This is a genomic window from Actinomadura macra NBRC 14102 (genome assembly GCF_001552215.1).
GTDB lineage: Bacteria > Actinomycetota > Actinomycetes > Streptosporangiales > Streptosporangiaceae > Spirillospora > Spirillospora macra.
This window is the reverse complement of the sequence record NZ_BCQT01000028.1, coordinates 1-57671: the sequence shown is the minus strand read 5'-3', so window position 1 is coordinate 57671 and position 57671 is coordinate 1. Positions and strand designations below refer to the sequence as shown.

The 57671-nt window shown below is 71.3% G+C and carries 53 protein-coding genes (1 of these 53 running past the window's edge); 38 read left to right on the top strand and 15 right to left on the bottom strand.

The window, feature by feature from the left end; genetic code table 11:
- From ruvC to AMA02S_RS36860, 8 genes are all read left to right on the top strand, one after another.
- On the top strand, nt 1-322 hold the 3' portion of the coding sequence (gene ruvC / locus AMA02S_RS36895; protein WP_067468713.1) for a crossover junction endodeoxyribonuclease RuvC. Its footprint begins 254 nt before the window's first position; 322 of the gene's 576 nt are visible here — the last part of the coding sequence; the start codon falls outside the window, past its left edge; its stop codon occupies nt 320-322.
- On the top strand, nt 319-927 hold the full coding sequence (gene ruvA, locus AMA02S_RS36890; protein ID WP_067468710.1) for a Holliday junction branch migration protein RuvA: 609 nt from the start codon (nt 319-321) through the stop codon (nt 925-927). Before ruvC ends, ruvA begins: the two co-directional genes overlap by 4 nt.
- Nucleotides 924-1988 carry a Holliday junction branch migration DNA helicase RuvB gene (gene ruvB / locus AMA02S_RS36885; protein WP_067468707.1) on the top strand — a complete coding sequence of 355 codons (1065 nt, stop codon included), beginning with the start codon at nt 924-926 and terminating at the stop codon, nt 1986-1988. The genes ruvA and ruvB overlap by 4 nt, the downstream gene beginning before the upstream one ends.
- A 177-nt stretch (nt 1989-2165) precedes the next feature.
- Entirely contained in the window at nt 2166-2711 is a 546-nt protein-coding gene (yajC, locus tag AMA02S_RS36880; RefSeq protein WP_067468704.1) for a preprotein translocase subunit YajC, read from the top strand.
- A 103-nt stretch (nt 2712-2814) separates the two neighbouring features.
- Nucleotides 2815-4557, top strand: a complete 1743-nt coding sequence (gene secD / locus AMA02S_RS36875) for a protein translocase subunit SecD (protein WP_067468927.1) — start codon at nt 2815-2817, stop codon at nt 4555-4557.
- Between the two features lie 3 nt (nt 4558-4560).
- Nucleotides 4561-5709, top strand: coding sequence for a protein translocase subunit SecF (gene secF / locus AMA02S_RS36870; RefSeq protein WP_067468701.1), 1149 nt, complete (start codon nt 4561-4563; stop codon nt 5707-5709).
- 103 nt (nt 5710-5812) lie between these two features.
- Nucleotides 5813-6337 (top strand): adenine phosphoribosyltransferase, encoded by a 525-nt coding sequence (locus AMA02S_RS36865; protein WP_067468698.1) that lies wholly within the window; start codon nt 5813-5815, stop codon nt 6335-6337.
- A gap of 482 nt (nt 6338-6819) precedes the next feature.
- Entirely contained in the window at nt 6820-8994 is a 2175-nt protein-coding gene (locus AMA02S_RS36860; protein WP_067468924.1) for a RelA/SpoT family protein, read from the top strand.
- Nucleotides 8995-9023: 29 nt separating this feature from the next.
- On the opposite strand, the gene aspS is transcribed toward AMA02S_RS36860, so the two are convergent.
- Genes aspS through AMA02S_RS36845 form a run of 3 tightly spaced genes read right to left on the bottom strand, consistent with a single transcriptional unit; the run spans nt 9024 to nt 12820 of the window.
- A complete protein-coding gene (gene aspS, locus AMA02S_RS36855) occupies nt 9024-10799 on the bottom strand; it encodes an aspartate--tRNA ligase (protein ID WP_067468696.1) in 1776 nt (591 codons plus the stop codon).
- Complete coding sequence (hisS, locus tag AMA02S_RS36850; RefSeq protein WP_067468693.1) at nt 10796-12064, bottom strand: histidine--tRNA ligase; 1269 nt, start codon at nt 12062-12064, stop codon at nt 10796-10798. Before hisS ends, aspS begins: the two co-directional genes overlap by 4 nt.
- Nucleotides 12065-12076: 12 nt before the next feature.
- Entirely contained in the window at nt 12077-12820 is a 744-nt protein-coding gene (locus AMA02S_RS36845; RefSeq protein ID WP_067468690.1) for an MBL fold metallo-hydrolase, read from the bottom strand.
- A gap of 219 nt (nt 12821-13039) precedes the next feature.
- On the opposite strand from AMA02S_RS36845, the gene AMA02S_RS36840 reads away from it, so the two are divergent.
- Both AMA02S_RS36840 and AMA02S_RS36835 read left to right on the top strand, forming a co-directional pair.
- Nucleotides 13040-13783, top strand: coding sequence for a peptidylprolyl isomerase (locus AMA02S_RS36840; protein ID WP_067468687.1), 744 nt, complete (start codon nt 13040-13042; stop codon nt 13781-13783).
- 73 nt (nt 13784-13856) lie between these two features.
- A complete protein-coding gene (locus AMA02S_RS36835) occupies nt 13857-15092 on the top strand; it encodes a DUF349 domain-containing protein (RefSeq protein WP_084265990.1) in 1236 nt (411 codons plus the stop codon).
- Nucleotides 15093-15312: 220 nt separating this feature from the next.
- Here the strand turns inward: AMA02S_RS36835 and AMA02S_RS36830 are convergent, their stop codons facing one another.
- The 4 genes from AMA02S_RS36830 to AMA02S_RS36815 all read right to left on the bottom strand — a co-directional run bounded on the left by AMA02S_RS36830 (nt 15313) and on the right by AMA02S_RS36815 (nt 17680).
- Nucleotides 15313-15879, bottom strand: coding sequence for a TIGR03086 family metal-binding protein (locus AMA02S_RS36830; protein ID WP_067468684.1), 567 nt, complete (start codon nt 15877-15879; stop codon nt 15313-15315).
- A 54-nt stretch (nt 15880-15933) separates the two neighbouring features.
- Complete coding sequence (locus AMA02S_RS36825; protein WP_218005247.1) at nt 15934-16530, bottom strand: DUF305 domain-containing protein; 597 nt, start codon at nt 16528-16530, stop codon at nt 15934-15936.
- A gap of 32 nt (nt 16531-16562) precedes the next feature.
- Nucleotides 16563-17168 (bottom strand): thioredoxin-like domain-containing protein, encoded by a 606-nt coding sequence (locus AMA02S_RS36820; protein ID WP_067468678.1) that lies wholly within the window; start codon nt 17166-17168, stop codon nt 16563-16565.
- Nucleotides 17169-17263: 95 nt separating this feature from the next.
- Nucleotides 17264-17680 (bottom strand): hypothetical protein, encoded by a 417-nt coding sequence (locus tag AMA02S_RS36815; protein ID WP_157431078.1) that lies wholly within the window; start codon nt 17678-17680, stop codon nt 17264-17266.
- 159 nt (nt 17681-17839) lie between these two features.
- Between AMA02S_RS36815 and AMA02S_RS36810 the strand changes: the two genes are divergently transcribed.
- The 8 genes from AMA02S_RS36810 to AMA02S_RS36775 all read left to right on the top strand — a co-directional run bounded on the left by AMA02S_RS36810 (nt 17840) and on the right by AMA02S_RS36775 (nt 26123).
- A complete protein-coding gene (locus tag AMA02S_RS36810) occupies nt 17840-18634 on the top strand; it encodes a phosphatase PAP2 family protein (RefSeq protein ID WP_067468672.1) in 795 nt (264 codons plus the stop codon).
- Nucleotides 18635-18780: 146 nt separating this feature from the next.
- Nucleotides 18781-20049: a replication-associated recombination protein A gene (locus tag AMA02S_RS36805; RefSeq protein ID WP_245668004.1), complete on the top strand. Its 1269-nt coding sequence runs from the start codon at nt 18781-18783 to the stop codon at nt 20047-20049.
- 173 nt (nt 20050-20222) lie between these two features.
- On the top strand, nt 20223-20639 hold the full coding sequence (locus tag AMA02S_RS36800) for a DUF948 domain-containing protein (protein WP_067468669.1): 417 nt from the start codon (nt 20223-20225) through the stop codon (nt 20637-20639).
- Nucleotides 20636-20956: a hypothetical protein gene (locus AMA02S_RS36795; protein ID WP_067468666.1), complete on the top strand. Its 321-nt coding sequence runs from the start codon at nt 20636-20638 to the stop codon at nt 20954-20956. Before AMA02S_RS36800 ends, AMA02S_RS36795 begins: the two co-directional genes overlap by 4 nt.
- A gap of 2 nt (nt 20957-20958) precedes the next feature.
- A complete protein-coding gene (gene alaS, locus AMA02S_RS36790) occupies nt 20959-23628 on the top strand; it encodes an alanine--tRNA ligase (RefSeq protein ID WP_067468663.1) in 2670 nt (889 codons plus the stop codon).
- 37 nt (nt 23629-23665) lie between these two features.
- A complete protein-coding gene (gene ruvX / locus AMA02S_RS36785; RefSeq protein ID WP_067468660.1) occupies nt 23666-24124 on the top strand; it encodes a Holliday junction resolvase RuvX in 459 nt (152 codons plus the stop codon).
- Complete coding sequence (gene mltG, locus AMA02S_RS36780) at nt 24121-25281, top strand: endolytic transglycosylase MltG (protein ID WP_067468656.1); 1161 nt, start codon at nt 24121-24123, stop codon at nt 25279-25281. The genes ruvX and mltG overlap by 4 nt, the downstream gene beginning before the upstream one ends.
- Nucleotides 25281-26123 carry a shikimate dehydrogenase gene (locus AMA02S_RS36775; protein ID WP_067468917.1) on the top strand — a complete coding sequence of 281 codons (843 nt, stop codon included), beginning with the start codon at nt 25281-25283 and terminating at the stop codon, nt 26121-26123. Before mltG ends, AMA02S_RS36775 begins: the two co-directional genes overlap by 1 nt.
- A gap of 7 nt (nt 26124-26130) precedes the next feature.
- On the opposite strand, the gene AMA02S_RS36770 is transcribed toward AMA02S_RS36775, so the two are convergent.
- Entirely contained in the window at nt 26131-27489 is a 1359-nt protein-coding gene (locus tag AMA02S_RS36770; RefSeq protein WP_067468653.1) for a prenyltransferase/squalene oxidase repeat-containing protein, read from the bottom strand.
- A 152-nt stretch (nt 27490-27641) separates the two neighbouring features.
- Between AMA02S_RS36770 and AMA02S_RS36765 the strand changes: the two genes are divergently transcribed.
- Nucleotides 27642-28382, top strand: coding sequence for an HIT family protein (locus AMA02S_RS36765; protein WP_157431077.1), 741 nt, complete (start codon nt 27642-27644; stop codon nt 28380-28382).
- Here the strand turns inward: AMA02S_RS36765 and AMA02S_RS36760 are convergent.
- Nucleotides 28358-29305, bottom strand: a complete 948-nt coding sequence (locus tag AMA02S_RS36760) for a PfkB family carbohydrate kinase (protein ID WP_067468647.1) — start codon at nt 29303-29305, stop codon at nt 28358-28360. The genes AMA02S_RS36765 and AMA02S_RS36760 overlap by 25 nt on opposite strands.
- Before the next feature lie 10 nt (nt 29306-29315).
- Entirely contained in the window at nt 29316-29813 is a 498-nt protein-coding gene (locus AMA02S_RS36755; RefSeq protein ID WP_067468644.1) for an NUDIX domain-containing protein, read from the bottom strand.
- Nucleotides 29814-30329: 516 nt separating this feature from the next.
- Between AMA02S_RS36755 and infC the strand changes: the two genes are divergently transcribed.
- From infC to AMA02S_RS36710, 9 genes are all read left to right on the top strand, one after another.
- A complete protein-coding gene (gene infC, locus AMA02S_RS36750; protein ID WP_157431076.1) occupies nt 30330-30905 on the top strand; it encodes a translation initiation factor IF-3 in 576 nt (191 codons plus the stop codon).
- 260 nt (nt 30906-31165) lie between these two features.
- On the top strand, nt 31166-31360 hold the full coding sequence (gene rpmI, locus AMA02S_RS36745; RefSeq protein ID WP_067468638.1) for a 50S ribosomal protein L35: 195 nt from the start codon (nt 31166-31168) through the stop codon (nt 31358-31360).
- Nucleotides 31361-31429: 69 nt separating this feature from the next.
- Nucleotides 31430-31807 carry a 50S ribosomal protein L20 gene (gene rplT, locus AMA02S_RS36740; protein WP_067468635.1) on the top strand — a complete coding sequence of 126 codons (378 nt, stop codon included), beginning with the start codon at nt 31430-31432 and terminating at the stop codon, nt 31805-31807.
- A gap of 33 nt (nt 31808-31840) precedes the next feature.
- Entirely contained in the window at nt 31841-32665 is an 825-nt protein-coding gene (locus AMA02S_RS36735; protein WP_067468632.1) for a TrmH family RNA methyltransferase, read from the top strand.
- Between the two features lie 285 nt (nt 32666-32950).
- Nucleotides 32951-33412 carry an STAS domain-containing protein gene (locus AMA02S_RS36730; RefSeq protein ID WP_245667994.1) on the top strand — a complete coding sequence of 154 codons (462 nt, stop codon included), beginning with the start codon at nt 32951-32953 and terminating at the stop codon, nt 33410-33412.
- A gap of 204 nt (nt 33413-33616) precedes the next feature.
- Nucleotides 33617-34705: a sensor histidine kinase gene (locus tag AMA02S_RS36725; protein WP_067468629.1), complete on the top strand. Its 1089-nt coding sequence runs from the start codon at nt 33617-33619 to the stop codon at nt 34703-34705.
- A gap of 130 nt (nt 34706-34835) precedes the next feature.
- A complete protein-coding gene (gene pheS, locus AMA02S_RS36720) occupies nt 34836-35945 on the top strand; it encodes a phenylalanine--tRNA ligase subunit alpha (protein ID WP_067468626.1) in 1110 nt (369 codons plus the stop codon).
- A complete protein-coding gene (gene pheT, locus AMA02S_RS36715; protein ID WP_067468622.1) occupies nt 35945-38422 on the top strand; it encodes a phenylalanine--tRNA ligase subunit beta in 2478 nt (825 codons plus the stop codon). Before pheS ends, pheT begins: the two co-directional genes overlap by 1 nt.
- Nucleotides 38423-38736: 314 nt before the next feature.
- Nucleotides 38737-40353, top strand: coding sequence for an ABC-F family ATP-binding cassette domain-containing protein (locus tag AMA02S_RS36710; protein ID WP_067468620.1), 1617 nt, complete (start codon nt 38737-38739; stop codon nt 40351-40353).
- Nucleotides 40354-40365: 12 nt separating this feature from the next.
- Here the strand turns inward: AMA02S_RS36710 and AMA02S_RS36705 are convergent, their stop codons facing one another.
- The 5 genes from AMA02S_RS36705 to AMA02S_RS36685 all read right to left on the bottom strand — a co-directional run bounded on the left by AMA02S_RS36705 (nt 40366) and on the right by AMA02S_RS36685 (nt 46007).
- Nucleotides 40366-41703, bottom strand: coding sequence for an extracellular solute-binding protein (locus AMA02S_RS36705; protein ID WP_067468618.1), 1338 nt, complete (start codon nt 41701-41703; stop codon nt 40366-40368).
- Nucleotides 41704-41719: 16 nt separating this feature from the next.
- Nucleotides 41720-43573, bottom strand: coding sequence for a vWA domain-containing protein (locus tag AMA02S_RS36700; RefSeq protein ID WP_084265988.1), 1854 nt, complete (start codon nt 43571-43573; stop codon nt 41720-41722).
- A gap of 138 nt (nt 43574-43711) precedes the next feature.
- Nucleotides 43712-44548, bottom strand: coding sequence for an ABC transporter permease (locus AMA02S_RS36695; RefSeq protein ID WP_067468614.1), 837 nt, complete (start codon nt 44546-44548; stop codon nt 43712-43714).
- Nucleotides 44545-45513 (bottom strand): ABC transporter ATP-binding protein, encoded by a 969-nt coding sequence (locus AMA02S_RS36690; RefSeq protein WP_067468611.1) that lies wholly within the window; start codon nt 45511-45513, stop codon nt 44545-44547. Before AMA02S_RS36690 ends, AMA02S_RS36695 begins: the two co-directional genes overlap by 4 nt.
- Nucleotides 45510-46007 (bottom strand): MarR family winged helix-turn-helix transcriptional regulator, encoded by a 498-nt coding sequence (locus tag AMA02S_RS36685; protein ID WP_157431075.1) that lies wholly within the window; start codon nt 46005-46007, stop codon nt 45510-45512. The genes AMA02S_RS36690 and AMA02S_RS36685 overlap by 4 nt, the downstream gene beginning before the upstream one ends.
- 164 nt (nt 46008-46171) lie before the next feature.
- On the opposite strand from AMA02S_RS36685, the gene argC reads away from it, so the two are divergent.
- From argC to tyrS, 10 genes are all read left to right on the top strand, one after another.
- Entirely contained in the window at nt 46172-47200 is a 1029-nt protein-coding gene (gene argC / locus AMA02S_RS36680) for an N-acetyl-gamma-glutamyl-phosphate reductase (RefSeq protein ID WP_067468608.1), read from the top strand.
- A complete protein-coding gene (argJ, locus tag AMA02S_RS36675; RefSeq protein WP_067468605.1) occupies nt 47197-48354 on the top strand; it encodes a bifunctional glutamate N-acetyltransferase/amino-acid acetyltransferase ArgJ in 1158 nt (385 codons plus the stop codon). The genes argC and argJ overlap by 4 nt, the downstream gene beginning before the upstream one ends.
- Nucleotides 48351-49253, top strand: coding sequence for an acetylglutamate kinase (argB, locus tag AMA02S_RS36670; protein WP_067468601.1), 903 nt, complete (start codon nt 48351-48353; stop codon nt 49251-49253). Before argJ ends, argB begins: the two co-directional genes overlap by 4 nt.
- The gene (locus AMA02S_RS36665) at nt 49250-50488 is read left to right on the top strand and encodes an acetylornithine transaminase (protein WP_067468598.1); all 1239 of its coding nucleotides are present in this window, start codon (nt 49250-49252) and stop codon (nt 50486-50488) included. Before argB ends, AMA02S_RS36665 begins: the two co-directional genes overlap by 4 nt.
- A complete protein-coding gene (gene argF / locus AMA02S_RS36660; protein ID WP_067468595.1) occupies nt 50485-51402 on the top strand; it encodes an ornithine carbamoyltransferase in 918 nt (305 codons plus the stop codon). The genes AMA02S_RS36665 and argF overlap by 4 nt, the downstream gene beginning before the upstream one ends.
- A complete protein-coding gene (locus AMA02S_RS36655; protein WP_067468592.1) occupies nt 51399-51914 on the top strand; it encodes an arginine repressor in 516 nt (171 codons plus the stop codon). Before argF ends, AMA02S_RS36655 begins: the two co-directional genes overlap by 4 nt.
- Nucleotides 51915-51974: 60 nt before the next feature.
- Nucleotides 51975-53177 carry an argininosuccinate synthase gene (locus AMA02S_RS36650; RefSeq protein WP_067468589.1) on the top strand — a complete coding sequence of 401 codons (1203 nt, stop codon included), beginning with the start codon at nt 51975-51977 and terminating at the stop codon, nt 53175-53177.
- 311 nt (nt 53178-53488) lie between these two features.
- Nucleotides 53489-54898: an argininosuccinate lyase gene (gene argH / locus AMA02S_RS36645; protein ID WP_067468587.1), complete on the top strand. Its 1410-nt coding sequence runs from the start codon at nt 53489-53491 to the stop codon at nt 54896-54898.
- 230 nt (nt 54899-55128) lie between these two features.
- Entirely contained in the window at nt 55129-55764 is a 636-nt protein-coding gene (locus tag AMA02S_RS36640; RefSeq protein WP_067468584.1) for a DNA-3-methyladenine glycosylase, read from the top strand.
- Nucleotides 55765-55984: 220 nt separating this feature from the next.
- Nucleotides 55985-57262 carry a tyrosine--tRNA ligase gene (tyrS, locus tag AMA02S_RS36635; RefSeq protein ID WP_067468908.1) on the top strand — a complete coding sequence of 426 codons (1278 nt, stop codon included), beginning with the start codon at nt 55985-55987 and terminating at the stop codon, nt 57260-57262.
- Nucleotides 57263-57671 lie beyond the last annotated feature (409 nt).

The window sequence follows — 57671 nt, the reverse complement described above, 5'->3', positions numbered from 1 at the left end:
CGCCGGGATCGCCATGCTCGCCGCGGCTCGCCGCGGCCTGCCCGTCGCCCTGCACACCCCCAGCGAGGCCAAGGCCGCCGTCACGGGGAACGGCCGCGCCGACAAGGCGCAGGTGACGAGGATGGTCACCCGGCTGCTGGGGCTGGAGGACGCGCCGCGCCCCGCCGACGCCGCCGACGCGCTGGCGCTCGCCATCTGCCACGTATGGCGCGGCGGGGCCCGGCAGCGGCTGGAGTCGGCCCGGACGACGCGGATCGAGGAGGCGGCGCGGGCCGAGCGCGAGCGGCTCGCCGCCCGTAGCAGAGGAGGAACCACCCAGTGATCGCCTTCGTCAGCGGACAGGTCGCCGCCGCCGGGCCCGACGGGGCGGTGATCGACGTGCACGGCGTCGGCTTCGCCGTGCAGTGCACCCCCGCCACCCTGGCCGGACTGCGGGTGGGTGACCAGGCCACCGTGCCGACCTCCCTGATCGTTCGCGAGGACTCCCTCACCCTGTTCGGGTTCGCCGACGACGACGAGCGCACGGTATTCGAGTTGTTGCAGACGGCCAGCGGGGTCGGGCCACGGTTGGCGCTGGCCATGCTCGCCGTCCACACCCCGAACGCCTTGCGGCACGCGGTGGCGGCCGAGGATCTGACCGCCCTCACCAAAGTGCCCGGCATCGGGAAGAAGGGCGCACAGCGCATCGTCCTGGAACTGAAGGACCGGCTGGGCGGTCCGATCGGCGATGGCGCCGGCGACGTGCGGGCGCCCGCACGTGCGGAGGCGTGGCGCGCGCAGGTCCAGGCCGGCCTGATCAACCTCGGCTGGTCCGCTAAGGACGCCGACGCCGCCGTGGACGCGGTCGCCGCCGATCTGGACGGCGCCGAGCCGCCGCCCCCGGTCGCGACGCTGCTCAAGTCCGCCCTCAGGAAGCTCAGCAAATGAGCGAGGACGAGCGGCTCGTCTCCGCCGCCGCCGACGGTGTCGAGGAGCAGGTGATCGAGGCCGCGCTCCGGCCGAAGAGGCTCGACGACTTCGTCGGGCAGGAGCGGGTGCGCGAGCAGCTGTCCCTGGTCCTGCAGGGTGCGCTGCGCCGCGGCCGGGCGCCCGACCATGTGCTGTTGTCGGGCGGGCCCGGCCTGGGCAAGACCACCCTCGCCATGATCATCGCCGCGGAGCTGGGGCAGCCGCTGCGGATCTCCTCCGGCCCGGCGATCGAGCGGGCGGGCGACCTGGCGGCGGTGCTGTCCACCCTCGCCGAGGGCGAGGTGCTGTTCCTGGACGAGATCCACCGGCTGGCCCGTCCCGCCGAGGAGATGCTGTACATGGCGATGGAGGACTTCCGGGTCGACGTCGTCGTCGGCAAGGGCCCCGGAGCCACCGCCATCCCGCTCGACATCGCGCCGTTCACGCTGGTGGGCGCCACCACCCGGGCGGGAATGCTGCCCGGACCGCTGCGCGACCGGTTCGGGTTCGTCGCGCACATGGACTTCTACGAGCCCGCGGAGCTGGAGGTGATCATCCGGCGGTCGGCGCGGCTGCTGGACGTCGAGATCACCGACGATGGCGCCGCCGAGGTCGCTGGCCGGTCGCGCGGCACGCCACGAATCGCCAACCGGCTGCTGCGCCGCGTCCGCGACTACGCCGAGGTCCGTGCCGACGGCGTGATCGACCGGGAACTCGCGCGGGTGGCGCTCAAGCTCTACGAGGTGGACGAGCGGGGCCTGGACCGTCTTGACCGGGCCGTCCTCGCGTCGCTGTTGCGCAAGTTCGGCGGGGGACCGGTGGGGTTGTCGACGCTGGCGGTGTCGGTGGGAGAGGAGCCGGAGACCGTGGAAGTCGTCGCCGAGCCCTTCCTCGTCCGGCAGGGGCTGCTGGCCCGCACGCCGCGCGGGCGGGTCGCGACGGGCGCCGCCTGGGCGCATCTGGGCCTCACCCCGCCCCCGGCCGCGCCGCTGACCGGGGCACTCTTCGAGATGGACGACGACGCCGCCGCGCCCGAATGATGATCATCTGATAACGGCTTGGGAACTTCCCGGCGTCACCGATCGTCACGTCGTTGCCGGGGTCTCGCGTACTCTCTAGACTCCGGGACTTGATTCACCGTCACCAGCCGACGGTCCCGTGGGAGTGGCCGATTTGGCCACAGGCTGGGCAAACCACATCGGAAGGATGCCCCAGCAATGGGCAGCGACATGATAATCGCGGCGTCTTCGGGCGGTGGCGGGGCCTTCAACCTGCTGCTTCTCCTCGCCGTTCCCCTGGTCTTCTACTTCTTGCTCATCCGGCCGCAGAGCAAGCGCCGCAAAGAGCAGATGCAGATGCAGAACCGCATGCAGCCCGGCGCGCGGGTTCTGACGACCAGCGGTATGCGGGCGACCGTCGTGGAGGTCGACGACGACGGGCTGCTCCTGGAGATCGCTCCGGGCGTCGAAGTGCACTTCGTCAAGCAGGCCGTCATGCAGGTCCTCAAGGAGGACGAGCCCGAGGACCTCGACGACGAGCTCGACGACGAGGAGCCCGACGACGACGAGCGCGTCGAGCTCACCAAGGGCGAGGCGGCCGACACCGATGCGAAGGACGCTGACGACGGGGGCGGCGACGACGCCAAGGGCAACAAGGGCGCGGGGGCTACCGCCGCCGACGCCGAGGACTCCGCGGCGGAGGAGTCCTCGTCCAAGCCGAGGGTGCGGGTGAAGGCGAAGGCCGCGGAGAAGCCCACGGCCTGACGCTCCTCCGGCACCGAACTCAAGACAGGAAGTCAGACGACCAGTGGCTCCGCCTAGCAATGTCCCCAAGCCAGGGCGCACGCTCCTCGCGCTCCTTGTGATCATGGTAGTGCTGGCCTGCGTGGCGGTCCTGCAGGGGCGGACCACGCCCAAGCTGGGGCTGGACCTCGCCGGCGGGACCACCGTCACGCTCACGGCCAAGACCGAAAAGGGCAAGAACCCGCCGGCCTCGCAGATGAACCAGGCCGTCAAGATCATGACCCAGCGGGTCAACGGCCTCGGTGTCTCCGACGCGGAGGTCGCCAAGCAGGGCAGCAACAACATCGTCGTGAACGTGCCGGGGGAGGGGCAAGGCCGCGTCGTCTCGCTGATCGGCACGACGGCCAAGCTCCAGTTCCGGCAGGTGTTCGCCGTCGCGGACGGCAAGCCCACCACGGCCGGTGCCGCGCCCGCGCCGTCGGCCAGCCCGAGCAAGGGCAAGGAGAAGGACAAGGCCAGCCCGTCGCCGTCCGCGTCGCCGTCGTCCTCCGCGGCCTCGCCGTCGGCGACGCCGCGCGGGCGGGCGCTGTCGCAGGCGCTCACGGCGCCCACCCCGACGCCGTCCGGCTCGGGGAGTCCGTCGGCCACGCCCTCGGCCGCACCGTCCGGTCTGCCGACGGGGTCGCCGCAACAGCCGGCCCCGCAGCAGGACTACACCGGCATCGACGACAAGGCCGTCATCAAGCAGTTCGAGAGCCTCAACTGCTACACCGGGGACAAGCGGGCCCCCGGGTCGAACGACCCGAACCGCAAGTGGGTCGCGGCCTGTGACCAGAAGGAAGAGAACGGCCAGGTCACCAAGTACATCCTCGGGCCGGTGCGGGTCCTCGGCGAGAACGTCGACGGCGCCAGCGCGATGCCGCCGGACGCGCAGCAGGGCCAGGCGAGCTGGTCGGTGTCGCTGAAGTTCGACGGCAAGGGAGGCCGCCAGTTCGGCGACGTCACCACCGAGGCCTACCGCGCCTACCAGCAGAACCCCAGCTCCCCCCAGTCCCAGATCGCGATCGTCCTCGACGGGCAGGTCGTCTCGGCGCCCAGCATTAACCGGGGCGCGATCACCGGCGGCACCGCCAGCATCGACGGACCGCCCGACAGCTTCAACCAGCGGTACGCCGCCGACCTGGCCAACGTGCTCAAGTACGGCGCGCTGCCGCTGGAGTTCACGCAGAGCTCCATCGACGAGGTGTCGTCCACCCTCGGCGCCGACCAGCTGGAGGGCGGCCTCATCGCCGGCGCCATCGGTCTCGGCCTGGTGGTCCTGTACTGCATGCTCTACTACCGCGGCCTCGGCCTGGTCGCCGTGTCCAGCCTGATCGTGGCGTCCGCGATCACCTATGTCTCGGTGGTGATCCTCGGCGAGGGGATGGGCTTCCGGCTCTCCCTGCCGCACATCATCGGCCTGATCGTCTCCATCGGCATCACCGCCGACTCGTTCATCGTGTACTTCGAGCGATTGCGGGACGAGCTGAGAGCCGGTCGCAAGCTGCGATCGTCGGTGGAGAACGCCTGGAAACGGGCCCGGCGCACGATCCTCGTAGCCGACGCCGTGACCTTCCTCGCCGCGCTGGTGCTGTACTTCCTCGCCGTCGGCGGTGTGCGGGGCTTCGCGTTCGCGATGGGCCTGACGACGCTGATCGACGTCATCGTGGTGTTCTTCTTCACCAAGCCGATGGTGGCGCTGCTGTCGCGGACCGAGTTCTTCGGCCGCGGCCATCCCCTCTCCGGGCTCGACGCCAAGCGGCTGCGCCGGACGACGCAGAACGCCTCCGGCGGCCCGGCCGCCCGCACGACGAGCCAGGAGGTCTGAGTCATGGGGCTGCGTGCGATCATCTCCCGGATCTACCGGGGTGAGATCAGCGCCGACATCGTCGGCAAGCCGAAGATCTGGTACTCGATCTCCGGGCTGCTGCTGGCGCTGTCGATCGCGGGCCTGCTGATCCAGGGCCTCAACATCGGCGTGGAGTTCAAGGGCGGCTCGGTCTTCACCTTCAAGGCGTCCGGGCACTCCATCGAGCAGGTGCGCGGCGCCGTCACCGGCGGCGGCGCCCACCAGGCGATCGTGCAGAAGGCGGGCGCCGACTGGCGGGTCACGACCGAGAGCCTGACGTCGGCGCAGGTCACCGAGGTCAAGCAGAACGTGACCAAGCAACTACAGGTCCCGGCCGACAAGGTCAGCACCCAGGTCGTCGGCGCCTCCTGGGGCGGTGAGATCCAGAAGAAGGCGTGGCAGGCACTGATCGTCTTCATGATTCTGATCATCGGATACCTGTCGGTGGCGTTCGAGTGGCGGATGGCCCTGGCCGCGGTGGTCGCGCTCGTCCACGACCTGGTCATCACCGCCGGCGTCTACGCCTGGTCGGGATTCGAGGTCACGCCCGCCACCCTGTTGGGCTTCCTGACGATCCTCGGCTACTCGCTGTACGACGCGGTCGTGGTCTTCGACATGATCAAGGAGGTCACCAAACCGCTCGGCCCGACCTCCAAGACCACCTACAGCGAGGCGGCCAACCAGGCGCTCAGCAACACGCTGGTCCGCTCCCTGAACACCTCGCTAGTGGCGATCCTGCCGGTCGGCGCGATCCTGTTCATCGGCACCACGCTGTTCGGCGCCGGCACCCTGAAGGACCTGTCGCTGGCCCTGTTCGTCGGCATGATCATCGGTACGTACTCCTCGCTCTGCGTGGCGACACCGCTGCTCGTGCAGCTCAAGGAGCGGGAGCCGAAGTACAAGGAGATCCGCGCCAACATCGCGCGCCGCGAGTCCAGCGCGAAGCGGCAGGCCAAGGCCGCCAAGGTCAAGGCCGCGACCGGACCGTCCGGCGATGCCACCGGGGACGCCGACGAGGGCGAGGACGACAGCGCCGACGCCACGGCGGGCGTCACCGTCCGCAAGGTCGTCCAGCAGGGGCCACGCCAGCAGCCCAAACGCGGCACCCGCCAGCAGCGTCGAGGCAAGTAGCAGCGGGACACCTCCGGCCGTGCCCGTGCCCAGCCCCCATCCGGGGCCGGGCGCGGGCACGGCCGGCCCATGACCAGCGGAATCCAGCACAGGGGAGTGCAGCGTGGACCTCGGCAAGCTGATCCAGGACCGGATCCGCGACGTGGCCGACCATCCGAAGCCGGGCGTGGTGTTCAAGGACATCACGCCGTTGCTCGCCGATCACGTCGCGTTCGCGGGGGTGGTGGACTCGATCGTCAACCACCACGGCCGGGGCACCATCGACAAGATCGTCGGGATCGAGGCGCGTGGCTTCATCCTCGCGGCTCCCGTCGCCTACCACTTCGGCGCGGGCTTCGTCCCGGTGCGCAAAAAGGGGAAGCTGCCGTCACGGACGCACGAGGAGACCTATGATCTCGAGTACGGGACCGAGACGATCGAGATCCACATCGACGCGTTCGCGCCAGGCGACCGCGTGCTGATCGTCGACGACGTGCTGGCCACCGGTGGGACGGCCAGGGCGACCGCCGAACTCGTCCGCAGAGGCGGCGGTGACGTCGTGGGCCTCTCGGTCCTCCTCGAGCTGTCGTTCCTGCACGGGCGCGGGAGGCTCGGGAATCTGGACGTCCACTCGCTGGTTACGGTCTAGCACTAAATGGGTGCCGGATACACTGGCGAGATCGGGGTCCGGCGTGACCCGCGAGGCGCGATGAGAACCGTGCCCGCAAGGACCAGGGAGGCTGGGTGCCAGGTGAGGTGGTATCGACCGACGCGGCGGTGACCGACGCCGCGGCGGACCCCCAGGCAGAACCCCGTTCGACACGGGGATCCGCCGGGACGGGGGCCGCCGAGCCCGCCGGCACGCCACCCGCGTCCGTGCCCCCCGAAGCGGCCGCGCCCCAGAACCGGCAGCCCCCCGATCAGCAGCCCTCCGGCCAACTCCCCGACCCGTCCACGCCGCCCGACGAACCGCCCGCCGCCCGCCCGTCCGAACGGTCCGAGGACCCCGCCGGACGGCCCGAGGACGCCGACGACGACCCCACCGGCACCACGTCCACGACCACCGTCCCGCCTTCCGCCGCCCGCGTGCGCCGCAGGCTCGCCAGGCTGGGCGCCCAGCGCGGTCCCACTATGAACCCGGTACTCGAACCACTCATCAAGACCGTCCGGAACACGCACCCGAAGGCGGATCTCCGGCTGATCGAGCGCGCCTACGACGTGGCCGCGCATTACCATCGCCATCAGAAGCGCAAGAGCGGCGACCCCTACATCACGCATCCGCTCGCGGTCGCCACGATCCTCGCCGAACTCGGCATGAACACCGAGACCCTCTGCGCGGCGCTGCTGCACGACACCGTCGAGGACACCCCCTACACCCTCGACGAACTCGGCGCCGACTTCGGTGACGAGATCGCCGCGCTGGTCGACGGCGTCACCAAGCTCGACAAGGTCAAGTACGGCGAGGCGGCCGAGGCCGAGACCGTCCGCAAGATGGTCGTGGCGATGTCCCGCGACATCCGCGTCCTGGTGATCAAACTCGGTGACCGGCTGCACAATATGCGCACCCTGCGCTACATGCCCCGGCACAAGCAGGAGAAGAAGGCCCGCGAGACCCTGGAGGTGTTCGCGCCGCTCGCCCACCGGCTCGGCATGAACACCCTCAAGTGGGAGCTGGAGGACCTCGCGTTCGCCACCATGTACCCCAAGCGGTTCGACGAGATCGCCCGCCTGGTGTCCGAACGCGCCCCCCGCCGCGACGTCTACCTGCAAGAAGTGATCGAGAACGTCTCGACCGACCTGCGTGAGGCCCGGATCAAGGCCACCGTCACCGGGCGGCCCAAGCACTACTACTCGATCTACCAGAAGATGATCGCCCGGGACGTCAGCTTCGACGACATCTATGACCTGGTCGGCATCCGGGTCCTCGTCGACAGCGTGCGCGACTGCTACGCCGCGCTCGGCTCGATCCACGCGCGATGGAACCCGGTCCCCGGCCGGTTCAAGGACTACATCGCGATGCCGAAGTTCAACATGTACCAGTCGCTGCACACCACGGTGATCGGCCCCGAGGGCAAACCCGTCGAGCTGCAGATCCGTACCTGGGGCATGCACCGCCGGGCCGAGTACGGCGTCGCCGCGCACTGGAAGTACAAGGAGGAGACGGTCGGCGGCCGGAAGGCCGGCGACATGCAGTGGCTCCGCCAGCTCCTGGACTGGCAGAAGGAGACCGCCGATCCCGCCGAGTTCCTGGAGTCGCTGCGTTTCGACCTGTCGGTCTCCGAGGTGTTCGTCTTCACCCCGAAGGGCGACGTGATCGCCCTGCCGCAGGGCGCGACCCCCGTCGACTTCGCCTACGCGATCCACACCGAGGTCGGGCACCGATGTATCGGCGCCCGCGTCAACGGCCGCCTCGTCCCCCTCGAATCCACCCTCGACAACGGCGACACCGTCGAGGTGTTCACCTCCAAGTCGCAGGACGCCGGGCCCAGCCGCGACTGGCTCGGCTTCATCAAGAGCGCCCGTGCCCGCAACAAGATTAAGCACTGGTTCTCCAAGGAGCGCCGCGACACCGCCATCGAGTCCGGCAAGGACTCCATCGCCCGCGCGATGCGCAAGCAGAACATGCCGCTCCAGCGCATGATGTCCGGCGAGGCGCTGCTCGCCCTGGCCCGCGACATGCGCTACACCGACGTCTCGTCGCTGTACGCCGCCGTCGGCGAGGGCCACGTCTCCGCGCAGACCGTCGTCCAGCGCCTCGTCGACGCCCTCGGCGGCGTCGAGAGCGCCGAGGAGGACCTCGCCGAGATAGCGCTGCCCACCCGCCGCAAGCGCAACCGCCCGGCCGGCGACCCCGGTGTCGTCGTCGCGGACGATCCGGACGTCTGGGTGCGTCTGTCGCGCTGCTGCACGCCCGTCCCCGGCGACGACATCGTCGGGTTCGTCACCCGCGGCCACGGCGTCTCCGTCCACCGGGCCGACTGCGCCAATGTGGCCAGCCTGAAGTCCCAGCCCGACCGGCTGATCGACGTCAAATGGTCTCCGGGCGAGGACTCGGTCTTCCTCGTGGCCATCCAGGTCGAGGCGCTCGACCGCCCCCGGCTCCTGTCGGACGTGACGCGCGTGCTGTCCGACCAGCACGTCAACATCTTGTCCGCCTCGGTCACCACCACCCGTGACCGCGTCGCCGTCAGCCGGTTCACCTTCGAGATGGGCGACCCCAAGCACCTCGGCCACGTGCTCAAGGCTGTCCGCTCCATAGACGGTGTCTACGACGTCTACCGCGTCACCAGCGGCGCCACCCGGTAGGGCGGCCCGGAGGACCGCCCTCGCGGATGTCAACCCTCGGTGCCGGTCTCGTCGGTGTCGTCCGGAGAGGGAATCACGTCGATGCCCGCCTCCTCACGCTGCTGCGGAGTGATCGGCGTGGGGGCGGCCGTCAGGGGGTCGTAGCCGGACGCGGCCTTGGGGAAGGCGATGACGTCGCGGATCGAGTCCTGCCCGGCGAGGAGCATCACCGTCCGGTCCCAGCCGAAGGCGATGCCGCCGTGCGGCGGCGGGCCGAACTTGAACGCCTCCAGCAGGAACCCGAACTGGGATTCGGCCTCCTCCTTGGACAGGCCCAGCACGTCGAACACCCGCTGCTGCATCTCGGCGCGGTGGATACGGATGGAGCCGCCGCCGATCTCGGTGCCGTTGAGGACCAGGTCGTAGGCGTCGGCGAGCGCGCTGCCCGGGTCGTCATGGAAGGTCCCGGCGAACTCGGGCTTGGGCGCGGTGAACGGGTGGTGGACCGACGTCCAGCCGATCTGCTCGCCCTTGGCGTCCTCGACGGGCTCGAAGATCGGTGCGTCCACGACCCAGACGAACTCCCAGGCCGTCTCGTCGATCAGGCTCCGGCGGCGGCCGATCTCCAGGCGCGCCGCGCCGAGCAGCTCCTGGGTGGCGTGCCGCTTGCCGGCGCCGAAGAAGATCGCGTCGCCCACATTGGCGCCCACATTGGCGGCCAGACCCGACTTCTCGGCGTCGGAGAGGTTCTTGGCGACCGGGCCGCCGAGCGTGCCGTCCTCCTGGACGAGCACGTACGCCAGGCCGCGGGCACCGCGGGCCTTCGCCCACTCCTGCCAGCCGTCCAACTCCTTGCGGGTCTGGGACGCGCCGCCCGGCATGACCACCGCACCCACGTACGGCGCCTGGAACACCCGGAACGACGTCCCGGCGAAGTACTCGGTCATGTCGGTCAGCTCGTTGCCGAACCGCAGGTCGGGTTTGTCCGAGCCGTAGCGGGCCATGGCGTCGGCGTAGGTGATGTGCGGGATCGGGCGGGGGATCTCGTAGCCGGCGACGTCCTTCCAGAGCCGCGCGACGAGGTCCTCGCCGATCTCCAGGATGTCGTCCTGGTCGGCGAACGACATCTCGATGTCGATCTGGCTGAACTCCGGCTGCCGGTCGGCGCGGAAGTCCTCGTCCCGGTAGCAGCGGGCGATCTGGTAGTAGCGCTCCAGCCCGCCGACCATGAGCAGCTGCTTGAACAGCTGAGGCGACTGCGGCAACGCGTACCAGTGGCCCGGCTTGAGCCGGACGGGGACGACGAAGTCGCGGGCGCCCTCGGGGGTGGACCGGGTCAGCGTCGGGGTCTCGACGTTGACGAAGCCGTGCTCCCGCATCACCTCGTGCGTGAGGAAGGCGGCGTCGGAGCGGATCCGGACGGCCCGCGCGACCGACTCGCGACGCAGGTCCAGGTAGCGGTACTTGAGCCGGATCTCCTCGTTGACGTTGACGTCACCCTCGATGGGAAACGGGAGCGGCGCCGAGTCCGACAGCACCTCGATCTCGGTGGCGGCGACCTCGATGGCACCGGTGGGCAGCTCGGGGTTCTCGTTGCCGGGGGGCCGGACCCGGACCTCCCCGACGACCTTGACGCAGAACTCGGCGCGCAGGTCGTGCGCGGTGTCCTCCTCGCGGAACACGACCTGCGCGGTGCCGGACGCGTCGCGCAGGTCGATGAACGTGACACCGCCGTGGTCGCGGCGGCGGCCGACCCAGCCGGCCAGCGTGACCAGCTGCCCGGCATGCTCCCCGCGGAGCGTCCCCGCCTCGTGCGTGCGGATCATTTCGAGAGCCTTTCCTTCAACGTCGTGGTGATGTCGGCGAGGGGGACGGCGTCCTGCTCGCCCTCGGCCAGATCCTTGACCTGGGCGACGCCGTCCGCGATATCTCGCTCGCCGAGAATCACGGCGTACCGGGCGCCGGAGCGGTCGGCGTCCTTCATGGCGCCCTTCAGCCTCTTCCCACCGAACGCCATGTCGGCGGCGATGCCCGCGCGGCGCAGCTCGTCGACGAGGGTGAACATCCGGTGCTCGGCCGCCTCACCCAGCGCGACCCCGAACGCCTCGCAGCGCGGCCGCGTGGGAAACGCGGCGCCCTCCGCCTCCATCGCCAGGATCGTCCTGTCCAGGCCGAGCCCGAAACCGATGCCGGGCAGCGGGGGGCCGCCGATGCTCTCCGAGAGCCCGTCGTAGCGGCCGCCGCCGCCGATGCCGGACTGGGCGCCGAGCAGCGGGTGGTCGAACTCGTAGGTGGTGCGGGTGTAGTAGTCCAGGCCGCGGACGAGGGTGGGGGTGTCCTCCCACGCGATGTCGAGGCCGGCGAGCAGCCCCCGGACGCGGTCGTGGTGGCTCTTGCACGCCGGGCACAGGTGGTCGGCCATCAGCGGGGCGTCCGCGCGCTGGGCGCGGACCTGAGGGCGCTTGTCGTCCAGCACCCGCAACGGGTTGATCTCGATGCGGGCGCGGGTCGCCTCGTCCAGATCCAGGCGGCGCAGGAAGTCCTGCAGCAGGGCCCGGTAGGCGGGACGGCACTCCTTGCAGCCGAGGGAGTTCAGCAGCAGCCGCACCTGCGTGAGGCCCAGCGACCGGTACCAGTTCACCGCGACGGCGATCGTCTCGGCGTCGACGTGCGGGTCCTCGCTGCCGATCGCCTCCAGGTCCAGCTGGTAGAACTGCCGGTAGCGGCCCTGCTGGGGGCGCTCGGCGCGGAACGCCGGCCCGCTCGTCCACACCTTGACCGGCAGCGCGCCCTGCTTGTGGAGGTTGTTCTCCAGAACGGACCGCAGCACCCCCGCCGTGAACTCCGGGCGCAGCGTCAAGGACCGGCCGCCCCGGTCCTCGAAGGTGTACATCTCCTTGGACACCACGTCGGTCGATTCGCCGACGCCACGCCTGAACAAGTTGGTGTCCTCGAAGACGGCCAACTCCAGGTAGCCGTAACCGGCCAGCCGGGCCTGCTCGGCGAACGCCTCGCGGATGGCGAAGAAGAGGTCCGCACGCGGCGGGACGTATTCACTGACCCCCTTGGGGGCCTGGAAGCTCGAACTCATGGTCTCTCAGGCTCAGAATCCCTTGTTGGGCCCGTCCGCCGGCAACCGCGCTCCACCGGCCGCGGGGGACGAACCCCCTGGCCTCACCGGCGACAGGCCGGAAAGGAACGGGTTGGTCGCGCGCTCGCGGCCGATTGTGGTCTGCGGGCCGTGCCCGGGCAGGACGGCGGTCTCATCGGGGTGGGACAGGCACACCCGCGACAGGCTCGCGAGGATCTCCTCGTACGAGCCGCCCGGCAGGTCGGTGCGGCCGATCGACCCGGCGAACAGCAGATCGCCCGTGAACATCACGTCGGGCAGCTCCGCCGTCGCGGGCGTCCGGAAGGTCACCGACCCCGGCGTATGGCCGGGCGCGTGGTCGACGGTGAGGCTCAGCCCCGCCAGCTCCAGCGTCGCCCCGTCCGCCAGTTCCCGTACGTCGTCGGGCTCGGTCAGCTCCAGCCCCCCGAACAGCTGCTGGCCGGCACCGAGGGACAGCCCCTTGGCCGGGTCGGTGAGCAGCTCCCGATCGTCCGGATGGATGTAGGCGGGGACGTCCTTCGCGCCGCAGACGGGGGCCACCGACCAGACGTGGTCAAGATGGCCGTGCGTGAGCAGCACCGCGACGGGCTTGAGCCGGTGCTCGCGCAGGATCTCCTCGATCCCGGCCTCGGCGTCCTGGCCCGGATCGACGATCACGCACTCCTCGCCCTCGGCGGGCGCCACGATGTAGCAGTTCGCCTCGAACGAGCCAGCGGGGAACCCGGCGACGAGCACGATCGTCCTTCCTTCGAACCATCTCGGGTGGGCGTGTCCGAGGGTACCGGCGCCGCCGTGGCCACCGCGAACGGGATAACCCGATCGCCGTGTCGCGCGGGCCTTCCGGGAAGGGCCAGGGCGGGTTCCTCCACGTTCGTTCAGGGGGAGGGGCGCCCCGCCCCCAGGACCGCTACTATGCGCTCCACGTTCACCTGATCACGGCAGAAAGGCAGGGAAGTGGCGGGGAAGGACCGCAAGAAGCAGCTCGCACGGCAACGCTACGAGCGCCAGGAGCAGCGCCGGCAGGCCGAGGCGGCCCGGGCCCGCAGGCTCAAGATCATAGGTTCGGTCGCCGGAGTCGTGGTCATCGCCGGAGGCGGCACCGCGACCGCAATGGTCATGAACAAGGACGACAAAGCCGACGGCGGCCGGTGTGCCTACAAGCCGGCCCAGGCCGACGGTGCGCCCAAGAACCTCGGCACCCCACCGAAGAACCCCACTCACACGGGGATGGTGCAGGCGACGGTAAAGACCAACGAGGGCGACGTCGTCATGTCGTTGGACGGCTCGAAGGCCCCGTGCACCGTCAACTCGTTCGCGTTCCTGGCCACCAAGAATTTCTTCGACAACAGCCCGTGCCACCGCCTGACCAGTGGCGGCCTCAATGTGCTCCAGTGCGGTGACCCCAAGGGCACCGGAATGGGAGGCCCGGGCTACCAGTACGCCAATGAGAACACCGCGAACGCCAAGTACCTCAAGGGAACGCTCGCCATGGCGAACTCCGGTGCCGATACCAACGGCAGCCAGTTCTTCATGGTCTACGCCGATTCACAGCTCCAGCCCGACTACACGGTGTTCGGGAAAATCACCAAGGGTATGGATGTGCTGGAGAAGATAGCCAAGGCGGGTTCTGATCCCAAGGGCGACGGCAAGCCCAAGAAGAAGGTCACGATCCAGGACGTCACGATCGTCGGGAATTAGGCGAACGGGATACTAAGGTGTGGAGGGTCCGGTGGCTTCGAGCACGATCGGACCTGCGATTCAGGAGGCAAGGGTGTCCAGCGCTACCGATCCCTGGGGCCGGGTGGACGAGGACGGCACCGTCTACGTGAAGACGTCGGACGGTGAGCGTGTCGTGGGATCCTGGCAGGCCGGTGCACCGGAAGAGGCGCTCGCCTACTTCAAGCGCAAATATGACGCGCTGGTCACCGAGATCGGCCTGCTGGAGCAGCGCGTCCGCACCACCGACCTCCAGCCCGCCCAGGCCCAGCAGAGCATCCAGCGGCTGCGCGAGGCCGTCACCGACGCGCACGCCGTCGGTGACCTCGACGCCCTCGGCCGCCGGCTCGACGGCCTCACCGAGCAGGTCGGGCGGCGCCGCGAGGAGGTCAAGGCCCAGCGCGAGCAGCACCGGCACGAGGCCCGCGAGGTCAAGGAACGCATCGTCGCCGAGGCCGAGCGGATCGCCGTCGAGGAGACGCACTGGAAGAACGGCGGTGAACGGCTCCGCCAGCTCGTCGAGGAGTGGAAGGCCGCCGACCGCATCGACCGCCCCACCGAGACCGCCCTGTGGAAGCGGCTGTCGGCCGCCCGCAACGCCTTCACCAAGCGCCGCAAGGTCTACTTCGCCACCCTCGACGACCAGCGCGAGGAAGCCCGCCGCGAGAAGGAGCGCCTCGTCGCCGAGGCCGAGTCGATGTCCGGCTCCACCGACTGGGGCGACACCGCCGCCGCCTACCGCGACCTGATGCGCCGCTGGAAGATGGCCGGCCGCGCCTCCCGCGACGCCGAAGAGGACCTGTGGACCCGCTTCAAGGGCGCCCAGGACACCTTCTTCCAGGCCCGCAGCTCCGCCTTCGCCGAACGCGACGCCGAGTTCCAGGTGCACGCCGAGGAGAAGGAGAAGATCCTCGCAGAGGCCGAGCGGCTGCTGCCCGTCCGCGACGTCCGCCAGGCCCGGCAGGCGCTCCGCGCCATCCAGGAGCGCTGGGAAGCCGCCGGCATGGTCCCCCGCGACCAGCGCGATCGCCTCGAAGGCCGCCTCCGCAAGGTCGAAGAGGCCATCCGCTCCGCCGAAGAGAACGAGTGGCGCCGCACCAACCCCGAGGCCCGCGCCCGCGCCGAGGCCACCGTCAACCAGCTGCGCAGCTCCATCGACCAGATCCAGAAACGCCTGGACAAGGCCCGCGCCGCCGGCCGGGACAAGGACATCAAGGACGCCGAAGAGGCCCTCACCGCCCGCCGCGCCTGGCTCGAAGAAGCCGAACGCACCCTCGCCGAGTTCTCTTGATTTACCTGGGGGGCGACCCCCAGACCCCCGGCTGCGCGGCTCGCCACCTCCTCGCTCGCTGGCGCTCGCTGCGGGGGCGCGGCGCGCCGGGCATGCCCGCTGCGCTCGCAGAGCTCGCGCCGCGTGCCTGTCCCGTAACCGCCGGCTGAGGCTCAATCCTGCCGGGGTGCGGTTCAGACCGTCAGGCCGCTGGTTGCGCGGGCGGGGCTTCTGCGGCTCTTTATGGGTGGGGGCGGCCTAGGAAGGCCAGGAGGCGGGTTTGCTCGTCTGCGCCTTGTGGGGCGGGGAGGGGCGGGGCCAGGTGGCCGGCGGTTCTCAGGGGGGCGGCGATGAGGTGGGCCGTTGCGAACGCGTGGTGGACCAGGTCTGGATCCAGGCGGGTCGGCTGGTCGGAGGCGACGGCCAGGTCCCAGGCGTGCACCAGCGGCTCCAGGATGTAGCCGCCCAGGAAGTCGCCCAACGGCAGCTCGCCCAGCGCGCCCATGGGGACCAGACGTTTCAGGGCGCCGGGGGTGAGGGACGCGGTGCACTCCTTACGAGCCGTCCGCCACGCCATGAGGACGTCGCCGGGGACGAAGCGCACCGGGTCATCGGTGATGTCCGGTACCGGCTCCCCGGACGCCAGTGCCCGGATCAGGTGCTGGCCGCCCGTCACGTGCCCGGCGACGTCCCGCGCCGTCCACGGCGCGCAGGGGGTCGGGGCGTCCCAGCCGTCGCGGGGGACACCGGCCACCAGGCTCTCGAAGAGGTCCAGTGCCCGGTGGTAGCCGCTGAGGTTCTGAGCCATGGTGGTCAGTGACCCGCGATCGGGCGGCGCTGTCAAGCGTTATCGCGGGAGTGCTCAGGTCGCGGTGCTCCCGCGTTTCCGCAGCATCCCGTTCATCAGGGTGATCTCCGCCTGCTGGCCGTCCACCATCGTGCGGGCCAGCCGCCGGACCCTGTCGTGGTCGGTGCGGGTCAGGACGGCCTCCGCCATGGCCACGCCGCCGCGGTGGTGGGCGATCATCAGGCGCAGGTAGCGGACCTCCGCGTCGCGTCCCTCCGCCTTCTCCAGCTCTGCCAGCTCCTCCCGGGGCGCCATCCCCGGCATGCGGGCGGGTGCGGCGGTCACGGGCGCGTGGCCGGTGTGGTTCATCCAGCGCATGGGGCCGGACGGGTCGGTTTTCGGTACGTCCCATTCGTCCAGCCAGGCGGTCATCATTCCGATCTGTGCCGACTGGGTGTTGATGATGTCGTAGGCCAGGAGCCGGACGTCCGGGTCCCGGGTGCGATCCCGGACGATGAACGACATCCGGACCGCCTGGGCGTGGTGAGCGCTCATGTCGCGGGCGAACCCGGCCTCGGGGCCGTCGGTGCCGGGGCGGCTCGAGCGGGCCGCCGCCAGCGCGACGAGTACGGCGGCGACGGCCAGGACGAGCACCGCGAGGACGACGGTCACCCGTCGTCCTCGCGACGCCGGGGCGTTTGCACTCACGCGGCGTCCTTGGCCCCGTTGCAGGCGGCGCCGGGCTCGGGGGTCTGCGGGCCCTTGACGAACGCGCGCAGGAACGCGTCCACCCGCTGGTCGCCGGCATCCTGGATCTTGACCTGCTTGCCCCACGCGGTGAGCGCGATCGGGGCGTCCAGGGACGGGTAGGGGCTCAGGAAGGTGTAGTCGGTGGCCGCGACCTTGGTCTTGAGCCGGTCGAGCTGCGCGGCGTCCAGCCCGGGCCGGTAGGTGATCCACACGGCGCCGTGCTCCAGGGAGTGGACGGCGTTCTCGTTGCGCAGCGGCTGGTCGTAGACGCGGGCGTCGCAGTTCTGCCAGGTGGGGTCGTGGTCACCGCCCATCGGCGGGGATACGTCGTACTTCACGGGGCTGGTGGTGTGCTCGCGGCCCAACCCGTCCTTCTGGACGAGGCCGGCGATGGACGCCGAACCGGCGGAGGCCGATGACCTGGTCTGCATGAACGCGTAGGCGATGGCGACGACCGCGATCACGCCGATCACGGTGAAGAAGGCGATGCCGCCCCACGGCACCTCCCGCTGGGTCAGGACGTTCTTCCGGGCGTTCCTGTTCCGGGCGCTCTTGGACATGGATGTTCCCTCTGTTTCGGCTGGATGGTCGGAGACGGCGGCAGCGCCGCACCACGGCGGGCGCGGGTGGTGCCGGTGGCCTTACGGCCGGTCCGTCACAGCCGGAGCACCTGAAGAGAGGGTGAGGAGAAGGACACGGGAAGGGCGCCCCGAGGGAGGACGACCATCCACGAGACGCGGGCGGGAAGCCGCAGGACGGGACGTCCCAGGCCGGCCGCCAGAAGGGCGAACACCATCAGGGTGAAGAGCACGGCCAGGCACAGGCAGGCGTCCGCGGGGCCCTGCGGGGGGAGGGGCGGCGGGGCGTCCATCGTCGCGTCCGTAGAGACGGTGCCGTGCGGCCCATGATTGGTCAGGGCGACGTCCACGGGGACGGTCACCGCATGTTCGGTGCACATGCGCGGTGGAGGGGCGTGGCCCAGCCCGTAGCTGAAGACGAGGCCGGCCACGACGAACAGCGCCACGAGCAGGCCAGCCAGCCCGTGCCGCCTACGCGGGGTCGTACCGGACATCGTCACGTTCCCACACCGTCATCGTTCTGATTACGCCCTCCGGGCGATTTCAACGCCGCAGTGTCACCCAGGGTTCCCAGGGGGACTGGGACCTGCGGCGGAGCCCAAACCCTACTGACGTATCAGGTGGATAGCACAGGGTAGCTAGATGATGAACGGATGCGGCGATGCGCGGGCGAGGGAGCGACACTGCGGCACGACAGGCGCGTGACGGGCCTGGCGCTCGCGGCCGCCCTGCAATTCGTGCTGATGGCGGTCGTGCTCGGCGCGTATGGCTATGGCCGTCACCTCGCCGACGGGGATCCCGGCAAGGCGTTCGCCAACGCGCGGTGGCTGTGGGGCCTCGAACGCGATCTTCGCCTTCCGGACGAGGCCTCCTTGCAGAGAGTCGCACTGCGCTGGGACGGCTGGGCGCGGGTGGCCAACGAGTACTACGTCCGGGTTCACTTTCCCGCGATCACCGTGTTCATGGTCTGGGTCTACTTCTGGCGGCGGAGGGCCTGGCCACGGGTCCGTGCGGTGCTGCTCGCCTCGGCGGCGGTCGCCCTGCTCGTCCATTTCGTGTTCCCGCTCGCGCCGCCCCGGATGCTTGCGGGCCGCGGGTTCGTGGATGTGATGACCGTCTACGGTCCCAGCGCCTACTCCACCGAGCCGGGCGAGGGCATGACGAACCAGTTCGCCGCGATGCCGTCGCTGCACGTGGGCTGGGCGCTGCTGATCGCCTGGGGGGTGATCCGCTACGGGCGGCATTGGTGGCGGTACCTGATCGTCGCGCACCCGGTGATCACCCTGCTGGTCGTGGTGCTGACGGCCAACCACTACTGGCTCGACGGGGTCGCCGGGTCGGCCATCGTGGTGGTCGCGTTGTGGCTGACCGCCCGGATCCCGGCACTGGACGATCGCGAACCCGGACGCGCGGGAACGTCGGTGCGGCGAGATAGTGTCGGAGCGTGACCAGCAGGGCGGAATCGGGCCAACCGGAGGGCCTGTTCGACGATCCGGCAGCGGAGGCGGGCGCGGCCCCGTCCGCCGCGAGTGAGCCGGTGCGGGGGAGCGCGGGCGACGACACCGGCGGCGCGGGGCGGCCCCTCGCGGTGCGGATGCGTCCCCGCGCGCTGGACGAGGTCGTCGGGCAGGGACACCTGCTCGGCCCCGGCACCCCCATCCGCCAGCTCGTCGACCGGGACGTGCCGATGTCACTGGTCCTGTGGGGCCCGCCCGGCACCGGCAAGACCACGCTCGCCACCGTCGTCAGCCATGTCACGTCCCGCCGCTTCGTGGAGGTCTCCGCGGTCAGCGACGGCGTCAAGCGCGTCCGCGCCGAGATCGATCTGGCCCGCCGTGAGCTCGGCATGACCGGTCGGCAGACGGTGCTGTTCGTCGACGAGGTGCACCGCTTCAACAAGGCCCAGCAGGACGCGCTGCTCCCCGCGGTGGAGAACCGCTGGGTGTCGTTCATCGGCGCCACCACCGAGAACCCGTTCTTCTCCGTGATCAGCCCGCTGCTGTCGCGCTCGCTGCTGCTCACCCTGGAGCCCCTCGGCGAGGACGATCTGCGCGAGGTGATCCGCCGCGCGCTCGCCGACGAGCGTGGCCTGGACGGTGCCGCCGGCCTCGATCCCGCCGCCGAGGACCACCTGATCCGGTTGGCGGGCGGCGACGCCCGGCGCGCCCTCACCTACCTGGAGGCCGCCTCCCTCGTCGTCGACGACGGGGGCGTCATCGACGTGGACGTCCTGGAGAAGGCCGTCGACCGAGCCGCCGTCCGCTACGACCGCGAGGGCGACCAGCACTACGACGTCATCAGCGCGTTCATCAAGAGCATCCGCGGCAGCGACGTGGACGCCGCGCTGCACTACCTCGCCCGGATGATCGAGGCCGGCGAGGATCCGCGGTTCATCGCGCGGCGGCTGATCGTGCACGCCAGCGAGGACGTCGGCATGGCCGATCCGACCGCGCTGCAGACCGCAGTCGCGGCGGCGCAGGCGGTGGAGTTCGTCGGCCTGCCCGAGGCGCGCATCAATCTCGCCCAGGCGGTCATCCACCTGTCCCTGGCGCCGAAGTCCAACGCTGTGATCACGGCCGTGGACGCGGCGCTCGGCGATGTCCGCAAGGGACTGGCCGGCGCCGTCCCCGGCCACCTGCGTGACGCGCACTACAAGGGCGCGGCGAAGATCGGGCACGGGCAGGGGTACAAGTACGCCCACGATCACCCCGGCGGCGTCGTCCGGCAGCAGTACGCGCCCGACGCCGTGCACGGACGCGAGTACTACCGGCCGACCAGGCACGGCGCGGAGTCCCGCTTCACCGAGGTCCTCGCCCGCATCCGCTCGGTTCTACGCGGGTCCCGGACGGGCGACGCGCCCTGATCGGGGTCGCCCGACTCACCCGATCGTCCACGGGGTGATCACGCCGTGGTCCCGCCATCGGGCACGTCCGCCCGCTAGCCTGGATCGCCCGAACGGCTGTGACCGGCGCCCACGGTAGGGTCATCCCGACCGAGACCGGCCCGAGCCGAACACACAGCGAACGGAAAGCCCTGATGCTTACTGGTGGACAGCTAGCTGGTCTCGTCGTGGCCGTGTTCTGGGCGGTGCTCGTCACGTTCGTCGCGCTGACCCTGCTGCGGCTCTCCCGCCTGCTCGGCGAGGCCAGCAAGGTCGTGCGCGACATCGGCGACCAGGCGGCCCCGTTGCTGGACGACATGACCCGCACGGTGAACCGCGCCAACGAGCAGCTGGGCCGTACGGACGTCATCACCAAGCAGGTCGCCGGCGTCACCCAGAACGTCTCGGCCGTCACGACCGTGATGACCTCGGTCGTGGGCGGCCCGGTGGTGAAGGCCGCCGCGTTCTCCTACGGCGTCCGCAAGGCCCTCGGCGGGTCGGGCAAGAGCCGGTCCGCCGCGTCCGACCGGCCGCAGTTGCAGGCCCGGCAGGGCGGGAAGGGGCGCAGATGAGACGGCTGTTCTGGGTCTCGGTCGGCGCGGGCGCCGGCATCTACGCCACCCACCGCGTCAAGCGCCGGGTCGAGCGTTTCGCGCGTGCCCTGTCGCCCGGGGGCGTCGCCGCCCGCGCGGTGTCGACCGGGCAGGGCGCGGGCGAGCGGCTGCGGCTGTTCGCCGCGGACGTGCGCACCGAGATGCGCGCCCGCGAGGAGGAGTTGCGCGAGGCCGTCCGCATGGACCAGGCGCCGCCCGGGCCCGACGGTCCACACCCCCGCAGGGTCCTCAGGGCCCGTTACACGATCATCGACGACGACAAGGATGGCCACTGATCATGGAGTCGGCAGAGGTCGCGCGCCGCTTCCTCAAGTTCTTCGAGGAGCGCGGGCACACGGTGGTGCCCTCGGCCAGCCTGATCGCCGAGGACCCCACCCTGCTGCTGGTCAACGCCGGCATGGTCCCGTTCAAGCCGTACTTCCTCGGCCAGCGCACGCCGCCGTCACCGCGGATGACCAGCGCCCAGAAATGCGTCCGGACGCCCGACATCGAAGAGGTCGGCAAGACCACCCGGCACGCCACGTTCTTCCAGATGCTGGGCAACTTCTCCATCGGGGACTACTTCAAGGAGCAGGCGATCCCGTTCGCCTGGGACCTGCTGACCAAGCCGCGCGGCGAGGGCGGCTTTGGGTTCCCCGAGGAGCGGCTCTGGGTCACGGTCTTCACCGACGACGACGAGGCCCAGGACATCTGGCACCGGAAGGTCGGGGTGCCGCTGGAGCGCATCCAGCGCCGCGGCATGGAGGACAACTTCTGGTCGATGGGCGTTCCCGGCCCGTGCGGGCCCTGCTCGGAGATCTACTACGACCGCGGCCCCGAGTACGGGCGCGAGGGCGGCCCCGTCGCCGACGAGGACCGCTATCTCGAAGTGTGGAACCTCGTGTTCATGCAGTTCGAGCGCGGTCCCGGCGAGAGCAAGACCGACTTTCCCATCCTCGGCGACCTGCCCGCCAAGAACATCGACACCGGCATGGGCCTGGAGCGGATGGCGGCGATCCTGCAGGGCGTCGACAACATCTACGAGACCGACACCCTGTGGAAGGTGCTCGACCGCGCCGCCGGCCTGACCGGCGCCGCGTACGGCCGCGACCACCGCACGGACGTGTCGCTGCGCGTGATCGCCGACCACGTCCGCAGCGGGACGATGATGGTCGCCGACGGCATCCGTCCCGGCAACGAGGGCCGCGGCTACGTGCTGCGCCGCATCCTGCGCCGTTCCATCCGCAACATGCGGCTGCTCGGCGGGCAGGACGCCGGGCTGATGCACGAGCTGACCGCCGTCGCGATCCAGGCCATGGGCGAGCAGTACCCCGACCTCGTCCGTACCGCCGCGAACATCCACACCGTCATCGACGCCGAGGAGGACTCGTTCCTCCAGACGCTGCGCACCGGCACCGCGATCTTCGACACCGCGGTGGCGGAGGCCAGGAGCACCGGCGGCCGCGCGCTGGCGGGCGACCAGGCGTTCAAGCTGCACGACACCTACGGCTTCCCGATCGACCTCACCCTGGAGATGGCGTCCGAGCAGGGCCTCCAGGTGGACGAGGAGGGCTTCCGCCGGCTCATGAAGGAGCAGCGGGACCGCGCGAAGAAGGACGCCCGCGACAAGAAGACGGGCAACCTCGACGTCTCCGTCCTGGACGAGCTGCTCATCGGTGCGGGCGGCAAGGTCGACTTCATCGGCTACAGCAGCCTGCTGGGCGACTCACGCGTCGTCGGGCTCCTCGTCAGGGGCGCCAACGCGCAGGCGGCGGGCGAGGGCACCGAGGTCGAGGTCGTCCTCGACCGCACCCCCTTCTATGCCGAGGGCGGCGGCCAGCTCGCTGACCAGGGCGTGATCAGGCTGGGTAACGGCGCCGTCATCGAGGTGGCCGACGTGCAGACGCCGCTGCCGGGTCTCATCGTGCACCGTGGCCGCGTCGTCAGCGGCGAGGCACGGGTCGGCGACGCGGCGCACGCGGAGGTCGACGTGGAGCGGCGCCGGGCCATCTCCCGCTCGCACACCGCCACCCACATGGTCCACGCGGGGTTCCGGCGCGCGCTCGGCGAGTCCGCCGCGCAGGCCGGCTCGGAGAACTCGCCCGGCCGGTTCCGGTTCGACTTCACGGCCTCCGGCGCCGTCCCCGTCACGGTGCTGCGGGACGTGGAGGACGAGGTGAACGAGGTTCTGATCAACGACCTGGACGTCCGTGCGTTCCACACCTCGATCGACGAGGCGCGCGCGATGGGGGCGCTCGCGCTGTTCGGCGAGAAGTACGGCGACGAGGTTCGCGTCGTGGAGGTCGGCGACTACTCCCGCGAGCTGTGCGGCGGCACCCATGTCGCGAGTTCCGGACAGCTCGGCCTGGTCAAGGTGCTCGGCGAGTCGTCCATCGGCGCCGGCGTCCGCCGCGTCGAGGCCCTGGTCGGCATCGACGCGTTCCGGTTCCTGGCCCGCGAGAGCGTCCTGGTCGCCCAGCTCGCGGAGCAGATGAAGGCACGCAAGGAGGAACTGCCCGAGCGCGTCTCCGGCGTCGTCTCCCGGCTCCGCGATGCCGAGAAGGAGCTGGACAAGCTTCGCTCCCAGCAGATCCTGGCGGTCGCCGGATCCCTCGCCGACAGTGCCCGTGACGTGGGCGGCACCGCCTTCGTCGGCCACCGCGCCCCGGACGGCACGGGCGCCGACGACCTGCGCAGGCTCGCCGTCGACATCCGCGGCCGGTTGCAGTCCCGGCCCGCCGTCGTCATGGTGACCGGCGTCCCGAAGGACCGCCCGGTCGTCGTGGTGGCCGTCACCGAGGGCGCCCGGGAGCGTGGCCTCAAGGCCGGCGCCCTGGTCGGTCTGGCCGCCAAGGCCCTCGGCGGCGGGGGCGGCGGCAAGGACGACCTTGCCCAGGGAGGCGGCGCGAACCCCGCGGCCGTCGGCGAGGCCCTCGCCGACGTCGAACGGGCCGTAGGGGCCGCGTGAGCCCCGCACACGGGGGTAACAGGGCGGAGCCGAGGAAATGAGACACGGGGTCCGGCTGGGGGTCGACGTGGGAAGCGTCCGGGTGGGTGTCGCCCGGTGCGATCCCGGCGGAATCCTCGCCTCGCCGCTGGAGACCGTGAAGAGCGGCAAGGGCGACATCGACCGGCTCGTCGAGCTCGTCGGCGAGCACGAGGCCGTCGAGGTGGTCGTGGGGCTCCCGACGTCCCTGTCGGGACGGGAGGGCCCCGCGGCCGAGTCCGCGCGCCGGTTCGCCGGACGGCTGGCGGGCCGCCTTCCCGAGGGGGCCGTCCGACTTTACGACGAGCGGCTCACCACGGTCACGGCCGAGGCGGGGCTCCGCGCAGGTGGGGTACGTGGTCAGGCTCGCCGCAGGGTCGTGGACCAAGCCGCGGCGGCCGTCCTGCTTCAAGCGGCACTTGACGGGGAACGGTTGACTGGGCGCCCCCCAGGCGAGATCGTCCGGGGAAGCTCATGAACGATTTGGACCTTTTCTCCGATCCCTACGGGGACGGCCCGCCGCCGGAGGAGCGCTCCGGCAGACGGGCCCAGCGGCGTGTCCGCAGGCGGCAGAAACGCCGCAAGACCAGCGGCCGCGCGGCGGCGCTGTTCGCGATGGCCTTCATCGTCGCGGTGTTCGGGACGGGCGGGGTACTGGGCGCCGCGTGGCTGGACAACAAGCTCCATCCGCCGGACTACAAAGGCGCGGGCAGCGGCAATGTCACCGTCCAGATCAAGGACGGCGACAGCGGCTCGCAGATCGGGGCCACGCTGGAGGAGCACCGCGTCGTCAGGAGCACGCGGGCGTTCGTGAAGGCGTACGGGAAGGAGAGCCGCGCGTCCGGTATCCAGCCCGGCTTCTACCAGATGCGGCTGAAGATGTCGTCGACGGCGGCGATGGCCCTGCTGCTGGACCCGAAGTCGCGCTCCGGAAACCAGATCACGATCTCCGAGGGCCGCCGCGCCATCGAGATTTACCAGCTGCTGGCGAAGAAGACGGGCATCCCGGTCAGCGACTTCCAGGCGGCCGCCAAGGACGGGCAGGGCCTCGGTCTGCCGCCCTACGCCAAGGGCAGGGTCGAGGGCTACCTGTACCCGGGACGCTACGACCTGGACCCGAACGGGTCGGCCAAGCAGGTCCTCAAGCAGATGGTGGACCGCTTCCTCAAGGAGGCCGAGAACGTCGGCCTGGAGGAGAAGGCCCGGACCGCGCGCATGAGCCCGGCGACGGTGCTCACGCTGGCGAGCCTCGTCCAGGCGGAGGGCGGCCGGCCGAGCGACTTCCCGAAGATCTCCCGGGTGATCTACAACCGGCTCACGGCGGGGATGCCGCTGCAGTTCGACACGACGGTGCTGTACGCGCTGAACAAGCGCACCCTGGACGTGCGCGAACGGGACCTCCAGGTGGACTCGCCGTACAACACCTACAAGCACAAGGGCCTCCCGCCCGGGCCCATCTCCAGTCCCGGGCCCGAGGCGATCGAGGCGGCGGTGTCGCCGAAGAAGGGGACGTGGCTGTTCTTCATCGCCACCGACCCCACCAACAAGATCACCAAGTTCGCCACGACGGAGGCCGAGCGCAAGGAACTGGAGAAGGAGTTCCGGGAGTGGCAGCGGAAGAACCCGGGGAACTGATGGCGGACGGAGGGGACGGCGCGGGCCGCCGGGCGGCGGTGCTGGGCTCGCCCATCGAGCACTCGCTGTCACCCGTGCTGCACCGGGCGGCCTACGCGGCGATGGGGCTGGACGCGTGGTCCTACGACGCGATCGAGTGCGGTGAGGACGATCTCGCCGGCCTTCTGGACGGGCTCGACGCGCGATGGGCGGGACTGTCGCTGACCATGCCGCTCAAGAGGGTCGCGCTGAAGCTGGCCGACTCGGTTTCGGATCTCGCGGTGAAGGTCGGCGGGGCGAACACGCTCGTCCTGCGCGACGGCCGGCGCCATGGTGACAACACCGACGTGTACGGCATCGTCACGGCGCTCGGTGAGGCGGGTCTCGGCGCGCCGGGGTCAGCGCTGGTGCTCGGCGGTGGCGCTACCGCGGGCTCGGCGCTGGCGGCGCTCGCCGGGCTGGGCCTGGAGGAGGCGGTGCTCGCCGTCCGCACGCCCGGACGCGCCGCCGAGGCCGCCGCGGTGGGGGAGCGCTTCGGGCTCGCGGTCCGCGTCGTGACGCTGGACCGGCTGGCCGAGCACCTGACGACCGAGCTCGTGGTCTCGACCCTGCCCGGACGCGCCGCGGACGCGTTCGCCGAGCCCGTCGCCGCGTCCGGCGCCGCGCTGTTCGACGTCGTCTACGCGCCCTGGCCCACCGCGCTCGCCTCCGCCGTCGCGCGGGCCGGCGGGACGGTCGTGGGCGGCTTCGGCATGCTGCTGCACCAGGCGGCCCGGCAGGTGACGCTGATGACCGGCCGCGAGGACGTCCCGGTGGAGGCGATGCGCGCCGCCGGCGAGGCCGAGCTGGCCCGGCGCGCCTGAGCCGAGGTCAGGGCGGTCCGCGGGGTGCGCGGCGCCGTTTCACCGATAGGTCGACCGTGGCGAGGGCGATCGGCAGGATCACGCTCAGCCAGAAGTCCCGCCAGCCCCACGTGCCGATGCTCGCGCCGAGCGCGCTGCCCAGGCAGATCAGTGTCAGCAGCAGCGCCGACCAGTGCCGCCGGACGAGCGCCACCGGGTCGAGGCGGTGGTGTGGCAGCAGCGCACCGAGCGGGCGCTCCCGGGCATGGGCGCGCTGGACGACCGTCGCGTCCGGGAGCCAGTGCAGGAGGTCGGCGGTCCCGGCGAGCGGGACCCGGGTCAGCGCGACCAGGCTCTCCAGCCGCCACCACAGGGTCCACAGCGAGGTGCGCCCGCTGCCGGGGTAGCCGTTCCAGCGCGGGTCGGTGATCTCGCCGCGCAGCAGTGCCCGGAACAGGCGGGCGACGGCGGGTCCGTGGGGGCCGCGCGGGTCGCCGAGCAGCGCGATGAGCGCGATCGGCAGCCCGTAGTGCCACAGCGCGAGCCGCCACACGGGCTTGGAGCCGGCGCCGTGCGGGGAGACGTCGTAGGTCTCGATCCAGGTGTGGTCGTCGCCCGGGTCCAGATGTCCGAGCAGCCAGTCGTAGGCGTCCAGCAGGCGCTCGGTCCGCAGATCCGGTCGCGCCTCGGCCAGCGTCACCAGCGCGAACGCCGTGTGGGTGACGGTGGGACCGGCCGCCGGGGTCGGGCCCCACGCCGGGCGGTGCGCCGTCCGGTCTGCGGTCAGCCACTCCACGCCCCGGTCGACCGCCGCGTCGTGCGGGTTGAGCTGGCTCAACGCCCGCAGTGCCAGGCATGTCAGCCACACCCTCGACGGGCAGCCGAGCAGCGAGCCCCAGCCGCCGTCGGGGTTCTGGTTGTGCAGGAGCCACCGGTAGGCCCGGCGCAGGTCGGGTGCGTCCTCGCGCAGGTCGCAGCGGGCCCGGGCGAGGAAGCGGGCGATCCAGCCGGTCGCCTCCACCACGGGCATGCCGAGGCTGGTCTTGGTGGCCCAGCCGCCGTCACGCAGCACATCGGCCGACGATGTCTGCCGAGCCGCGAGGAGGGCCAGGCCCTCATGGAAGTACTCGAAGGGGCGACCGGTCTCCACGAACGCCAGCAGCCCGAGGGCCGTCGCCGTCGTCCCGGGTTCCGGCCGTGCCAGCTCGTGGTACCAGCCCCCACCGGAGCCGAGGGCGGGCGCGTAGGTGTCGCGCAGGACGTCCAGAGACTCTTCCAGGCGGGTCGCGAGGACGGCCATGTCGATGACGGGATCGGCGGTCGCGGGCAGGGGGCAGGGAGGGGTGGCGCGGGTCGGCTGCGGGGGGCGCGGAGGGGTTTGGTACACGGGGTTTCCTTCCATCCCCTTTATTCCCTTTCAGCCAGGCTTTGTACCCCGTGGGTTCTGTGTCTGTATCGCCCACTGCATAGATCGCGACGGCCGCACGGCGGGCACGCTGGAAGGGAAGAGAACGCGCACGTCCCTTCGCTGGAGGACTGTTGGCCGAGCCATCGATATGGAACGAGCCTGGTCCCGAGTGCGTCCTGTGCCCGCCCCTGCGGTTCCGGTTCAACGAGATGGTGGACCTCCCAGGAGAGTCGTCGGTGCTCGCACGCGACACCGGTTTCCTCCTGATGCCGGACGTGGCGCCGCTCGCGGTGGGGCACCTGCTGTTGGTGACGCGAAGGCACCACCAGTGCGCCGGTGCGTTCGGCTACCGGATGTGGGAGCAGGCCTGTCACTGGCGTGACCGCGTCTCCGGGCTCTACGAGAGGGCGTACGGGAGCGGCGAGCTCCTGCTGTTCGAGCACGGCCCGGCGGACTCCCAAGGCGGGGGCGCCTGCATCGACCATGCGCACTGGCACTTCCTGCCGGGGACGCCTGGTGTCCGTGCCGTCCTGGAAGGCGGCGGACTGACGGGGACCCCCGCCGGGCATGCGACCTTACGCACCCGCTTCAGGACGGGTCGCTCCTATCTCCTGGTCGAGGAGGAGGGCCGGGCCACCGTGCACCCAGGGGACGGGGTACGAAGCCAGTTCCTCCGCTGGGCGGTGGCGGCCGCCCGCCCGGGGGAGCCATGGCGTTGGCAGGAGACCTTCGGGTTACCCGAGAGCAAGCACCGCTTCCTGCGCACTGTCCAGGGGATGCGGCGGGCCATCGACGCTGAGCGTTTCGCCGCGCACGCCGGCGGGAGCACCGCCGACGGCGCCATCGGTCAGTGCCGGGACAGCCACCAGTAGAGCTCGCCGGACGCCAGCCGGTCTCCGAACCCCGCACGCTCCACATTTCCGCCGTATCCGGACGAATACTCCAGCAACAGCCGTTCGCGCTGGTAGGCCAGCACGTACTCCAGCGATGTCGCCCCAAAACGCAGCAGCCACAGCGGCCTGCCCGGGACGGCCCTGTCCAGGGCGGGCAGCAGGTCCCGGACCTCGCCCGACCCGACCGGCGGTGGTTGGCCGAGCAGCCGCGCCATCGTCGGCGCCTCGGAGATGACGATCTCGGCGAGCGACAGCAGCGGCAGGACGTCGATCGCCGGGAGCCGCCCGTCGATGTCGTGCGGGACGAGGTCGAAGGCGACCGGCGTCCCCGCGTCCCGGGCGACGCGAGCCGCGGTGTGCAGCGCCGCCCGCGACACCGGGGACAGCAGCGCGTACCCGTCGGCGAACAGCATGTCCGCGCGGCGGATCCCGGCCGCCGCCGCGAGCACCTCCGATTCGGTCAGGCGCCGCCCCGGCGCGTCCTCCTCCGCGACGAGCAGGCGCACCCCGGGATCCTCGCCGTCCGGGCGATCGCGCAGCATCACCGTCACCCCGTTCGAGGCCCCCGGTTCGACGCGGAGCCGGTCGCGGACGCCCATGCGCCGCAGTTCCCGCCGGATCACCGGCGTGAAGTCGTCGTCCCCGATCTTGGCGAGCACGCTCACCCGGCGGAAGTAGCCCGTTGCGCGCCGGGCCAGGTTGACGGCCGTCCCCGCGACCATCGCCCGCGCGGGGGCGAAGGCGAGCCGGTCGGCGGTCAGCTCGCTGAACCGGACCTCCGGCAGCGTCGCGCGGACCTCGATCCGGACGTCCCCCATGACAAAGAGCGAGAAGCGGCGCCGGGTGGCGCCGTCGAGGCCCGGCCACTGCGCCGGCGAGGGGGCGGAGGGCGCGGTGTCCATGGCGTCCGGGTCAGCCGGACCGGGCCAGGAACGCCCGCATCACCGGGCGCAGGCTCGGGATCAGCTCGCGCGACTCGACCTCGTCCAGCGGCACCCAGGCGCACTCGGCCAGATGGTCGCCCGCCTCCTGGTTGTCGATGCAGGCGTCCAGCGTCACCGGCCGGCAACTGCGCGCGGTCGCCACCACCCGCACCTGCCCGCCGCGGACCCGCGGATCGCGCTCGGGCATGAACCACTGCCACAGATGGAACGGCGGCCCCGGGTCGATCTTGAGGCCGACCTCCTCCCAGACCTCCCTGCGGATGTGGTCGTCCAGATCCAGGTCGGCCTCCACCTCGAGGCGGCCGCCGGGGACCTCCCAGCGGCCGGGGTGGAACGGATCGTCGGCGGACTTGCGGACCAGCAGCAGGCTCCCGTGGGCCTCGATGAACGCCTTCTGGGCGAACTCCAGCCTGATGGGGGCCAAGGCCGTGAGGGGACCGGGGGCGCCGGCCTCGACCGTGGGCATCGCGGGAAAACCTCCCCTGTGCCGGCCCCAGGGGGCCATCGTCGCCCTACCGTAACAAGCCTTGCCCCGAACGCCGAGAGTCCGGCTAGGGCAGAACAACCTCACCCGCATACTGGGAATGCAGTGACGATCCGCTCGGTTGACGCGGACGCAAACGAGTACTCCATACTCGGCCCAAGCGGGAGGATCCACCGTATTGCCGGTGAACCGCAATGGCGCACCAAGGCCGTGCAGGTGGTAATGTTGGTGGCTGACCGGCCCTGTGCGTGGGATCAACGTGATAACACGTGCTGGGCGCTCAAGCGGAGGCCACCTCCCACCTGACCGGCTGCAAGGCCGGTGGGTCCTCGGTCCGGTGAACGGGCGCGGTTCGCTCGTCTCACCCGCGTCCCCGGGCGGCCATGCCGCACGGGGCGACCGAAGGTGGCCCCGTGCGTGAGTCGTGCGGGGCTTTTCGCGTGAGAGCCTCGGGGTACGACCGGTCTACGAACTTGAGAACGGCCCCAAGGAGGTCCCATCAGCGCCGAACCGCGTATCAACGACCGCATTCGCGTGCCCGAGGTCCGGCTCGTCGGCCCGAACGGCGAACAGGTGGGCATCGTGCCCATCGCCAAGGCCCTTGAACTCGCGCGCGAGTCGGATCTCGACCTCGTCGAGGTGGCGCCGACCGCGCGCCCGCCCGTCGCCAAGCTCATGGACTACGGCAAGTTCAAGTACGAGTCCGCGATGAAGGCGCGTGAGGCGCGGAAGAACCAGGCGCACACGGTCATCAAGGAGATCAAGCTCCGCCCGAAGATCGACCCGCACGACTACGAGACCAAGAAGGGTCACGTGGTGCGGTTCCTGAAGGCCGGGGACAAGGTGAAGGTCACGATCATGTTCCGTGGTCGTGAGCAGTCCCGTCCCGAGCTCGGTTTCCGGCTGCTGCAGCGGCTGGCCGACGATGTCGAGGAGCTCGGCTTCGTCGAGTCGCGGCCCAAGCAGGACGGCCGGAACATGATCATGGTGATCGGTCCGCACAAGAAGAAGGCGGAGGCCAAGGCCGAGCGCGCCGCGAGTCGCGGGCAGGACGCCGCCCCAGGCACCGTCTGACGGCCCGCCCGGCGCCCGCTGCGGTGGGGATCGCCGGTGGAGCCGATCGCCGGGGAGCCCGGGACGTCCGGGGCGAACCGGCCTCCAGGGCACGCCCTCACGGGCGGGCCTGCACAACGCCCCCGTGGTGTCACGGGGACGGGACGCACGTACATTGAAGCCTGGCCCGGCGCGTCACACGGGGTCCCGTGCGATGCGCCGATTCAGGCGCGCCCCCGTGCCGCCGCACGGGGGCCCAGAATGAGGAGACGACGGCGACCATGCCGAAGACCAAGACGCACAGCGGTGCCAAGAAGCGGTTCAAGCTGACCGGCTCCGGCAAGGTGATGCGCCGCCGCGCCAACAAGAACCACCTGCTCGAGCACAAGCCGACCAAGCGGACCCGCCGCCTGTCCGGCCCCGCCGTGGTGGCCGACGCCGACGCCAAGAACATCAAGAAGCTGCTGCGCAAGTAGTACCCGACCGGCAACATCAGCGACCGGCCGAGGCCTGGAGGCCCCGGCCCCCACGAAGGAGTGCATCACGTGGCACGCGTGAAGCGGGCGGTCAACGCCGCCAAGAAGCGCCGGGTCGTCCTGGAGCGGTCGAGCGGCTACCGCGGCCAGCGGTCGCGCCTGTACCGCAAGGCCAAGGAGCAGCAGCTCCACTCCATGACCTATGCCTTCCGGGACCGCAAGGACCGCAAGGGCCAGTTCCGCCGGCTGTGGATCCAGCGGATCAACGCCGCCGCCCGCGCCAACGGCATCACCTACAACCGGTTCATCCAGGGCCTGAAGGCGGCCGAGGTCGAGGTCGACCGCCGCATGCTGGCCGAGCTGGCCGTGAATGACGCCGCCGCGTTCACCGCCCTGGTGAAGGTCGCCAAGGACGCGCTCCCCGCCGAAGGTTCGGAGGCGGCCTGAGCCGGGGACCGGCGGACGGGCGAGCACAGCGATATGGCGGGCCGCGAGCTGACCTCTCTCCGATCACCGAGGGTGAAGGCCGCTCGCCGGCTCGCCAAGCGCGCGTTCCGGCGCCGTGAGGGGCGGTTCCTCGCCGAGGGACCGCAGGCGGTACGGGAGGCGCTGCTGATCCCGGGCGGGCTCGCCGAGCTGTTCACCACGGCCGAGGCCGAGGCCCGCCATCCCGAGCTGGTGCTGGCCGCCGAGCGCGCCGGAGCTCCCGTGCTGCGCGTCAGCGGCGAGGTCATGGCCGAACTCGCGCAGACCGTCACCCCGCAGGGGTTGCTGGCGGTCTGCGGGTTCCTCGACGTCCCGCTCGGCACCGCGCTGGAGGCCCGGCCCCGGCTCGTGACTGTGCTGGCGCACGTCCGCGATCCCGGCAACGCCGGGACGGTGTTGCGCACGGCCGACGCTGCGGGCTCGGAGGCGGTGGTGTTCACCGACGCCTCCGTCGATCCCTACAACGGCAAGTGCGTGCGCGCCTCGGCGGGCAGCCTCTTCCACCTGCCGGTCGTCGTCGGTCCGCGCTTCGACGCCCTGATGCCCGAGCTCAAGAGCGCGGGGCTCACCGTCCTCGCGGCTGACGGTGCCGGCGACCGCACCCTGGACGAGGGGATCGACGAGGGCCTGCTCGCGCGCCCCACCGCCTGGGTGTTCGGCAACGAGGCGTGGGGGCTGCCCGAGGAGATCCTCCGGCACGTCGACGAGGTCGTCCGCGTGCCGATTCACGGCCGCGCGGAGAGCCTGAACCTCGCGACGGCCGCGGCCGTATGTCTGTATGCGTCGGCACGGGCGCAGCGCGGGCGTTCCCGCATGTGACACGCGTTACCTGCGAGCACCCGACGGGGTTCGATGCATTCCGTGGTCGGATGGCCGCAAGCGGTCGCCGCCGCTGCCCCTTCTCTGGGTGTGACCTGCGAGGATGGTCCCCTCACGGAGGGTGGGCAGGGGGCCCACCGCCGCGGGGCGGCTCGTTCCCAGGTAGGAGCGGGATACCGGCCCGGCGAGGGATTTGCACGTTCCAACGGGTGCCTACGGTGGTTGACCAGGGGCGGCGACGATGCCGCGCGAATGGGGGCGAACGCGATGACCGAGGAGACCAGAGTGGCGAGGAGGCCGGGCCGGCGCACGCCGGAGATCAGGTGCCGGACGGGCCAGGCCGCCGTCCCCTCCGTCCCCACCGCGTGGGCGCCCGCCGCCACGCCTGGGTTGACCGTCGAGCTGGCACGGGTCCGCGGCGACACGGCCGTGGCCGTGGTGGCCGGCGAGATCGACCTGCACACGGCCGACGCGCTGCGTGCCCGACTCGTCGAGCTGCACGGCGCGGGCTTCCGCCGCCTCGTGGTCGACTTCGCCGCAGTCCCGTTCTGCGACGCGGCGGGGCTCGGCGCGCTGGTGTCCGCGCACAACCACGTCGCCGTGTCCGGCGGCGAGATCGCCCTTGTCCGGGTGCGTCCAGCGCAATTCCGTCTGCTCCGCATCACTGGGCTGCACCGGCTGTTCGCCGTGCACGTGGACGTCGACGCCGCCCTGTCCGCGGAAGGTTCCTCGACCACCACCCGCTGAACCCCGCCCGGGGGCGGGCCCGTACCTCCTGGTGAGGGTGCTCCCACCCCGGACGGAGACGGTCGTGACAGCTACAAAAGCCTTGCCGCGGGGCGTTTTCTGGGTCCCGTAAGGGGCCCGAGTCCGGATAGAGTCTCTTCTCGACAGGCCGCGTCCCGACCGGTGTTTCTGGAGGCCGCAGTGGGCGGAGAGGAACCCCATCGCGTGGCCGTTGGTGCGCCCGTAAGCGGGGCCGGCGGCCGTCCCGCGGGGGATCCCGCCGACGACCTCCCCGACGGGCTGATGGTGGCCGACCACGAGGCGCGCGTCGTGGTCTTCAACGCCGCCGCCGTCCGGATGACGGGGATTCCCGCCGAGACCGCTCTCGGCACCGACTTCCGCGACGTCCTACCGTTGCACGACGCGGAGGGCCGCGACTGGTGGAAGTGCCTCGCCCCCTACGAGGGCCTGTGCACCCGCACCCGGCACCCCGAGCGGGTGCTGTTCCTGCCCGGCGGCACCGAACTGTTGGTCACCGCCGCCTACCGGCGCGACCGGCAGGGCAGGGTGGAACGGTTCAGCGTGTCCCTGCGCGACGCGGCGCACCGCGCCCGGCAGGAGCGCGACCGCGCCGACCTCGTCTCGACGGTGGCGCACGAGCTACGGTCCCCGCTGACCAGTGTCAAGGGCTTCACGGCGACCCTGCTCGCCAAATGGCACCGCTTCAACGACGATCAGAAGCGCGTGATGCTGGAGACCGTCAACGCCGACGCCGACCGGGTGACGCGGCTCATCACCGAACTGCTGGACGTGTCGCGCATCGAGGCGGGCCGGCTGGAGATGCACCGGCAGGTCGTCGACCTGCCGGAGGAGGTCCGCAAGGTCATCGCCGGACGGGTCGCGGCGGGCGAGGCCGAGGACCGGTTCCGCTTCGAGGCCCGCGGCGAGCTGCCCGAGATGTGGCTGGACCCCGACAAGATGGACCAGATCCTCGGCAACCTCGTCGAAAACGCCGTGCGGCACGGAGCGGGTACTGTCACCATCGTGGTGGAGCCGGACGCGCATAAGGAGGGGGCCGCCGTGTCGGTGCGCGACGAGGGCGAGGGCATACCGCCCGAAGCCGTCCAGCGCGTGTTCCGGCAGTTCTGGCGCGGCCCCGGCGGCAACCGTCGCGGTGGCACCGGCCTCGGCCTCTACATCGTGAAGGGCCTCGTGGAGGCGCACGGCGGTGTGATCACCGTGCGGCGTGCGCCCGGCGGCGGCGCCGAGTTCCGATTTACCGTGCCCGCAGGGGCCCCCGACTACGCCACCTGAGCCCGACCGGGCCGGGCCGGCGCGGGAACCTCGCGGCGGGCCGCGCGATTCGCGCACGTCTTTCCGGATCTTCACCGCCCGCGCACTAGACTGCGGGCGTCCCACGCCGACCGGAGTCGATCACACCACCATGTCTGCACCCAACAAGTCCTACGACCCAGTCGAGGTGTCCGCATTGCAGCCCGACGAGCTGGAGCGGGCCCGCGAGGAGGCGCTCGCCGCCATCGCCGCGGCCGCCGACCTCGACGCCCTCAAGCAGGTCCGCCTGGCGCACGCCGGCGACCGTTCCCCGCTGGCCCTCGCCAACCGCGAGATCGGCGCACTGCCTCCCGCCGGCCGCGCCGAGGCGGGCAAGCGCATCGGCGCCGCCCGCGGCGCGGTCGCGCAGGCCCTCAAGGCGCGCCAGGCCGAGCTGGAGGACGAGCGCGACCAGCGTGTCCTCGTCGAGGAGACCGTCGACGTCACCCTGCCCTGGGACCGCGCCCCGCGCGGGGCCCGGCACCCCCTGACCACGATGCAGGAGCGGATGGCGGACGTCTTCGTCTCCATGGGCTTCGAGGTCGCCGAAGGCCCCGAGGTCGAGGCGGAGTGGTTCAACTTCGACGCCCTGAACTTCAAGCCCGACCATCCGGCCCGCACGATGCAGGACACTTTCTTCGTGGGGGCCGAGGAGACGGGCCTGGTGATGCGCACGCACACCTCCCCGGTGCAGATCAGGTCGCTGCTGACGCGCGCGCTGCCGGTGTATGTGGTGATCCCGGGCAAGACGTTCCGTACCGACGAGTTGGACGCCACGCACAGCCCCGTCTTCCACCAGCTTGAGGGCCTCGCCGTGGACGAGGGCCTGACCATGGCCGACCTGCGCGGTGCCATCGACGCGTTCGTCGGCGGCATGTTCGGGGAGGGACTGCGGACGCGGTTCCGCCCGTCCTACTTCCCGTTCACCGAGCCGTCGGCCGAGGTCGACATGCAGTGCTTCGTGTGCCGGGGCGCGTCGGTGGAGGTGGGCGCCGAGCCGTGCCGCACCTGCGGCTCGGAGGGCTGGATCGAGCTCGGCGGCTGCGGCATGGTCAACCCGCGGGTGCTGGTGGCCTGCGGTGTCGACCCGGACCGCTACAGCGGCTGGGCGTTCGGGCTGGGCGTCGAACGGACCCTGATGTTCCGGCACGGTGTGGAGGACATGCACGACATGGTGGAGGGCGACGTCCGGTTCACCCTCCCGTTCGGGATGGAGATCTGATGCGGGCCCCGCTTTCCTGGGTGCGTGAGTACGCCGACCTGCCCGCCGGAGTCACCGGCCGCGAGCTGGCCGCCGCGCTGATCGCCGCGGGCCTGGAGGTCGAGACCGTCGAGCAGGCGGGTGTGGACATCACCGGTCCGCTGGTCGTCGGCGAGGTCCTGGCGATCGAAGAGCTGACCGGGTTCAAGAAGCCGATCCGCTACTGCCGCGTGGACGTCGGCAAGGCCAACGGGACAGGCGAGCCGCAGAACATCGTCTGCGGTGCCACCAACTTCGGGGTCGGCGACCGCGTCGTGGTGATCCTGCCGGGCGGGGTCCTGCCGGGCGGCTTCCAGATCGGGTCCCGCAAGACCTACGGGCGGCTGTCGGAGGGGATGATCTGCTCGGTCGCCGAGCTCGGCATCGGTGACGACCACGGCGGCATCCTCGTCCTGCCACCCGACACGCCGGTCGAGACGGACGCGGTGGAACTGCTCGCGCTGCGCGACGACGTCCTCGACATCGCCGTGACGCCGGATCGCGGCTACGCCCTGTCGATCCGCGGGGTCGCCCGCGAGGCTGCCACGGCCTACGGAGTGCCGTTCAAGGACCCCGCGCAGGTCGACCTGCCTGCCGAGACCGGCGAGTCCTACCCGGCGAGCATCGCCGACCCGACCGCCTGTGACCGGTTCGTGCTGCGCGAGGTACGCGGCTTCGATCCGGACGCGCAGACCCCGTTGTGGATGCGGGTCCGCCTGCACCGCGCCGGAATGCGTCCGGTGTCGCTGGCCGTGGACGTCACGAACTACCTGATGCTGGAGCTCGGGCAGCCGCTGCACGCCTTCGACCGGGCCAAGCTCACCGGTCCGATCGTGGTGCGCCGGGCGGCGCGCGGCGAGGCCCTGGAGACGCTCGACCACGTCAAGCGGACCCTGGACCCCGAGGACATCCTCATCACCGACGCCTCCGGCCCGATCTCGATGGCCGGGACGATGGGCGGCCTCGCCACCGAGATCGACGAGCGGTCGAGCGACATGGTCGTCGAGGCGGCGCACTTCGACCCGATCGGCACGGCCCGGATGGGCCGCCGGCACCGGCTGCACAGCGAGGCGTCCCACCGGTTCGAGCGGGGAGTCGACCGGGAACTGCCGCTGTACGCCTCGTACCGGGCGGTACGGCTGCTGGCCGAGCTGGGCGGCGCCGAGATCGTGCCCGGCGTGACGCACGCGCAGGCGCCGGTCGAGGAGGTCACCGTCACCATGGCCGCCGGCCACCCCGACCGGGTCGCGGGAGTGACTTACGGGCGGGACGCGGTCGTGCGGCGGTTGGCGCAGGTCGGCTGCGCCGTCGAGGGCGGCGACGTCCTGACCGTGACGCCGCCGTCGTGGCGGCCCGACCTCACCGACCCCAATGACCTCGCCGAGGAGGTCATCCGGCTGGAGGGATATGAGAACATCCCCTCGCGGGCACCGCGCCCCGCCGACGGGCACGGGCTGACCGTCCGGCAGCGGATGCGGCGCCGGGTGGGCCGCGCGCTGGCGGGCGCCGGATACGTCGAGGTGCTGGCGTTCCCGTTCACCGCGGAGAGGGACTGGGACGACCTGCAGCTGCCGCCCGGCGACGCGCGCCGCACGGCGCTCCGGCTGGCCAACCCCCTGTCGGAGGACGAGCCGCTCCTGCGCACCACGCTGCTGCCCGGGCTCCTGCGGGCCCTCGCGCACAACGTGGGACGCGGCTTCGGTGACGTGGCTCTGTTCGAGATGGGCCTGGTGTTCCGTCCTCGTCCGGATGCGCCCGCCGGGGCACCTCGCCTCGCCGTCGACCGTGGTCCGACCCCCGAGGAAATCGCCTCCGTGGAGGCGGCGCTCCCCGACCAGCCGCACCGGGTGGCCGTCGTGCTGTCCGGCGACCGGGAGCCGTCGGGGTGGTGGGGGCCGGGGCGCGCGGCGCTGTGGGCCGACGCCGTCGAGGCCGCCCGGACGGTCGCCCGGGAGGTCGGCGTCGAGCTGACGGTCGAGGCCGACCAGCATGCCCCGTGGCATCCGGGTCGGTGCGCCGCGCTGTATGCGGGGGACACCCTCGTCGGCCACGCCGGCGAGCTGCACCCCCGCGTCACCAAGGCGTACGGGCTGCCGCCGCGTAGCTGCGCGATGGAACTGGAGCTGCGTCGCCTGGGCGAACCTGCCACGCCGCGGGCACCGCACGTCTCGACGTACCCGGTCGCCACCCAGGACGTCGCGCTGGTCGTCGACTCCGCGGTGCCCGCCGCGCGGGTCGAGTCGGCACTGCGCGAGGGCGCCGGCGAACTGCTGGAGGCGATCCGGCTCTTCGACGTCTACACCGGCGAGCAGGTGGGCGAGGGACGCAGGTCGCTGGCCTACACCCTGCGGTTCCGGGCCCCGGACCGCACGCTCACCGCCGAGGAGGCGACCCGGGCCCGTGACGCCGCGGTCGCCGCCGCGGCCGACCGCACCGGCGCCGCTCTCCGCGGCGCCTGACGGCGTGTCCCGTCCGCCCCGGTAGGTCCGGGGCGGACGACGACCCCCTTATCGCTACTTGTGTTGCGATAAGAGTCGGGGTAGCGTGTCCACGTCACATTGTCGCCCGGCAGGGGAGTCCATTGAGGATCTGAGGTCCGACACCGCGCAACGGCCGTTCAGCGGCCCGCGCACGTGACCTCAGTCGTGGACTCTCGTCCAGCCGGGCTTTTCCATGCCATGACGGCATTCCTAGCCTCGTCACTCCTGGCCGCGTCGCGCGTTTCCCGCGGTGTCTCCATGTGTCAGCACCTGCTCACCCCCATGGAGGCCCCATGTCCTTTGCCATCGTGTGCTCCGGCCTGTCGTTCGCCTGGCCCGACGGCTCCACCGTCCTGGACGGCCTGGACGCCGCGTTCGGTACCGGCCGCACCGGCCTCATCGGAGTCAACGGCTCCGGCAAGTCCACCCTGCTGAAACTGATCGCGAGGGAACTGCGGCCCGCATCCGGCAAGATCAGCGTGGCGGGGGAGGTCGGCTACCTGCCGCAGACCCTTCCGCTCGACAACGCCCGCACGGTGTCCGACCTGCTCGGCATCACCTCGGCGCGCGCCGCTCTGCACGCCATCGAGCGCGGCGAGGCCACCGAGGCGAACTTCGCCGCGATCGGGGACGACTGGGACGTCGAGGAACGCGCCCGCGCCGAACTCGACCGACTCGGTCTCGACCACGTGGGCCTGGACCGTACCGTCCCGACGCTGTCGGGCGGAGAGGCCGTGATGGTCGGGCTCGCGGCGCTCTTCCTGGCCCGGCCAGACGTCCTGCTGCTGGACGAGCCGACCAACAACCTCGATTTGGACGCGCGCCGCCGGCTGTACGAGGCGGTCGCGTCCTGGCCGGGTGTGCTCGTCGTCGTCAGCCACGACCGGGAACTACTCGACCGCGTCGAGGAGATCGCCGATCTGCGCGACGGCGCCGTCCGGACGTTCGGCGGCAACCTGACGGAGTACGAGGAGCTCCTCGCGGTCGAGCGGGAGGCCGCCGAGCGGACGGTCCGGGCCGCCGAGACCGACATGCGCCGCCAGAAACGCGACCTGGAGGAGGCGCACGTCAAGCTGGCCCGGCGGCTGCGCTACGGCAAGAAGATGCAGGAGAGCAAGCGCGAACCCAAGATCGTGATGGGGGAGCGCAAGCGGCAGGCACAGGTCGCGGCGGGTAAGCACCGCATCATGCACGAGGAGCGGCTCGCCGGCGCCCGCGCCCGCCTCACCGAGGCGGAGGAGGCGGTCCGTGCGGACGCCGAGATCCGGGTCGGGTTGCCCGCGACCGAGGTCCCGGCGGGACGGACGGTCGCGACCGTCACCGGCCTCGCGCCGCCCGAACCGGAGGCCGGCTCGCTGACCGAGCTGATCGTCCGCGGCCCGGAGCGGATCGCGCTGGTCGGCCCGAACGGCTCGGGCAAGACCACCTTCTTGCGCGCTCTCACCGGCGAGACCGTCCCGGACGGGACGACCGTCAAGATCGGTGTGGCGGGCGTCCGCTACCTGCCGCAGCGGCTCGACGTCCTCGACGAGGGCCTCAGCGTCGTCGACAACGTCCGCGCGGTGGCCCCGTCGGTGCCGGTGAACGAGATCCGGGCGGGGCTGGCACGTTTCCTGTTCCGGGGTGCCCGGGCCGAGCGGCCCGCGGGCACGCTGTCGGGCGGTGAGCGGTTCCGCGCCGTGCTGGCCTCGCTGCTGCTCGCCGAGCCCGCGCCGCAGTTGCTGCTGCTGGACGAGCCGACGAACAACCTCGACATGGCGAGCGTCCGACAGCTCGGCCAGGCCCTCGCCGGCTACCAGGGTGCGCTGCTCGTGGTCAGCCACGACCTGCCGTTCCTGCGCACGATCGGGATCACCCGGTGGCTGGCCATGGACCGCGGCTCCGGCCTGTCCGAGGCGGACCCGATGTGATCCCCGGCCTCGTCAGCGCACGCGTCCGTGCGCGGCCCGCTCCAGAGCGCTCGTCAGCTCGTCGAGGAACGCGCTGGGCTGCTGTGTGCATTCGGTCTGCATGCACTTCAGCCGCTCGCGGATCCTCACCCGCAGCTCCCCGCTGAACTCGGGATAGTAGACCGATGAGGGCCGCGGGCGAGCTCCGGTCACCGCCTGATAGATCACTTGGGCGTCGGCGTGCAGGAAGAGCCGCTTGCGCGAGGTCACCTGGTCGGGGCACTCGTCGGAGCCGGTGCGGTAGACGTCGGTGCGCACGGGCGCCAAGCCGCCGCAGGCGAACAGCCGCCGCTGCTGCTCCGGGGCGTTGAGGTAGCCGATCAGATCGCGCGCCGCGCGGGCCCGGTCGCCTGACAGCCCCGCCGCGACGGCCAGGCTCTGGCCGCCCAGGACCCGTTCTCCGGGGTAAGGGACGGCGCCGACCTGTTCCGGTGCGAGCTTCCCGTTGTTGGCGATGAGGGTGTAGTGGGTCGGCCAGTTGCGCATGAAGGCCACGTCACCGTTCTCGAACGCGACCCTGTCCTTGTCCTCGTCGGAGTCCAGGGACTCGGGCCGGATCAGCGGCCGGTCCCCCTGGAGACCGGCACTGAGGTCCCGCAGGGTGGCGAGCACCGCCCGGCGGTCGAGCCTGACCTTGCCGTCCTCGCTGACGGTGATGTCCCCGCCGTGGTCGCGGATCAGTTCGAGGATGTTGACGGTGAGTCCCTCGTAGCGGCTGAGTTGGAGGGCGAGGCCGCTCTTCAACCGGGTTCCGGGCTGTCGCATCAGCGCGGCCGCCTCGGCCATCAGCTCTCCGCGGTCGCGGGGGACGTTCTTGACCAGGTCCTTGCGGTAGATGAGCAGCGGTGCGTCGGTGTTGAGCGGTACCGCCCAGAGTTTGCCTTGGTAGCGCCCGGTGTCGAGGACCGACGGGATGACCTGTCGCAGGTCGCGTTCGGGTACGCCGACGGTGTCGATGTAACCGGCCTTCGCGAGTTCGGGGATCCACGGGGTGTCGACGACGTAGACATCGGCGCCGCACACGCCGGACCGCGCGGTGGAGACGATCTCGCTGTGCTGCAGGTCGGTGCTCGTCGGCAGTTCCCGGAACTCGGCCCGCATGCCGTCGAGCCCACGCCAGCGGCCGATCAACAGGCCCCGCATGCCCGAGGCGTCCCTGCCGCCGAGCACGGTCAGCGGGCCGTCGGCGCCGCAGTGGCCGCTGCGCGCGGACACCACGTGATGGCCGGCCAGGGCGAGGAAGGCGATCACGGCGCCGGCGATGGCGCCGAGCAGGTATCTGCGCTGCGCGTCCGGGGGAGTGTGCGGCACGTGACGTGTCCCCTTCCTACAGTTTGGAGAACAGGCCGTCGAGCAGCGAGCCGCCGGTCCGGTCGTGGTCCAGGCAGCGGAACCGGGGCAGGGCCCGCTCCAGCGCGATCAGGTCCTTGCCGCAGCCGGCGCCCTTCAGAGCCAGGACGTAGACCTGCGGACTGTCCGCGCTCCTGAGGGCCTTGCGCAGCTCCTGCTCGGCGGACGAGTCGTCGTCGTGCCCGGGGTCGTCGTTGACGCCGTCGGTGAGCACGACAAGGGTCCGCTGCCCGGTCCGCTCCTCGGCGGCCCGTGCGATCGCGTGGTACAGCGGCGTCGTCTGGGCGTCGGCGCGGCGCAGCTGGGTCAGGCCGTCGGTGATCCGGGTGATCTGGGACGGGCTGACCGGCGCCGACCTCGCGAGCGGCGCGGGATCGCGCGTGGCCCCGCCACCGGGGAAGCGCCACAGGGCCGCCCGGTCGTCGCCGCCGAGCCGGTTCAGTGCATCGTTGACGAACTCCCGCGCGTTCGCCAGCAGGGTCCCACCGGGGGCCGGCGCGTTCATCGTTCCGGACATGTCCAGCATGAAGTCCAGGGAGAGCACCTTGCGTGCCTCGGTCATGAGCAGCCGGCTTCGTGCCAGCTCCGCCCGCTCCAACCGGGTGCCCGGGGAGCCCGTGGGCGCTTCGGGGCCATGGCGCGACAGCCAGTTGGCGAACAGTTCCGCGTACCGGTTCCCCGCCGTGTCGGCGCCGCCTCCCCAGCGGACCCGGACGATGGGGCGGTCGACGGCGGGTGTCCGGCCCGCCGACCGCACGACGGTCAGCCGGTCATTTTCAGTGACCGGGCCTCCGCCGCAGGGCGAGCCGGAGTTGAAGGCCTCGACGGAGGCCAGCGGCACGATCGCCGCGGCGCCGGTGCGCTGGTTCTCGCTCAGCGTCCGCAGGCGGCACAGCAGGTCGTCGGGGTCGGCTGGGGCGCCGCCGCCCGGGTTCACCAGGCCGACGAGGCGGCTGCGCCGCGCGCGGGAGGTCTCGTCGTCGCCGGTGCTGCCGGTGAACAGCGCGAAGGCGCCGGCCTGCCCGGACTCGGTCGTCTCCAGATCGGCCATCAGCAGCCGGGTGCCCGCGTCGCTGAGCGCGGTGGCGATCCGGTCCCAGGGCACGGGGTCGGGTCCGGCGAGGCCGAGCCCCTCGGCGACCCGGCGCGGGGCGACGAGTATCAGCGGCGACGCCGCCCCGAAATGGCCCTGGACCCGCACTCGCGGGCCTGAGGTGTGGTTCTCCGGGACGGCCGCGCTGGTCGCCGGCACGTAGAGGTCGGGATGCGGTCGCTCCGAGAGGTTCCATCTGCCCTCGAACGCCTCGTCCAGAGCGTGTCCCGGCGCGGGGGACTCGAAGACGGCCACGCGGACGGGCACGCAGCCGTCGGTTCGCCGGCCCTGTTCCTTGGTGAACCGGTCGGCGCCGTCCTCGATGGCGCCCTTGTTCTCCGGCGCCGCCATGACGCGCACGTCCGGCGGCGGTTCGCAACCATCGGCCGCCCAGGACCTCATCTGCGGGACGGCGATCCAGCAGGCGACGGCCACGGCGGCCCCGCCCAGAACGGAGGTCCCCAGACTGAGCGTCCTGGCCAGGGGTCTGGCCCACCCCCGCAGGTGGCTCAACGTGCCGAGCCTTCCGAACAGCGATAAGACGCCGACGTCTCCGGCCAGGGACATCCAGTAGTCCAGCAGGAGCAGTGCGGCGAACACGGCGAGGAGATAGAACGGGAAGCGCTGGACCCCGCCGGCGGCCGCAAGCCCGCCCGCGACGGGCGCGGACACGCCGAGCAGGGGCACCCAGTTCTCACGCACGCGATCGGGCCAGGACTCGCCAGGGTCCTTTGGCATCTGCGCCTCCAACCTCCCATTCGACCCGGCCGCACGGCCTCAGGGCGCCGGGTCCATCGTCGATGATGGAGGAGGGATCACCCTACGTCTTTGTAGTGTGACTCCCCTGTGGTGGTGGAGGTTCCGGTCCGTTTCCGGTCAGGTGAGGACGCGCTTGGTGAAGGTGCGGGTAGCGCTCCAGGTCAGCAGCACCGTTCCGCCGAGAATGGCCAGGAGGAACGCCCACACCGGCATGTGGTGGATGTCGGGGGTCAGTGCGGTGCGCAGCCCCTCGCTGATGTAGACGAGCGGGTTGACCAGGCTGGCGATCTGCAGCCAGCGGATGTTCTCCAGCGCCGACCACGGATAGTAGACGCAGCCGAGCATGGTCATCGGCAGCAGCACCAGCGCGAACAGCATCTGGACCTTCTGCGGGTTCATCAGCGTGCCCAGCAGGAGGCCGCCGGCGGCCGCCAGCAGGGAGCCGGCCACCATGACCAGCACCAGGATCGGCCAGTTGCCGACGTGCACGTGCGGGGCCTGGCCGTCGGCGTGGATGTACAGGACGGCGGGGAAGACCAGGATGCCGCCGATCAGCCCCTGCAGCGCCGCCGCGAGGATCTTCTGGATCGCCAGCAGCGGGATCGGGACGGGCGCGAGGGCCCGGTCGGTGATGGACTTCTGCCAGTTCAGCTCCATCATCAACGGGAAGATCACCGCCATCATGGCCTGCATGATGATGGAGGAGCCGACCAGGCCGGGCAGCAGGATGGTGGAGAAGGTCGGCCCGCCGGGCCGTCCCACCGCGCCGCCGCCGAGCTTGGGCAGCACGTAGGCGAACACGAACACGAACATCACCGGCTGCACGAGCACCCGGACGAACGTCGACAGGAAGTTCTTGCGCATCACCCGCGCCTCGCGCGCCATCATCGCGGCGAAGGTGCGCGGGATCGTCGCCCGCGCCGGGGGCGGCGGGGTCAGCGTGAGGGAGCTCATTCGCGGTATTCCCTTCCGGTGATGGTGAGGAAGACGGTCTCCAGGCTCGGACGGAGCTGGGTGGCGTCGGTGACGCCGACGCCGGCCGAGGCGCCGATCGTCACCAGCTCGCCGAGCACGCCCTCGGCCTCGGCGGCGAACACCCGCACCTGCCCGTCGTTCACCTCGACCTTGCTGATGCCCTTCCGGTCGGCCAGCGAGGCGATCTCCCTGGGCGCGGGGGCGTCGTAGGAGACCGTGATGACGGTGTCGGCGCCGGCGGTGCTCTTCAGTTCGTCCACCGTGCCGCTGGCCAGGATGGTGCCGTGGTCGACGACGGCGACCTTGTCGCAGAGGGCCTCCGCCTCCTCCATGTAGTGCGTGGTGAGGACGATCGTCTGGCCGCCGGCCTGGAGGCCCCGCAAGACCTCCCACAGGTTGGTGCGGGTCTGCGGGTCGAGCCCGGCGGTCGGCTCGTCCAGGAACAGCACCTCGGGGCCGTGCATGAGGGCGCGGCAGATCATGACGCGCTTGGCCTGCCCGCCCGAGATCTCGAACGGGTTGCCGTCGCGGTGCTCGGTGAGCTCGAACAGCTCCATCAGCTCGTCGGCGCGGCGGCGGGCGTCGCGTCCGCTCAGCCCGAAGAACCGGCCCCGGAACTCCAGGTTCTCGGCGGCGGTCAGATCGCTGTCGAGGGTGTTGTTCTGCGACACGACGCCGATGCGGCGCTTGATCTCGACGGCGTCGCGGACGACGTCCAGGCCGCACACCCGCGCGCTGCCGCCGGTCGGGACGACCAGCGTGGTGAGCATGCCGATCGTGGTCGACTTCCCCGCGCCGTTCGGGCCGAGAAGGCCGAAGAACTCGCCGCGCGGCACGTCCAGGTCGATGCCGCGGACGGCGTGCACCTCGGGTCGCGGGCCGGACGCGGGGTAGGTCTTCTTCAGGTCCGCCGTTCTCACGGCGGACTCGGGGGGTGCGCTCACGCGCCGTCTCCCTTCGCTTCCGGATAGTCCTCGAAACGCTTGATCAGGTTGAGCAGGAAACGCCGTACGGCGGGCTCGTCCCCCTCGTCGACGACGTCGTACAGGTGCTGCAGATCGAGGCCGATGGGTTTGCCCTTGTCGGCGATGAGCCGTCGCCCGGAGTCGGTGATGTGCACGAGGACGGCGCGCCGGTCCGCCTCCGAACGGCGCCGTTCGACGTGCCCGTTGCGCTCCAGGGTGTCGACGACCGAGGTGGCGGACGCCGGGGTGATGAGCAACCGCTTGGCGATCTCGCCGGCCCGCAGGCCGTCCTCGGCGAGGAGCATGCGCAGCGTGAAGAAGCCGGCGGGGCTGACGCCGTGCTTTTCGATGAGGCGCCACACCACCGGGCCCGACAGCCGGGACGCGAGGGCGAACAGCCGCCCGATGGGCCAGTCCTCGACCGGCCCGAGGGCGGACAGCTCTCCGAAGCCGAGTTTGCTGGTGTCCACCATGGCTCGATTATTAGGTGCCTGACCTTTAGGAGTCAAATCATTAGGTATCTAAATACTCGCTGTGGTGCTCGTCTCAGCGGCCGGGAAGCCCATGACGCGGTATTGAATAGGCATCCATGGTCCTGCATACTCTTGCTTGTTGCTTCCGAAGGGCAGAGTGGGACATGGGAATCCGGACGGCGGTCGCCGGCGCCAGCGGTTACGCGGGCGGCGAGGTACTGCGCCTCCTGGCGGGACATCCAGAGTTCGAGATCGGCATGCTGACCGCGGGCGCCAACGCAGGCACCGACCTGGGCGCGCACCAACCCCACCTGCGATCCCTGGCCGGACGTGTGCTGGCCGAGACCACGCCCGACACCCTCGCCGGCCACGACGTCGTCTTCCTCGCCCTGCCGCACGGCCAGTCCGGGCCGCTCGCCGAGGAACTGGGCGAGGACGTCCTGGTTATCGACTGCGGCGCCGACCACCGGCTCACCGATCCCGCCGACTGGGAGCGGTTCTACGGGACGGCCCACGCCGGCACCTGGCCCTACGGCCTCCCCGAGCTTCCCGGCCAGCGCGACGTGCTGCGCGCGGCGAAGCGGATCGCGGTGCCCGGCTGCTACCCGACGGCCGTCAGCCTCGCGCTTTTCCCGGCCTTCGCCGATGGCCTCGCCGAACCCGACGTCGTCGTGGTCGCCGCGTCCGGCACCTCGGGCGCCGGACGCGCGCTGAAGCCCCACCTGCTGGGCAGCGAGGTGATGGGGTCGGTGAGCGCCTACGCCGCCGGGGGCACCCACCGGCACACCCCCGAGATGGTGCAGAACCTCAGCGCGGTCGCCGGGGCGCCGGTCACGGTCTCCTTCACCCCGACGCTCGCGCCGATGAGCCGGGGCATCCTCGCGACCTGCACGGCCAGGGCCCGCCCTGGCGTCACGGCAACGGCGCTCCGCGCCGCCTACGAGTCCGCCTACGCCGGCGAGCCGTTCCTCGGACTGCTGCCCGAGGGACGGTGGCCCGCCACGTCCATGACGCTCGGCGCCAACACCGCGCTCGTCCAGGTCGCGCTGGACGAGGCCGCCGGACGCATCGTCGCGATCGCGGCGATCGACAACCTCACCAAGGGGACCGGCGGCGGCGCGGTGCAGAGCGCCAACCTCGCCCTCGGCCTCCCGGAAGAACTCGGACTCACCACGATCGGAGTGTCCCCTTGAGCGTCACCGCCCCCCAGGGTTTCCGCGCCGCCGGCGTCGTCGCCGGACTCAAGGCCAGCGGGAACCGCGACCTGGCCCTCGTCGTCAACGACGGGCCGTCCCGCGCGGCGGCCGGCGTGTTCACCCGCAACCGCGTCAGGGCCGCGCCCGTCCTGTGGTCGGAGCAGGTCCTCAAGGGCGGCCGTGTCCACGCGGTCGTGCTGAACTCGGGCGGCGCCAACGCCTGCACGGGCGCGCCCGGCTTCCAGGACACCCACGCCACCGCGGAGAGGGTCGCCGAGTTGCTGGACGACTCGGCCGGCGAGATCGCCGTCTGCTCCACGGGCCTGATCGGTGAGCGGCTCCCGATGGACACGCTCCTGCCCGGCGTCGACGCGGCGGTCGCGGAGCTGTCGCGCGGGGACGGCGGGCTCGCCGCCGCCGACGCGATCCGCACCACCGACACCGTCGCCAAGATCTCCTTCCGGCAGGGGGCCGGGGGCTACATGATCGGCGCGATGGCGAAGGGCGCGGGCATGCTCGCCCCGTCGCTGGCCACCATGCTGTGCCTCATCACCACCGACGCGGATCTGCCCGCCGAGACCCTGGACCGGGCGCTGCGCGCCGCGACCGGCGTCACCCTCGACCGGCTCGACGCCGACGGCTGTATGTCCACCAACGACGCCGTCCTGCTGCTGGCCTCGGGCGCCGCGGGCGTCGTCCCGGACGAGGAGGAGTTCACCGCGCTGCTCACCGAGGTGTGCGGCGACCTCACCCGGCAGCTGCTCGTGGACGCCGAGGGCGCGTCCAAGGCCATCGCGATCGAGGTCGTCGGCGCCGCGTCCGGCGACGACGCCGTCACCGTCGGACGCTCCATCGCTCGCAACAACCTGCTCAAATGCGCCATCCATGGAGAGGACCCGAACTGGGGCCGGGTGCTGTCGGCGGTCGGCACCACCGACGCCGTGTTCGAACCGGACCAGCTCAACGTCGCGATCAACGGTGTGTGGGTGTGCCGGAACGGCTCGTTCGGCGATGACCGCGACAAGGTGGACCTGCGCCCCCGCGACGTGACGATCACCGTCGACCTGTCGGCCGGCCGGCACAGCGCGACCGTCTGGACGACCGACCTCACGGCCGACTACGTCCATGAGAATTCGGCGTACTCGACATGACCGCGCGGGAGCGGAGCGAGGCCATGACCCGCGCAGGGACGCTGATCAAGGCGCTGCCGTGGCTGGAGCGCTTCCACGGCACCACCGTCGTGATCAAGTACGGCGGGCACGCGATGACCGACCAGGCGCTGCGGCACTCGTTCGCCGAGGACGTGGTGTTCCTGCGCTACGCAGGGCTGCGTCCGGTCGTCGTGCACGGCGGCGGCCCGCAGATCAACTCCGCGCTCGCCCGCAACGGCATCGACTCCACGTTCACCGCCGGGCTTCGCGTCACCACACCGGAGGCCATGGAGGTCGTCCGGATGGTGCTGACCGGCCAGGTGCAGCGCGACGTCGTCGGGCTGATCAACCGGCACGGCCCGTTCGCGCTCGGCATGTCCGGCGAGGACGCCAACCTGTTCACCGCCGAGCGCAAGAAGGCGGTGGTGGACGGCGTTCCCGTCGACATCGGCCAGGTCGGCGAGATCGTCGAGGTGCAGGTCGGGGCCGTCCGCGCACTGCTGGACGACGGCCGCATCCCGGTCATCTCCAGCGTCGCCCGCGGCGATGACGGCGAGGTCTACAACGTCAACGCCGATACCGCCGCCGCCGCGACCGCGGTCGCGCTGGACGCGGCCAAGCTCGTCGTCCTCACCGACGTCGAAGGGCTGTACGCCGACTGGCCCGGCAGCGACGACGTGATCGACAGGCTCACCACCGACGAACTGGCCGTCCTGTTGCCCGACCTGTCGGCGGGCATGGTGCCGAAGATGGAGGCGTGCCTGACGGCCGTGCGCGGCGGCGTCCCGCAGGCGCACGTGCTGGACGGGCGGGTGCCCCACTCGCTGCTGCTGGAGATCTTCACCGACGAAGGGATCGGCACGATGGTGCTGCCCAGCCCCCATGGGACGACATCATGAGCACGGACGAACTGCGGAAGCGGTACGAGGCCGCGTTCATGCCCAACTACGGTGTGCCACCGCTGGCGCTCGCACGCGGCGAGGGCTGCCATGTCTTTGACGCCGACGGCCGCGAGTACCTCGACCTGATCGCGGGTATCGCGGTCAGTTCCCTCGGGCACGGCCACCCGGCTCTGGTCGAGGCGGTGTCGTCGCAGGTCGCGATGCTCGCGCATACGTCCAACCTGTTCCTGCACGAGCCGGAGGTACTGCTCGCCGAGCGGCTGCGGGATCTGCTGGACGGCGATGGCCGGGTGTTCCTCACCAACAGCGGCACCGAGGCCAACGAGTGCGCGCTGAAGCTCGCGATCAAGTACGGGAAGGCCCACGGGCGCTCCTACGTCGTCGCGGCCGAGAACGGCTTCCACGGCCGGAGCATGGGGGCGCTGTCGCTGACGGGCAAGGCGGCGATCCGCGAGCCGTTCGGGCCGTTCGGACTGGATGTCCGGTTCGTTCCATACGGGGACGCGGACGCGCTCAAGGCGGTCGTGGACGAGGACTGCGCGGCGCTCTTCCTCGAACCCACGCAGGGCGAGGCCGGGGTCGTGCCCCCGCCGGACGGGTACTTCGCCGCCGCTCGCGAGATCTGCGACTCCACCGGCGCGCTGTTCGTCGCCGACGAGATCCAGTCCGCCATCGGCCGCACCGGTGCCTGGTTCGCGTTCCAGAACGAGAACGCCAAACCAGACATCCTGACGCTGGCCAAGGGACTCGGCGGAGGAATGCCGATCGGGGCTTGCGTCGCGTTCGGCCAGCACGGCGGCATCTTCGCCAAGGGCGACCACGGCAGTACCTTCGGCGGCAACCCGGTGAGCGCCGCCGCCGCCCTCGCCGTCCTCACCACGATCGAGCGGGACGGCCTGCTCGCCAACGCCGCCGCGGTGGGGGAGACCCTGGCCGGCGGGCTCGCCGCCATCGACCATCCGCTGCTGGCGGGCGTGCGGGGCCGCGGCCTGTGGCGGGGCGCCGCCCTCACCGGCCCGCACGCCCCGGCCGTGGAGGCCGCCGCCCGCGACGCCGGATTCCTGATCAACGCGCTCCAGCCGGACGCGCTGCGGATCGCCCCCCCGCTCATCCTCACCGCCGCGCAGGCGACGTCGTTCACCGCGGCGTTCCCCGCGATTCTCGACGCGGCCTCGCCGGCCGGCCCCGCCTGCGCTCCCGACGCTCGCCCCGGCAAGGAGAACCAACCGTGACCAGGCACTTTCTACGGGACGACGACCTCGCCCCCGCCGAGCAGGCCGAGGTACTCGACCTTGCCGCGCGTGTGAAGGCCGACCGGTTCGGCTTCCGGCCGCTCGAAGGCCCGCGGACCGTCGCCGTCCTGTTCGACAAGTCCTCCACCCGTACCCGGATCTCCTTCGCCACCGGAATCGCCGAGCTCGGCGGCAACGCCCTCGTCATGGACGCCGGTACCAGCCAGCTCGGCCGCGGCGAGACCATCGCCGACACCGCCCGCGTCCTGGAGCGGCAGGTCAGCGCCATCGTGTGGCGGACGGCCGGGCAGGAGCGCATCGAGGAGATGGCCGAGGGAACCACCGTCCCGGTCGTCAACGCCCTCACCGACGCGTTCCACCCCTGCCAGATCCTCGCCGACCTCCAGACCGTCCACGAGGCCAAGGGCGGCCTCGCCGGTGCCACGCTCGCCTACCTCGGCGACGGCGCCAACAACATGGCCCACTCCTACCTGCTCGGCTGTGCCACCGCCGGAATGCACGTCCGGATCGGCACCCCCGCGGCCCGGCCGCCGAGCGCCGCGGTCCTGGCCCGCGCCGCCGAGATCGCCGCCGGCACCGGCGGATCGGTCACCGTGACCGACGATCCCAGGCGCGCCGCCGGCGGCGCCGACGTCCTCGCCACCGACACCTGGGTGTCGATGGGGGAGGAAGGCAAGGGCACCGACCTCTACGAGCCCTACACCGTGGACGAGGAGCTGCTCGCCCTCGCCGATCCCGAGGCGATCGTCCTGCACTGCCTGCCCGCCTACCGCGGCAAGGAGATCGCCGCATCCGTCCTGGACGGCCCCCGCAGCCGCGTCTGGGACGAAGCCGAGAACCGGCTGCACGCCCAGAAGGCCCTCCTGGTGTGGCTGCTGGAGCGCTCCCGATGACGACCCCCATGACGAAGACCGCCCGGCACGCCCGGGTGATCGAGCTGCTGACCCGGCACCCCGTCCACTCGCAGGGCGAACTGGCGAAACTGCTCGTGGACGAGGGGGTCGAGGTCACCCAGGCCACGCTCTCGCGGGACCTGGTGGAGATCGGCGCGGTCAAGCTCCGCACCGACGACGGCAGCCTCATCTACGCCGTGCCGGGCGAGGGCGGGGAGCGTATCCGGCGGGCCCGCACCGGCGCCGCCGAGACGTTCGCCGGACGGCTCGGCCGGATCGCGGCGGAACTGCTGGTGTCGGCCGAGGCGTCCGCCAACCTTGTCATCGTGCGGACCCCGCCCGGGGCCGCGCAGTACCTGGCGTCGGCGATCGACCACGCCGAATGGCGCTCGATCCTCGGCACCGTCGCCGGCGACGACTCGATCCTGGTGATCGCCCGCGACCCGCACGGCGGGGAGCACGTCGCGGAGTCGCTGCTGAAACTGATCAACGGCCGCGAACGACGAGGGTAGGGGCCGCAGGCCCCCGCCCCGTCCATCCATTCCGAACACACTTCACAGGAGATGACGAGCATGAGCGAGCGCGTCGTACTCGCGTACTCCGGGGGCCTGGACACCTCCGTGGCCATCCCGTTCCTCGCCGAGCAGACCGGCGGCGACATCATCGCGGTGGCGGTCGACGTCGGCCAGGGCGGCGAAGACCTCGACACCATCCGCAAGCGCGCCCTCGCGTGCGGCGCGGCCGAGGCCGTGGTCGTGGACGCCAAGGAGGAGTTCGCCGCGGACTTCTGCGTCCCCGCCCTGCAGGCCAACGCCCTTTACATGGACCGCTACCCGCTGCTGTCCTCGCTGTCCCGGCCGCTGATCGTCAAGCACCTCGTCTCGGCCGCCAAAGAGTTCGGCGGGACGACGGTCTCGCACGGCTGCACCGGCAAGGGCAACGACCAGGTCCGCTTCGAGGCCGGGCTGTCCGCGCTGAACCCCGACCTGAAGGTCGTCGCGCCCGCCCGCGACTTCGCCTGGACGCGGGACAAGGCGATCGCGTTCGCCGAGGAGAAGGGCCTGCCGATCGACGTGTCGGCCAAGTCTCCCTACTCCATCGACCAGAACCTGTGGGGCCGCGCGGTCGAGACCGGCTTCCTGGAGGACATCTGGAACGGGCCCATCGAGGACGTCTACGACTACACCGCCGACCCCGCGCAGCCGCGCGATGCCGACGAGGTCGTCATCACCTTCGCCGCGGGCGTTCCGGTGGCGCTGGACGGACGTCCGCTCACCCCGTACCAGGTCATCGCCGAGCTGAACCGGCGCGCCGGCGCCCAGGGCGTCGGCCGCATCGACATGGTCGAGGACCGGCTCGTCGGCATCAAGAGCCGCGAGGTGTACGAGGCCCCGGCCGCCATCGCGCTGATCGCCGCGCACATGGAGCTGGAGAACGTCACCGTCGAACGCGACCTGGCCCGCTTCAAGCGGTCGGTGGACCAGCGGTGGGGCGAGCTCGTCTACGACGGCCTCTGGTTCTCGCCGCTGAAGGACGCCCTGGACGCCTTCATCGCCGACGCGCAGCGGCAGGTGTCCGGCGACGTCCGGATGACCCTGCACGGCGGCCGCGCCGTCGTCACCGGCCGGCGCAGCGACGCGTCCCTCTACAGCTACGACCTCGCGACCTACGACACCGGCGACACCTTCGACCAGAGCCTCGCCAAGGGCTTCGTCGAGCTGTGGAGCCTGCCCAGCAAGATCGCCGCGAAGCGCGATCGGGACGTGAACCCCTGACGGCTGTAGAAGATCTCAATCCCGGTCGAGGGCTCGCCTGGCGGCTGCCCCTGACCGTCCTTGGGCGAGCGCGTCCCTTGCTTCGCGAGCAGCCCGCGTGAGGCTCGGCTCCGGCTTTGCCTCACGCGGGCCGCCATCGCGCCCGCGTGACGGCTGAAGCCGGTTTCACCAGACTCCAGGCCGTACTCTGTGGCGGATGCCGTGCCGCCGTGCGGGACACCGCGCGCTCGGCGTCCCCACGCGGTGCTTCGCGGCGCCCGGCATGGTGGGATGGCAACCGAACATTCACTGGTGGGAAGAAGAGGATCTCCGTGACCAAGGCACCGACGCGACTGTGGGGCGGCCGGTTCGAAGGCGGCCCGTCGGACGCGCTCGCGCGGCTCTCGGTGAGCGTCCAGTTCGACTGGCGGCTCGCCCCGTACGACCTGATGGGTTCGCGTGCGCACGCCCGCGTCCTGAACCGGGCGGGGCTGCTCACCGACGACGAGCTCGGGCGCATGATCGGCGCCCTGGAGGACCTGGAGGCCGCCTGCCGGTCCGGGGAGTTCCGGCCCGCCGTCGCCGACGAGGACGTTCACACCGCCCTGGAGCGCGGCCTGCTGGAACGCCTCGGCGCCCTCGGCGGCAAGCTGCGCGCCGGCCGCAGCCGCAACGACCAGGTCGCCACCGACCTGCGCCTGTACCTGCGCGACCACGCCCGCCAGATCGTCTCCCGGTTGGTCGAACTGGAGACCGCGCTGATCGCGCAGGCCGAGCACAACTTCGGCGTCGCCGCCCCCGGCATGACCCACCTCCAGCACGCCCAGCCCGTGCTGTTCTCCCACCAGCTGCTCGCACACGTCCAGCCGCTGACCCGCGACGTCGACCGGCTCCGCGACTGGGACCGCCGTGCCGCGGTGTCCCCGCTCGGCTCCGGCGCCCTCGCCGGATCGTCGCTGCCCTTGGACCCGCAGGCCACCGCCGATGAGCTGGGCTTCGACGCCGCCGCCGCCAACTCCATGGACGCCGTGGCCGACCGCGACTTCGTCGCCGAGTTCCTGTTCGCCGCCGCGCTGATCGGTGTCCACCTGTCCCGCCTGGGCGAGGAGATCTGCCTCTGGGCCTCGCAGGAGTTCCGCTGGATCGAGATGGACGACACCTACGCCACCGGGTCGTCGATCATGCCGCAGAAGAAGAATCCCGACGTCGCCGAGCTGGCGCGCGGCAAGGCCGGCCGCCTCATCGGCCACCTCGTCGGCCTCCTGACGACCCTCAAGGGCCTGCCGCTCACCTACAACCGCGACCTCCAGGAGGACAAGGAGGGCGCGTTCGACGCCGTCGAGACGCTGCTGCTCGTCCTGCCCGCCATGGCCGGGCTCATCGCGACCATGCGCGTCAACACCGACCGCCTGGAGGCCCTCGCGCCGGACGGCTTCGCCCTCGCCACCGACCTGGCCGAGCTGCTCGTCCGCCGCGGGGTGGCGTTCCGCGACGCCCACGAGGTCGTCGGCCACCTCGTCGTCTGGTGCCAGGTCAACGACAAGGACTTCGACGACCTCACCGACGACGAGCTGGCGAAGGTCTCCCCGCACCTGACCCCGGACGTCCGTGCGGTCCTCAACGTCCAGGGCGCCCTCGCCTCCCGCAAGGCCTACGGGGGCACCGCGCCCGACCGTGTCCGCGAGCAGATCGGCGCCTTGCGCGCGCTGACCGACGAGCACGCCGCCTGGGCTGCTGTCTGAATTCGATCTCGGGCTGTGTCTGATCCGATCTCGGCCCAGGAACTCGCCTGGCGGCTCGCCGCCTGACCGTGCTTGGGCGAGCGCGACATCGCTCGCGATCAGCCTGGTGGGGGCACGCCTTGGCTTTGCCCCACCAGGCTGATAGGGCGCTCGCGTGACGGTTGATGCCGCTTCATGACGGACCCTAGGCTGGGCGCTCGGCGGATCCTATCCACGATCATGGTGAGGCGATGAGCGGAGCGTTGCTGCCCCGGGACTTCTTCGATCGGCCGGTGGACGAGGTCGCCCCCTCGCTGCTCGGACAGGTGCTCCGGCACAGCACGACCGGCGGCGAGGTCGCGGTGCGGCTTACCGAGGTGGAGGCGTACGCCGGGACCCTGGACCCCGCGTCCCACGCCTACCGGGGCCGGACGCAGCGCAACGCCGTCATGTTCGGGCCGCCCGGCTTCGCGTACGTGTACTTCACCTACGGCATGCACTTCTGCATGAACCTCGTCTGCGGGCCGGACGGGACGTCCTCGGCGGTGCTGCTCCGCGCCGGCGAGATCATCACAGGGGAGGAGACCGCGCGCGGGCGGCGCCCCCGCTCGTCCGTCCGTGACCTGGCGCGGGGGCCCGCGCGGCTCTGCCAGGCTCTCGGCATCGCCAGGGAGCACAACGGCCTGGACGTCTGCTCTCCGGGCGGGCCGCTCACCGTCCACGCGGGTGAGCCCGCCGACCCGTCGCTCATCCGGACCGGGCCGCGGACCGGCGTCAACGGTGCCAAGGAGGTGCCCTGGCGCTTCTGGATCGACGGCGACCCCAGCGTCTCCCCGTACCGTCCCCACGTCCCGAGGCGCCGCAAGAGAGTCGCCACCGGTGGCTGAGACCAGCGACCGACGGAGATCTCGACGCCATGACCTTTTCGCGGGCGACCACCGCCATCTCGCGTCCGGCCACATCCGCATAAGCTTCGGGCTCTCCGAACGGCCCATCATGCGCGACGTCCACCGGGACCGGACGGGGTTGAATATCGTTGGCGTGACGCCCGCCCGGTCCGGCAGCCTGGGCGGGGACACGGAAAGCAAGCCGGAGACGAGGGAGACCGTGACCGACATCCTGGACGATCTCGCGTGGCGCGACCTGATCGCGCAGTCCACCGACCTTGACGAGCTGCGGGCACGGCTCGCCGAGGGGCCGGTCACGCTGTATTGCGGGTTCGATCCGACGGCTCCCTCGCTGCACTTGGGCCACCTCATCCAGATCTTCACGCTGCGGCGTTTCCAACAGGCCGGGCACCGGCCGCTGGGGCTGGTCGGCGGCGCCACCGGCCTGATCGGCGACCCGAGCGGCAAGAGCGCAGAACGCGTCCTGAACTCGGAGGAGACCGTCGCCGGCTGGGTCGAGCGACTCCGCGCCCAGATCTCGAGGTTCCTGGTCTTCGACGACAGTCCGACCAGCGCGACGATGGTCAGCAATCTCGAATGGACCGGGCAGATGTCCGCGATCGAGTTCCTGCGCGACGTCGGCAAGCACTTCCCGGTCAACAGGATGCTGGCCCGCGAGACCGTCAAGGCCCGGCTGGACACCACCGGCATCAGCTACACCGAGTTCAGCTACGTACTGCTCCAGTCCCTGGACTTCCTGGAACTCCACCGCCGGTACGGATGCGCGCTCCAGACGGGTGGCAGCGACCAGTGGGGCAACTTCACCGCCGGCGTCGACCTCATCCGCCGGGTCGAGGGCGCCAGCGCGCATGCCCTGACCACGCCGCTGCTCACCAAGGCGGACGGGTCCAAGTTCGGGAAGACCGCCGGCGGCGAGACCTACTGGCTCGACCCTGAGTTGACCTCCCCGTACGCGTTCTACCAGTTCTGGATCAACGCCGACGACCGCGATATCGAGATGTACCTCAAGGTCTTCAGCTTCCGCCCCCGCGAGGAGATCGAGGACCTGGTCAAGCAGGGCGCCGATCGTCCCGCCGCCCGCGCCCCGCAGCGTGCGCTCGCCGAGGAGATGACCACGCTCGTCCACGGCGCGGACGAGACGGCCCGGGTCATCGCCGCCTCGCGTGCCCTCTTCGGCCAGGGCGCCCTGGAGGAGCTGGACGAGCGAACACTGAGATCCGCGCTCGCCGAGGTTCCTCGCGCCGAGATTTCGCCGGGGGAGCTGCCCACGGTCGCCGACCTCCTGGCGGCGACGGGCTTGTGCAAGAGCAAGTCGGAGGCGCGGCGCGCCATCGCCCAGGGGGGCGCCTACCTGAACAACGCCAAAGTCGAAGCGGAGGACTTCGCGCCCTCCGCGGAGGACCTTCTCCACGACCGCTACCTGGTTCTGCGCAGGGGCAAACGCAACGTGGGCGGCATCGAGGTGTCCGCCTCCTGAAAGGCCGCTGACCTGCGGAGAACGAGCGCCCGTCCGGAACCCTCCGGACGGGCGCTCGTCATTGGACGGGCAAACTTCGGTAGATACACGTCACAGTGCGGTCACAGCGCACCGTCGGCGGGCAGGTTTCAGAGCCCAGAAAGTAGGTCTGACCAGCGGATACGCGGCCCCGAGAGGGTGATTTGACGGTGCTGGCGGGTGGACCTAATGTTCTACCCACCCCACGGGGGAGCGGGACGCCGACGAGGCGGCCGGCCCCGGGGTCACCTTCACAGACCAGCAGGGCGGGAGTCTCTCGCGCCCAAAAGGGACGTGGAGGGTCGAATCGCTCAGAGGTTGACAAGTCGGGCGGATCGGGTAGGTTTGAAGGGTTGCCCCGGAGCGGGGCTCGCGGGAGCGGGTTCGGCGC

Coding starts and splice junctions, on each gene's coding strand:
- secD (WP_067468927.1), top strand. CDS start 2,815: ATGGTAGTGCTGGCCTGCGTGGCGGTCCTGCAGGGGCGGACCACGCCC.
- pheS (WP_067468626.1), top strand. CDS start 34,836: ATGTCTGCACCCAACAAGTCCTACGACCCAGTCGAGGTGTCCGCATTG.
- mltG (WP_067468656.1), top strand. CDS start 24,121: ATGAACGATTTGGACCTTTTCTCCGATCCCTACGGGGACGGCCCGCCG.
- secF (WP_067468701.1), top strand. CDS start 4,561: ATGGGGCTGCGTGCGATCATCTCCCGGATCTACCGGGGTGAGATCAGC.
- AMA02S_RS36760 (WP_067468647.1), bottom strand. CDS start 29,305: ATGGACACCGCGCCCTCCGCCCCCTCGCCGGCGCAGTGGCCGGGCCTC.
- AMA02S_RS36685 (WP_157431075.1), bottom strand. CDS start 46,007: ATGGTGGACACCAGCAAACTCGGCTTCGGAGAGCTGTCCGCCCTCGGG.
- aspS (WP_067468696.1), bottom strand. CDS start 10,799: ATGATCCGCACGCACGAGGCGGGGACGCTCCGCGGGGAGCATGCCGGG.
- AMA02S_RS36810 (WP_067468672.1), top strand. CDS start 17,840: ATGCGGCGATGCGCGGGCGAGGGAGCGACACTGCGGCACGACAGGCGC.
- AMA02S_RS36655 (WP_067468592.1), top strand. CDS start 51,399: ATGACGACCCCCATGACGAAGACCGCCCGGCACGCCCGGGTGATCGAG.
- AMA02S_RS36735 (WP_067468632.1), top strand. CDS start 31,841: ATGGCGGGCCGCGAGCTGACCTCTCTCCGATCACCGAGGGTGAAGGCC.
- ruvX (WP_067468660.1), top strand. CDS start 23,666: ATGAGACACGGGGTCCGGCTGGGGGTCGACGTGGGAAGCGTCCGGGTG.
- AMA02S_RS36650 (WP_067468589.1), top strand. CDS start 51,975: ATGAGCGAGCGCGTCGTACTCGCGTACTCCGGGGGCCTGGACACCTCC.
- AMA02S_RS36640 (WP_067468584.1), top strand. CDS start 55,129: ATGAGCGGAGCGTTGCTGCCCCGGGACTTCTTCGATCGGCCGGTGGAC.
- AMA02S_RS36800 (WP_067468669.1), top strand. CDS start 20,223: ATGCTTACTGGTGGACAGCTAGCTGGTCTCGTCGTGGCCGTGTTCTGG.
- AMA02S_RS36830 (WP_067468684.1), bottom strand. CDS start 15,879: ATGGCTCAGAACCTCAGCGGCTACCACCGGGCACTGGACCTCTTCGAG.
- AMA02S_RS36805 (WP_245668004.1), top strand. CDS start 18,781: ATGCGTCCCCGCGCGCTGGACGAGGTCGTCGGGCAGGGACACCTGCTC.
- yajC (WP_067468704.1), top strand. CDS start 2,166: ATGGGCAGCGACATGATAATCGCGGCGTCTTCGGGCGGTGGCGGGGCC.
- rpmI (WP_067468638.1), top strand. CDS start 31,166: ATGCCGAAGACCAAGACGCACAGCGGTGCCAAGAAGCGGTTCAAGCTG.
- AMA02S_RS36775 (WP_067468917.1), top strand. CDS start 25,281: ATGGCGGACGGAGGGGACGGCGCGGGCCGCCGGGCGGCGGTGCTGGGC.
- argB (WP_067468601.1), top strand. CDS start 48,351: ATGACCGCGCGGGAGCGGAGCGAGGCCATGACCCGCGCAGGGACGCTG.
- AMA02S_RS36860 (WP_067468924.1), top strand. CDS start 6,820: ATGAACCCGGTACTCGAACCACTCATCAAGACCGTCCGGAACACGCAC.
- AMA02S_RS36815 (WP_157431078.1), bottom strand. CDS start 17,680: ATGTCCGGTACGACCCCGCGTAGGCGGCACGGGCTGGCTGGCCTGCTC.
- alaS (WP_067468663.1), top strand. CDS start 20,959: ATGGAGTCGGCAGAGGTCGCGCGCCGCTTCCTCAAGTTCTTCGAGGAG.
- AMA02S_RS36755 (WP_067468644.1), bottom strand. CDS start 29,813: ATGCCCACGGTCGAGGCCGGCGCCCCCGGTCCCCTCACGGCCTTGGCC.
- AMA02S_RS36695 (WP_067468614.1), bottom strand. CDS start 44,548: ATGAGCTCCCTCACGCTGACCCCGCCGCCCCCGGCGCGGGCGACGATC.
- AMA02S_RS36665 (WP_067468598.1), top strand. CDS start 49,250: ATGAGCACGGACGAACTGCGGAAGCGGTACGAGGCCGCGTTCATGCCC.
- AMA02S_RS36710 (WP_067468620.1), top strand. CDS start 38,737: ATGTCCTTTGCCATCGTGTGCTCCGGCCTGTCGTTCGCCTGGCCCGAC.
- hisS (WP_067468693.1), bottom strand. CDS start 12,064: ATGAGTTCGAGCTTCCAGGCCCCCAAGGGGGTCAGTGAATACGTCCCG.
- AMA02S_RS36795 (WP_067468666.1), top strand. CDS start 20,636: ATGAGACGGCTGTTCTGGGTCTCGGTCGGCGCGGGCGCCGGCATCTAC.
- AMA02S_RS36700 (WP_084265988.1), bottom strand. CDS start 43,573: ATGCCAAAGGACCCTGGCGAGTCCTGGCCCGATCGCGTGCGTGAGAAC.
- argC (WP_067468608.1), top strand. CDS start 46,172: ATGGGAATCCGGACGGCGGTCGCCGGCGCCAGCGGTTACGCGGGCGGC.
- pheT (WP_067468622.1), top strand. CDS start 35,945: ATGCGGGCCCCGCTTTCCTGGGTGCGTGAGTACGCCGACCTGCCCGCC.
- AMA02S_RS36820 (WP_067468678.1), bottom strand. CDS start 17,168: ATGTCCAAGAGCGCCCGGAACAGGAACGCCCGGAAGAACGTCCTGACC.
- ruvB (WP_067468707.1), top strand. CDS start 924: ATGAGCGAGGACGAGCGGCTCGTCTCCGCCGCCGCCGACGGTGTCGAG.